The 54,727-nt window shown below is 59.3% G+C and carries 55 protein-coding genes, 3 tRNA genes and 1 pseudogene (1 of these 59 cut by a window edge); 32 read left to right on the top strand and 27 right to left on the bottom strand.

Translation table 11 applies throughout. The annotated features are described in order from the left end of the window. Nucleotides 1-135, top strand: partial view of an SDR family oxidoreductase gene (locus tag L904_RS17970; RefSeq protein WP_020812047.1) — the final stretch only. Its footprint begins 615 nt before the window's first position; 135 of the gene's 750 nt are visible here — the last part of the coding sequence; its start codon lies beyond the left edge, outside the window; its stop codon occupies nucleotides 133-135. A gap of 25 nt (nucleotides 136-160) precedes the next feature. Here the strand turns inward: L904_RS17970 and L904_RS17965 are convergent, their stop codons facing one another. Both L904_RS17965 and serB read right to left on the bottom strand, forming a co-directional pair. After that, nucleotides 161-724 (bottom strand): GNAT family N-acetyltransferase, encoded by a 564-nt coding sequence (locus L904_RS17965; RefSeq protein ID WP_020812046.1) that lies wholly within the window; start codon nucleotides 722-724, stop codon nucleotides 161-163. Then, the gene (gene serB, locus L904_RS17960; RefSeq protein WP_020812045.1) at nucleotides 721-1,611 is read right to left on the bottom strand and encodes a phosphoserine phosphatase SerB; all 891 of its coding nucleotides are present in this window, start codon (nucleotides 1,609-1,611) and stop codon (nucleotides 721-723) included. The genes L904_RS17965 and serB overlap by 4 nt, the downstream gene beginning before the upstream one ends. On the opposite strand from serB, the gene miaA reads away from it, so the two are divergent. Next, a complete protein-coding gene (gene miaA, locus L904_RS17955; RefSeq protein WP_020812044.1) occupies nucleotides 1,610-2,506 on the top strand; it encodes a tRNA (adenosine(37)-N6)-dimethylallyltransferase MiaA in 897 nt (298 codons plus the stop codon). The two genes, serB and miaA, sit on opposite strands and share 2 nt — an antisense overlap. A 9-nt stretch (nucleotides 2,507-2,515) precedes the next feature. On the opposite strand, the gene L904_RS17950 is transcribed toward miaA, so the two are convergent. After that, nucleotides 2,516-4,525: an ATP-binding protein gene (locus tag L904_RS17950; protein ID WP_020812043.1), complete on the bottom strand. Its 2,010-nt coding sequence runs from the start codon at nucleotides 4,523-4,525 to the stop codon at nucleotides 2,516-2,518. A gap of 382 nt (nucleotides 4,526-4,907) precedes the next feature. Between L904_RS17950 and L904_RS17945 the strand changes: the two genes are divergently transcribed. From L904_RS17945 to L904_RS17930, 4 genes are all read left to right on the top strand, one after another. Continuing rightward, nucleotides 4,908-6,701, top strand: coding sequence for an acetolactate synthase 3 large subunit (locus L904_RS17945; protein ID WP_035239227.1), 1,794 nt, complete (start codon nucleotides 4,908-4,910; stop codon nucleotides 6,699-6,701). A 19-nt stretch (nucleotides 6,702-6,720) separates the two neighbouring features. Further along, nucleotides 6,721-7,293, top strand: coding sequence for an acetolactate synthase small subunit (gene ilvN / locus L904_RS17940; RefSeq protein WP_003522378.1), 573 nt, complete (start codon nucleotides 6,721-6,723; stop codon nucleotides 7,291-7,293). A 244-nt stretch (nucleotides 7,294-7,537) separates the two neighbouring features. Then, entirely contained in the window at nucleotides 7,538-7,906 is a 369-nt protein-coding gene (locus L904_RS17935) for a helix-turn-helix transcriptional regulator (RefSeq protein WP_031233868.1), read from the top strand. Beyond that, nucleotides 7,899-8,429, top strand: coding sequence for an SRPBCC family protein (locus L904_RS17930; protein WP_031233869.1), 531 nt, complete (start codon nucleotides 7,899-7,901; stop codon nucleotides 8,427-8,429). Before L904_RS17935 ends, L904_RS17930 begins: the two co-directional genes overlap by 8 nt. A 173-nt stretch (nucleotides 8,430-8,602) precedes the next feature. On the opposite strand, the gene L904_RS17925 is transcribed toward L904_RS17930, so the two are convergent. Continuing rightward, nucleotides 8,603-9,448, bottom strand: a complete 846-nt coding sequence (locus tag L904_RS17925) for an aldo/keto reductase (protein ID WP_020810221.1) — start codon at nucleotides 9,446-9,448, stop codon at nucleotides 8,603-8,605. Between the two features lie 164 nt (nucleotides 9,449-9,612). Here L904_RS17925 and L904_RS17920 point away from each other — a divergent pair, with 164 nt between their 5' ends. Continuing rightward, nucleotides 9,613-10,206, top strand: a complete 594-nt coding sequence (locus L904_RS17920; RefSeq protein WP_020810222.1) for a LysE family translocator — start codon at nucleotides 9,613-9,615, stop codon at nucleotides 10,204-10,206. A 6-nt stretch (nucleotides 10,207-10,212) separates the two neighbouring features. Here L904_RS17920 and L904_RS17915 read toward each other — a convergent pair whose 3' ends face one another. Genes L904_RS17915 through L904_RS17905 form a run of 3 tightly spaced genes read right to left on the bottom strand, consistent with a single transcriptional unit; the run spans nucleotide 10,213 to nucleotide 11,919 of the window. Next, nucleotides 10,213-11,001 carry an anti-sigma factor gene (locus L904_RS17915; RefSeq protein WP_020810223.1) on the bottom strand — a complete coding sequence of 263 codons (789 nt, stop codon included), beginning with the start codon at nucleotides 10,999-11,001 and terminating at the stop codon, nucleotides 10,213-10,215. Then, entirely contained in the window at nucleotides 10,998-11,555 is a 558-nt protein-coding gene (locus L904_RS17910) for an RNA polymerase sigma factor (protein ID WP_020810224.1), read from the bottom strand. Before L904_RS17910 ends, L904_RS17915 begins: the two co-directional genes overlap by 4 nt. Then, nucleotides 11,539-11,919: a hypothetical protein gene (locus L904_RS17905; protein ID WP_078051963.1), complete on the bottom strand. Its 381-nt coding sequence runs from the start codon at nucleotides 11,917-11,919 to the stop codon at nucleotides 11,539-11,541. The genes L904_RS17910 and L904_RS17905 overlap by 17 nt, the downstream gene beginning before the upstream one ends. 141 nt (nucleotides 11,920-12,060) lie before the next feature. On the opposite strand from L904_RS17905, the gene L904_RS17900 reads away from it, so the two are divergent. Both L904_RS17900 and L904_RS17895 read left to right on the top strand, forming a co-directional pair. Continuing rightward, nucleotides 12,061-12,420 (top strand): helix-turn-helix transcriptional regulator, encoded by a 360-nt coding sequence (locus L904_RS17900; protein WP_020810226.1) that lies wholly within the window; start codon nucleotides 12,061-12,063, stop codon nucleotides 12,418-12,420. Further along, nucleotides 12,417-12,899, top strand: coding sequence for an SRPBCC family protein (locus tag L904_RS17895; RefSeq protein ID WP_020810227.1), 483 nt, complete (start codon nucleotides 12,417-12,419; stop codon nucleotides 12,897-12,899). Before L904_RS17900 ends, L904_RS17895 begins: the two co-directional genes overlap by 4 nt. 6 nt (nucleotides 12,900-12,905) lie before the next feature. Here L904_RS17895 and L904_RS17890 read toward each other — a convergent pair whose 3' ends face one another. Both L904_RS17890 and L904_RS17885 read right to left on the bottom strand, forming a co-directional pair. Then, complete coding sequence (locus L904_RS17890; protein ID WP_020810228.1) at nucleotides 12,906-13,388, bottom strand: DUF2269 domain-containing protein; 483 nt, start codon at nucleotides 13,386-13,388, stop codon at nucleotides 12,906-12,908. Continuing rightward, nucleotides 13,388-14,674, bottom strand: coding sequence for an SDR family oxidoreductase (locus L904_RS17885; RefSeq protein WP_031233871.1), 1,287 nt, complete (start codon nucleotides 14,672-14,674; stop codon nucleotides 13,388-13,390). Before L904_RS17885 ends, L904_RS17890 begins: the two co-directional genes overlap by 1 nt. Before the next feature lie 124 nt (nucleotides 14,675-14,798). On the opposite strand from L904_RS17885, the gene L904_RS17880 reads away from it, so the two are divergent. Further along, on the top strand, nucleotides 14,799-15,926 hold the full coding sequence (locus L904_RS17880; protein ID WP_003522390.1) for an ATP-dependent RecD-like DNA helicase: 1,128 nt from the start codon (nucleotides 14,799-14,801) through the stop codon (nucleotides 15,924-15,926). A 6-nt stretch (nucleotides 15,927-15,932) separates the two neighbouring features. Here L904_RS17880 and L904_RS17875 read toward each other — a convergent pair whose 3' ends face one another. Further along, nucleotides 15,933-16,631 carry a MerR family transcriptional regulator gene (locus L904_RS17875; protein ID WP_020811167.1) on the bottom strand — a complete coding sequence of 233 codons (699 nt, stop codon included), beginning with the start codon at nucleotides 16,629-16,631 and terminating at the stop codon, nucleotides 15,933-15,935. A 236-nt stretch (nucleotides 16,632-16,867) separates the two neighbouring features. Here L904_RS17875 and L904_RS17870 point away from each other — a divergent pair, with 236 nt between their 5' ends. Together L904_RS17870 and L904_RS17865 are read left to right on the top strand one after the other, a co-directional pair. Then, nucleotides 16,868-17,623 carry a pyridoxine 5'-phosphate synthase gene (locus L904_RS17870; protein WP_031234059.1) on the top strand — a complete coding sequence of 252 codons (756 nt, stop codon included), beginning with the start codon at nucleotides 16,868-16,870 and terminating at the stop codon, nucleotides 17,621-17,623. A 72-nt stretch (nucleotides 17,624-17,695) separates the two neighbouring features. Continuing rightward, entirely contained in the window at nucleotides 17,696-18,961 is a 1,266-nt protein-coding gene (locus L904_RS17865; protein ID WP_020811165.1) for an NAD(P)/FAD-dependent oxidoreductase, read from the top strand. Nucleotides 18,962-19,190: 229 nt separating this feature from the next. On the opposite strand, the gene L904_RS17860 is transcribed toward L904_RS17865, so the two are convergent. After that, nucleotides 19,191-20,237: an NAD(P)-dependent alcohol dehydrogenase gene (locus L904_RS17860; protein ID WP_020811164.1), complete on the bottom strand. Its 1,047-nt coding sequence runs from the start codon at nucleotides 20,235-20,237 to the stop codon at nucleotides 19,191-19,193. 189 nt (nucleotides 20,238-20,426) lie between these two features. Between L904_RS17860 and L904_RS17855 the strand changes: the two genes are divergently transcribed. The 3 genes and pseudogenes from L904_RS17855 to ilvC all read left to right on the top strand — a co-directional run bounded on the left by L904_RS17855 (nucleotide 20,427) and on the right by ilvC (nucleotide 23,469). Beyond that, nucleotides 20,427-21,335 (top strand): AraC family transcriptional regulator, encoded by a 909-nt coding sequence (locus L904_RS17855; RefSeq protein ID WP_020811163.1) that lies wholly within the window; start codon nucleotides 20,427-20,429, stop codon nucleotides 21,333-21,335. A gap of 412 nt (nucleotides 21,336-21,747) precedes the next feature. Then, nucleotides 21,748-22,400: pseudogene (locus tag L904_RS17850) on the top strand (TetR/AcrR family transcriptional regulator). Nucleotides 22,401-22,449: 49 nt separating this feature from the next. Next, nucleotides 22,450-23,469, top strand: a complete 1,020-nt coding sequence (ilvC, locus tag L904_RS17845) for a ketol-acid reductoisomerase (protein WP_035260000.1) — start codon at nucleotides 22,450-22,452, stop codon at nucleotides 23,467-23,469. A gap of 70 nt (nucleotides 23,470-23,539) precedes the next feature. Here the strand turns inward: ilvC and L904_RS17840 are convergent, their stop codons facing one another. After that, the gene (locus L904_RS17840) at nucleotides 23,540-24,571 is read right to left on the bottom strand and encodes an endonuclease/exonuclease/phosphatase family protein (protein ID WP_035259998.1); all 1,032 of its coding nucleotides are present in this window, start codon (nucleotides 24,569-24,571) and stop codon (nucleotides 23,540-23,542) included. A gap of 108 nt (nucleotides 24,572-24,679) precedes the next feature. Continuing rightward, nucleotides 24,680-25,132, bottom strand: coding sequence for an RbsD/FucU family protein (locus L904_RS17835; RefSeq protein ID WP_003522400.1), 453 nt, complete (start codon nucleotides 25,130-25,132; stop codon nucleotides 24,680-24,682). 273 nt (nucleotides 25,133-25,405) lie between these two features. Here L904_RS17835 and L904_RS17830 point away from each other — a divergent pair, with 273 nt between their 5' ends. The 5 genes from L904_RS17830 (at nucleotide 25,406) to L904_RS17810 (ending at nucleotide 32,008) form a co-directional block, all read left to right on the top strand. Next, nucleotides 25,406-26,650 carry a PLP-dependent aminotransferase family protein gene (locus tag L904_RS17830; RefSeq protein ID WP_035223971.1) on the top strand — a complete coding sequence of 415 codons (1,245 nt, stop codon included), beginning with the start codon at nucleotides 25,406-25,408 and terminating at the stop codon, nucleotides 26,648-26,650. Between the two features lie 329 nt (nucleotides 26,651-26,979). Next, nucleotides 26,980-27,963: an ABC transporter substrate-binding protein gene (locus L904_RS17825; protein ID WP_035263358.1), complete on the top strand. Its 984-nt coding sequence runs from the start codon at nucleotides 26,980-26,982 to the stop codon at nucleotides 27,961-27,963. 9 nt (nucleotides 27,964-27,972) lie between these two features. Beyond that, nucleotides 27,973-29,667 carry an iron ABC transporter permease gene (locus L904_RS17820; RefSeq protein ID WP_035263360.1) on the top strand — a complete coding sequence of 565 codons (1,695 nt, stop codon included), beginning with the start codon at nucleotides 27,973-27,975 and terminating at the stop codon, nucleotides 29,665-29,667. Next, nucleotides 29,655-30,683 (top strand): ABC transporter ATP-binding protein, encoded by a 1,029-nt coding sequence (locus tag L904_RS17815; protein ID WP_035263362.1) that lies wholly within the window; start codon nucleotides 29,655-29,657, stop codon nucleotides 30,681-30,683. Before L904_RS17820 ends, L904_RS17815 begins: the two co-directional genes overlap by 13 nt. Before the next feature lie 215 nt (nucleotides 30,684-30,898). After that, nucleotides 30,899-32,008, top strand: a complete 1,110-nt coding sequence (locus tag L904_RS17810) for an endonuclease/exonuclease/phosphatase family protein (protein WP_003522405.1) — start codon at nucleotides 30,899-30,901, stop codon at nucleotides 32,006-32,008. Between the two features lie 30 nt (nucleotides 32,009-32,038). On the opposite strand, the gene L904_RS17805 is transcribed toward L904_RS17810, so the two are convergent. Beyond that, nucleotides 32,039-33,778: a GGDEF domain-containing protein gene (locus L904_RS17805; protein ID WP_035263364.1), complete on the bottom strand. Its 1,740-nt coding sequence runs from the start codon at nucleotides 33,776-33,778 to the stop codon at nucleotides 32,039-32,041. 213 nt (nucleotides 33,779-33,991) lie between these two features. On the opposite strand from L904_RS17805, the gene L904_RS17800 reads away from it, so the two are divergent. Both L904_RS17800 and L904_RS17795 read left to right on the top strand, forming a co-directional pair. Next, nucleotides 33,992-34,067: transfer RNA gene (locus L904_RS17800), tRNA-Thr, on the top strand. 264 nt (nucleotides 34,068-34,331) lie between these two features. Beyond that, nucleotides 34,332-34,901: a hypothetical protein gene (locus L904_RS17795; protein ID WP_003522434.1), complete on the top strand. Its 570-nt coding sequence runs from the start codon at nucleotides 34,332-34,334 to the stop codon at nucleotides 34,899-34,901. A gap of 90 nt (nucleotides 34,902-34,991) precedes the next feature. Here L904_RS17795 and L904_RS17790 read toward each other — a convergent pair whose 3' ends face one another. Then, nucleotides 34,992-35,345 (bottom strand): nuclear transport factor 2 family protein, encoded by a 354-nt coding sequence (locus L904_RS17790; protein WP_003522435.1) that lies wholly within the window; start codon nucleotides 35,343-35,345, stop codon nucleotides 34,992-34,994. 396 nt (nucleotides 35,346-35,741) lie between these two features. Here L904_RS17790 and L904_RS17785 point away from each other — a divergent pair, with 396 nt between their 5' ends. Further along, the gene (locus L904_RS17785) at nucleotides 35,742-36,344 is read left to right on the top strand and encodes a J domain-containing protein (protein WP_003522436.1); all 603 of its coding nucleotides are present in this window, start codon (nucleotides 35,742-35,744) and stop codon (nucleotides 36,342-36,344) included. Between the two features lie 8 nt (nucleotides 36,345-36,352). On the opposite strand, the gene L904_RS17780 is transcribed toward L904_RS17785, so the two are convergent. The 4 genes from L904_RS17780 to uvrB form a co-directional block, all read right to left on the bottom strand. Continuing rightward, a complete protein-coding gene (locus L904_RS17780) occupies nucleotides 36,353-36,961 on the bottom strand; it encodes a DUF922 domain-containing Zn-dependent protease (protein WP_035263365.1) in 609 nt (202 codons plus the stop codon). A 159-nt stretch (nucleotides 36,962-37,120) separates the two neighbouring features. Further along, nucleotides 37,121-37,576, bottom strand: a complete 456-nt coding sequence (locus L904_RS17775) for a PRC-barrel domain-containing protein (RefSeq protein WP_035263367.1) — start codon at nucleotides 37,574-37,576, stop codon at nucleotides 37,121-37,123. A 244-nt stretch (nucleotides 37,577-37,820) separates the two neighbouring features. Next, nucleotides 37,821-39,797, bottom strand: a complete 1,977-nt coding sequence (locus L904_RS17770; protein ID WP_035263369.1) for an ATP-binding protein — start codon at nucleotides 39,795-39,797, stop codon at nucleotides 37,821-37,823. Nucleotides 39,798-40,107: 310 nt separating this feature from the next. Further along, nucleotides 40,108-43,074, bottom strand: coding sequence for an excinuclease ABC subunit UvrB (gene uvrB / locus L904_RS17765; protein ID WP_035263396.1), 2,967 nt, complete (start codon nucleotides 43,072-43,074; stop codon nucleotides 40,108-40,110). A 268-nt stretch (nucleotides 43,075-43,342) separates the two neighbouring features. Between uvrB and L904_RS17760 the strand changes: the two genes are divergently transcribed. Continuing rightward, on the top strand, nucleotides 43,343-43,696 hold the full coding sequence (locus L904_RS17760; protein ID WP_003507620.1) for a DMT family protein: 354 nt from the start codon (nucleotides 43,343-43,345) through the stop codon (nucleotides 43,694-43,696). A 107-nt stretch (nucleotides 43,697-43,803) separates the two neighbouring features. Next, complete coding sequence (locus L904_RS17755; RefSeq protein ID WP_035263371.1) at nucleotides 43,804-44,226, top strand: GNAT family N-acetyltransferase; 423 nt, start codon at nucleotides 43,804-43,806, stop codon at nucleotides 44,224-44,226. 17 nt (nucleotides 44,227-44,243) lie between these two features. Here the strand turns inward: L904_RS17755 and L904_RS17750 are convergent, their stop codons facing one another. Next, nucleotides 44,244-44,627 carry a helix-turn-helix domain-containing protein gene (locus L904_RS17750; protein WP_035263373.1) on the bottom strand — a complete coding sequence of 128 codons (384 nt, stop codon included), beginning with the start codon at nucleotides 44,625-44,627 and terminating at the stop codon, nucleotides 44,244-44,246. 154 nt (nucleotides 44,628-44,781) lie between these two features. Between L904_RS17750 and L904_RS17745 the strand changes: the two genes are divergently transcribed. Together L904_RS17745 and L904_RS17740 are read left to right on the top strand one after the other, a co-directional pair. Then, complete coding sequence (locus L904_RS17745) at nucleotides 44,782-45,393, top strand: NAD(P)-dependent oxidoreductase (protein WP_035263375.1); 612 nt, start codon at nucleotides 44,782-44,784, stop codon at nucleotides 45,391-45,393. Nucleotides 45,394-45,405: 12 nt separating this feature from the next. Beyond that, nucleotides 45,406-45,882: a nuclear transport factor 2 family protein gene (locus L904_RS17740; protein ID WP_035263378.1), complete on the top strand. Its 477-nt coding sequence runs from the start codon at nucleotides 45,406-45,408 to the stop codon at nucleotides 45,880-45,882. A gap of 67 nt (nucleotides 45,883-45,949) precedes the next feature. On the opposite strand, the gene L904_RS17735 is transcribed toward L904_RS17740, so the two are convergent. Next, nucleotides 45,950-47,314 carry a PepSY domain-containing protein gene (locus tag L904_RS17735; protein WP_035263380.1) on the bottom strand — a complete coding sequence of 455 codons (1,365 nt, stop codon included), beginning with the start codon at nucleotides 47,312-47,314 and terminating at the stop codon, nucleotides 45,950-45,952. Between the two features lie 47 nt (nucleotides 47,315-47,361). Beyond that, a complete protein-coding gene (locus L904_RS17730) occupies nucleotides 47,362-47,766 on the bottom strand; it encodes a DUF2946 family protein (RefSeq protein WP_035263382.1) in 405 nt (134 codons plus the stop codon). A gap of 340 nt (nucleotides 47,767-48,106) precedes the next feature. Between L904_RS17730 and L904_RS17725 the strand changes: the two genes are divergently transcribed. Continuing rightward, nucleotides 48,107-48,766, top strand: coding sequence for a hypothetical protein (locus tag L904_RS17725; protein WP_183044079.1), 660 nt, complete (start codon nucleotides 48,107-48,109; stop codon nucleotides 48,764-48,766). 83 nt (nucleotides 48,767-48,849) lie between these two features. Here the strand turns inward: L904_RS17725 and L904_RS17720 are convergent, their stop codons facing one another. Continuing rightward, a complete protein-coding gene (locus L904_RS17720) occupies nucleotides 48,850-49,242 on the bottom strand; it encodes an acyl-CoA thioesterase (protein WP_035263398.1) in 393 nt (130 codons plus the stop codon). 76 nt (nucleotides 49,243-49,318) lie between these two features. Then, a complete protein-coding gene (rlmB, locus tag L904_RS17715; RefSeq protein ID WP_035263385.1) occupies nucleotides 49,319-50,206 on the bottom strand; it encodes a 23S rRNA (guanosine(2251)-2'-O)-methyltransferase RlmB in 888 nt (295 codons plus the stop codon). 209 nt (nucleotides 50,207-50,415) lie between these two features. On the opposite strand from rlmB, the gene L904_RS17710 reads away from it, so the two are divergent. Next, a tRNA-Tyr gene (locus L904_RS17710) sits at nucleotides 50,416-50,500 on the top strand. A 25-nt stretch (nucleotides 50,501-50,525) separates the two neighbouring features. After that, nucleotides 50,526-50,599: transfer RNA gene (locus tag L904_RS17705), tRNA-Gly, on the top strand. A 177-nt stretch (nucleotides 50,600-50,776) separates the two neighbouring features. On the opposite strand, the gene L904_RS17700 is transcribed toward L904_RS17705, so the two are convergent. Beyond that, nucleotides 50,777-50,971: a hypothetical protein gene (locus tag L904_RS17700; RefSeq protein WP_035263387.1), complete on the bottom strand. Its 195-nt coding sequence runs from the start codon at nucleotides 50,969-50,971 to the stop codon at nucleotides 50,777-50,779. 129 nt (nucleotides 50,972-51,100) lie between these two features. Further along, nucleotides 51,101-51,427 (bottom strand): BA14K family protein, encoded by a 327-nt coding sequence (locus L904_RS17695; RefSeq protein ID WP_035263389.1) that lies wholly within the window; start codon nucleotides 51,425-51,427, stop codon nucleotides 51,101-51,103. Between the two features lie 317 nt (nucleotides 51,428-51,744). Between L904_RS17695 and L904_RS17690 the strand changes: the two genes are divergently transcribed. Further along, entirely contained in the window at nucleotides 51,745-52,194 is a 450-nt protein-coding gene (locus tag L904_RS17690; protein ID WP_035263391.1) for a hypothetical protein, read from the top strand. A gap of 628 nt (nucleotides 52,195-52,822) precedes the next feature. Then, nucleotides 52,823-53,191 (top strand): MliC family protein, encoded by a 369-nt coding sequence (locus L904_RS17685; protein ID WP_035263393.1) that lies wholly within the window; start codon nucleotides 52,823-52,825, stop codon nucleotides 53,189-53,191. Between the two features lie 472 nt (nucleotides 53,192-53,663). On the opposite strand, the gene L904_RS17680 is transcribed toward L904_RS17685, so the two are convergent. Beyond that, complete coding sequence (locus tag L904_RS17680) at nucleotides 53,664-54,296, bottom strand: TerC family protein (RefSeq protein WP_035263395.1); 633 nt, start codon at nucleotides 54,294-54,296, stop codon at nucleotides 53,664-53,666. Nucleotides 54,297-54,727 lie beyond the last annotated feature (431 nt).

The raw sequence follows: 54,727 nt of genomic DNA, 5'->3' as shown, positions 1-54,727 counted from the left end.
GGCCTGCATGCGATGAAACGTATCGCTGAGCCGCCGGAAATTGCGCGCGCAGCGCTTTTCCTCGCGAGCCCCATGGCGAGCTTCGTCGCCGGTGCCGCTCTGTTCGCCGATGGCGGCAATGCGGCCGTGAAATGACCTTGGGAACTGGCGGGCAGGTGTCTTATCGCGCCCGCCATTCCTCCAGCGTCAGCGCATAGGTGACGTGCGGCCGTAGATGCGGATGCGTCTCTTCCGGCACGCGCGGATGGTCGAAGTCGCGGGAAGGATCGCGCTTCAGGCCGATGCGCTCCATCACCGCCGTCGAACGGTGGTTGTTGTGGACGGCGAAGGAGACGATTTCCGGCGTTTCCTTTTCATCGAAGGCCATGACGAGCAGCGACTGCGCCGCTTCCGTGACATAGCCGTGGCCCCAGAAGCGGGTGGCGAGCCGCCAGCCGATCTCCATGGTGCCGACCGGGAAGGGCGGATCGAGGTTCATGACGGGGGAGATGCCGCAGAAGCCCATGACCTCGCCGGTTTCGCGCAGTTCCATCGCATAAAAGCCATAGCCGCTGCCGCGGATCATGCCGTTGATGGTTTCCAGCACGGCGTCCGCTTCCGCATGGCTGCGGCGGAAGGGGAAAAACTCCATGACCTTTTCGTCGGCGTTGATTTCGCGGAACAGGTCACGGTCGCTCTCCTTCCACTCGCGTAGAATGAGTCGTGGCGTCTCTCGGATGATCATGGAGTGACAAAATCCGTCTTGCGGTAGCCCTGGATGTAGAGAAGCGCGGTCAGGTCGCCATGGTCGATGCGCATCTGCGCCTCGGCGGCCACGGCCGGTTTGGCGTGCAGGGCAACGCCGGCGCCAGCGAGATGCAGCATGCCGAGATCGTTGGCGCCATCGCCGACCGCCATTGCCTCTTCCGGCGAGATGCCGAGCCTTGCGGCAATATCGTTCAGCGCATCCACCTTGGCCTGTTTGCCGAGGATGGGTTCGGCAACGGTGCCGTCAAGTTCGCCATTGGCTTCGCCGAGCAGATTGGCGCGGTCCTCATCGAAACCCAGCATGGCGGCGACGCGGCCAGTGAAGACGGTGAAGCCGCCGGAAACGAGGGCGGTGTAATAGCCCTTGGCCTTCATGGTGGCGATCAGCTCCCTGCCGCCGGGGGTAAGCGTGATGCGCTTTTCGATGACATCGTCGATAACTGAGACAGGCAGACCCTTCAGCAGCGCCACACGTTCCCGCAGTGCGGGTTCGAAAGCGATCTCGCCATTCATGGCGCGGGCGGTAATAGCGGAAACTTTTTCCTTCAGCCCGACTTCGGCGGCCAGCTCGTCAATGCACTCCTGGCCGATCATGGTCGAATCCATATCGGCGATCAGCAGTTTCTTGCGGCGCTGATCCTGCTCCTGGATGACGATATCGACTGGCTGGCCGGCAAGCGTGGCTGCAATAGCACTGCGAGCCTGTTCGGCTGCGGTGCCGGAAGGCAGGGCGATATCGCAGGCGATGCCATCGGCCAGCCAATAAAGGCCCGATGCGTTGACGGCCTTTGCGGCCGCCTCGCCGAGGGCCGGTGTCAGAACAGGATTTGACGGATTGGCGATAAGCGTGGCAACGAGAGCCATGATGAAAAACCTTGATGAGAATTTTGATGCGATCCTGATAACCGGCCCGACGGCAAGCGGCAAGTCCGCGCTTGCGCTTCGTCTGGCGCGGGAGCGGGACGGCGTCGTCATCAATGCCGACAGCATGCAGGTTTACGACACGCTGCGGGTGCTGACCGCGCGGCCGTCCGAAGACGAAATGGAGGGCGTGCCGCATCTTCTCTACGGCCATGTGCCGGCGAGCAGCCTCTACTCAACCGGCGAATGGCTGCGGGAGATTTCCGCCCTGCTTGCGGATTTGCGCGGGCAGGGGCGTTTTCCCGTCATCGTCGGCGGTACGGGACTTTATTTCAAGGCGCTGACGGGTGGGCTTTCCGACATGCCCGCCATTCCGGATGACATCCGCGATGGGCTGCGTGCCCGGCTGATCGGGGAGGGAGCGGCTGCGCTCCATGCCGAACTCAAACGGCACGATCCGGCCATGGCGGATATGCTGCAGCCGGGAGATGGCCAGCGTATCGTCCGGGCGCTGGAGGTGCTCAAGGCGACCGGAAAGTCGATCCGGGATTTTCAGCGCGCCAGCGGCCCGATGATCGTCGATCCCGACCGGGCGCAAAAATTCGTCGTCCTGCCGGAAAGGCCGGTGCTGCATGACCGCATCAACCGGCGTTTCGAGATGATGATGGATAGCGGGGCGGTGGAGGAGGTGCAGGCGCTTCTCGCGCTCAACCTCGCATCCGATGCCACCGCAATGAAGGCGATCGGCGTTGCCCAGATTGCCGATATGCTGGCCGGGCGCATCGGCGAGGCGGAGGTGATCGAAAAATCGGCGGCCGCGACCCGTCAATATGCCAAACGGCAGATGACCTGGTTCCGCAACCAGATGGGGGACGACTGGACACGTATCCAGCCGTGAGAGCGCCCATCAGTCTTTCCGGTAGAGACTGCCGAGCGGCTTCTTCAGCAGGCTTTCGCGGAGCGAGGGACGTGCATCGCCGGGCGGCGGGCCATTCTGTGCCTGCATCTGGAAACTCGCCTTGCGCAACTCGTTGACGGCGCCGGAGGCGGCATCGGGTGCCGCCGGATTTGGCGATGCGGAGAGCGTGCGGCCGGGCAGCATGTCCGGGCGGTAGGGCTCGTATCCCTCCGGTGCGGCCGTCCCCAGTTCCCGCTTCCAGCGGTCGATGTCGTCCGTCTCCCGTGGTGCGGCTGCCGGCTCCGGCAGATCGGAAAAGGCTGCTTCGACGCTTTGCTGGAAGCCGGTGATAACAGGCTTGGCCGTGGCGCGCATGCGGGTGACGATGTTGTTCAGATCGACCGTGTCAGGGGTTTCATGGTTCGTATGGCTGATGGTGCCGCTTGCTTTCGGCAATTTGGCCGTGGCCACGCGGTCGAAACGCATGCGCATCGGCACATTGACGGCCTCGCCGAAGGCGATGGCCTCGCCATTGCCGATGGAAGACAGAAAGCTGGTGGTCGAGGTCGATGCGTTCGGTACGGCGGAGAGAATGATCTTCTGGTCGATCTCGTTCGACAGCCGCATGGCGAAAACGGTCGAGCATTGCGACAGGATGGTCTGGTCCAGTTCGCTTGGCCGCTGGCTGATGACGCCGAGCGAAATGCCGTATTTGCGGCCTTCCTTGGCGATCTGGGCAATGGATTGCCGGGTGGGGAAAAAGCCGCGCTCTGGATCGGCGGGCACATAACGATGCGCTTCCTCGCAGACGACAAGCATATGCAGCGAGCCGCGCGCCAGCACCGCCAGTTCGAAGGACATGCGGCAGAGGACGGAGACCACCGAATTTACCACTTCGGAGGGGATGCCGGAGAGCTGGAACACTGAAATCGGTTTGCCTTCCCCGGGAATGCGGAAAATATGCGCGACCGTCTCCAGAATGGTGTCGCTGATCGTATTGCTGGAGAACATGAAATTATAGCGCGTGTCGTTGATGGCCGAGAGAATGCGGCCTTTCAGCGAACGCAGCGCGGGTTTTTCGCCACGCCCTTCCAGCCGGCCGATACGCTCGTCGATGAGGGCGAGAAGATCGGCCATGCGATAGGGCACCGGCGTGTCCGGCGTGATCGCGCTCTTGTCGGAGGTGCGGCGCACGGCGGAACCCTCGGTGCCGCGAAATGCCTTTTTCGCTTCCGGAACGAGGTCGCGAAGGACATCCATTTCTTCCGGCACCGGTTTGCGGCCGCGGAAAATCACTTCCGCAAATTCCTCAAGGCGCATCAGCCAGAAGGGAAGATCCAGCGTATCGGTGTCGATGACGACCGAATGATCGGGAAAGGCGGCCGCGAATTCATTATGCGGATCGAGAATGAGGACACGCAGCTTCGGGTCGGTCTCGATCGCCTTGTTCAGAAGCAGCGAGACGGCGGTGGTCTTGCCCACGCCCGTCGAGCCGACGACGGCGAAATGTTTGGCGAGCATCTGGGGAATGCTGATGGTGGCGTTGATCGTGTCGTCCTGCGTCAGCCTGCCGATCGTGCAGGCGTCGCGCTTGCCGCTGTCGTAAATCTTGGCAAGATCGCTGGTGCGGATGCGATGCGCCACTGCACCGAGATAGGGGTAACGGGAAATGCCGGTGGAAAAGCGCTCGCTGCCATCCTCGGTGCGATAGACTTCGCCCACCAGTTCAACGTCGATCAGCAGCCTGTTCGGCCTGTCCGCCGCCCAGTAGTCCTCGCCGGTTCGCATGGAAAAAACCAGCGCCGCCACACGGCTCGTACCCATTTCGATGGAGATCAGGCGTCCGACGGACCAGAGCTGCGAGACATCGGTGGTGCCGGGTTCCGTTTCGGCGGCGATGGTGGCATGCGCACCGTTACAGGCGATGACGCGGCCCAGCATGCGGTTCGCCGGCTGCTGGCCGGATCGCCGTTCGTTTTCGTCCATGCGGGACGCATTATGAAACGTGTCGTTACTCACATTTTTTCCCGGTACATGCGGATGATCGCGGTGGTTCGGGCAGTATCTGCGTTCTCGATATTAAAAGATTATGCTTAACAACATGTGTACCGGCTGCGTTCGAAAATTTCGCGCAAGCAGCCTTTCGGGTAATAAAAGAAGGCGGCGGCGATTTTTTCCTGCAATATGCGTTGACGGCTGGCGCTTTTGTGGCTAACACTCCGGCCCATGAAAAATCTTAACGTACTTATCGTGGTGGGACGGCGCATGGGCAGGATGGTGTAACCATCCGGCGAAAGCACCCATGCGCTGAACGAGGCTCCTCTAGGGGCCTTTTTTTATGTCTTCAAACAGGCCCTCGGGCTCCTCGATATCCAAAGCCAAAGCGGGATGGAAACAGGCAATGACGGATAAGGACAATACGGAAAACAGCAATCGCATGACAGGTGCGGAGATCGTTCTGCAGGCGCTGAAGGACAATGGCGTCGAGCACATCTTCGGTTATCCTGGCGGTGCCGTGCTTCCGATCTATGACGAGATTTTCCAGCAGGAAGACATCCAGCATATCCTCGTGCGCCACGAGCAGGGCGCTGGCCATGCCGCCGAAGGTTATGCCCGTTCCACCGGCAAGGTCGGCGTCATGCTCGTCACCTCCGGCCCCGGCGCGACGAATGCGGTCACCCCGCTGCAGGATGCGCTGATGGATTCCATTCCGCTCGTCTGCCTGTCCGGCCAGGTTCCCACCACGCTCATCGGTTCCGATGCGTTCCAGGAATGCGATACCGTCGGTATCACGCGCCCCTGCACCAAGCACAACTGGCTGGTCAAGGACGTCAACGAGCTGGCGGGCATCATCCATGAAGCCTTCCGTATCGCGCAGACGGGTCGTCCCGGTCCTGTCGTCGTCGATATTCCGAAGGACATCCAGTTCGCCACCGGCACCTACACGCCGCCCTCCGCCGCCACCCAGCACGAGAGCTACAAGCCGAAGGTTCAGGGCGATCTCAACGCCATTCATGCCGCCATCGACCTAATGTCGAAGGCGAAGAAGCCGGTTTTCTATACCGGCGGCGGCGTCATCAATTCCGGTCCGGAGGCGACCCGGCTGCTGCGCGAACTGGTCGAGCTGACCGGCTTCCCGATCACCTCGACGCTGATGGGTCTCGGCGCCTATCCGGCTTCCGGCAAGAACTGGCTCGGCATGCTGGGCATGCACGGTTCCTACGAAGCCAATATGACGATGCACGATTGCGACGTTCTGGTCTGCGTCGGCGCGCGTTTCGACGACCGAATTACCGGCCGCATCAATGCGTTTTCGCCGAATTCCAAGAAGATCCATATCGATATCGACCCGTCCTCGATCAACAAGACGGTTCGCGTCGACGTGCCGATCATCGGCGATGTCAGCCATGTTCTGGAAGATATGGTTCGCCTGTGGCGCGCTCTGCCGAAGAAGGTTGAGAAGGCGCAGACGGCCGACTGGTGGGCGCAGATCGAGCGCTGGCGCGCCCGCAATTCCTTCGCCTACAAGAATTCCAACGATGTCATCATGCCGCAATATGCCTTGCAGCGGCTTTATGAGGCGTCGAAGGGTCGCGACACTTACATTACCACTGAAGTCGGCCAGCATCAGATGTGGGCGGCGCAGTTCTTCGGTTTCGAGGAGCCGAACCACTGGATGACCTCGGGCGGTCTCGGCACCATGGGCTACGGCCTGCCGGCGGCCATCGGCGTTCAGGTCGCGCATCCGGACGCGCTGGTCATCGACATTGCCGGTGACGCCTCGATCCAGATGTGCATTCAGGAAATGTCCTGCGCCATCCAGTACGGTCTGCCGGTGAAGATCTTCATCCTCAACAACCAGTATATGGGCATGGTGCGCCAATGGCAGCAGCTGCTGCATGGCAACCGCCTGTCCAACTCCTATACGGAAGCCATGCCCGATTTCGTCAAGCTGGCGGAAGCCTATGGCGCGGTCGGCATGTATTGCGACGATCCGAAGGAGCTGGACGACAAGATCGCAGAAATGATCGCGGTCAAGAAGCCGGTCATTTTCGATTGCCGCGTCGCCAATCTTGCCAATTGCTTCCCGATGATCCCGTCTGGTAAAGCCCATAACGAGATGCTGTTGCCGGATGAGGCGACGGATGAAGCGGTTGCCAACGCCATTGACGCCAAGGGCCGTCAGCTAGTCTGAGCCGGGAGAGGAAAAGGACATGAACGCACACCTACAACCCACCGGCTCCGCCTATTTCATCCAGAAAGAAACGGCTGCCGTCGAAAATCACACGCTGTCGGTTCTCGTCAGCAACGAGCCGGGCGTCCTCGCCCGGGTCATCGGCCTGTTCTCCGGCCGCGGCTACAACATCGAAAGCCTGACCGTTTCGGAAACGGAACATGAGGCGCATCTGTCACGCATCACCATCGTCACGCGCGGCACGCCCATCGTGCTGGAGCAGATCAAGGCGCAGCTGGAACGCATCGTGCCGGTGCACCGGGTTCTCGATCTCACCGTTCGCGCCCGCGAACTGGGGCAGGAGCGGCCTATCGAGCGCGAAGTGGCGCTGATCAAGGTCGCCGGTTCCGGCGAGGACCGTGCCGAGACGCTGCGCCTTGCCGATGCGTTTCAGGCCAAGGTGGTGGATGCGACGGTGGAGCATTTCATCTTCGAGATCACCGGTAAGTCGTCGAAGATCGACCAGTTCGTGGCGATCATCAAGCCGCTCGGCCTGATCGAGATTTGCCGCACCGGTATCGCGGCGATGAATCGCGGCCCGCAGGGGATGTGAGCGACGCAAGCTTGCGACAGGCTTCTCGCTAAACCGACGTCATCCTCGGGCTCGACCCGAGGATCCATACCTTTAACGGCTGTGGATCCTCGCCTCAAGGGCGAGGATGACGGATGAGAGGTATTTAACCTTTGTCAGCAGTCTGACCCGCGGTTCGCCGCGGGTTTTTTTATGGAATTCGCTTCGCGGATTGATATTCAACCATATGGTTGACTTTCTGGGGCGGCAGTCTATATTCAACAACATGGTTGAATTATCCGCTTCACATCTCGATACCGTCTTTCATGCCCTTGGCGACGCTACGCGGCGCACGATGCTACGCGATCTTTCCCTTGGTGAGCGAACGGTGAGCCAGTTGGCCCGGCCGTTCGACATATCGCTCGCTGCCGCCTCGAAACATATCAAGGCGCTGGAAAATGCGGGGCTTATCCGCCGCGAGGTGAGGGGGCGCATCCATGTCTGTCGCCTTGCGCCGGAACCCTTGGCAGAGGCGCATGAATGGCTCGATTTCTACCGACAGTTCTGGGGCAGCCGCCTCGATATTCTTGAGCAGATGCTCAGGGAGGATGATCAGGGAAAAATCCCTGCAGATGGAGGAAATGACAATGGCTGATATTGCAATGCCTGACGCCTATGGCCGTCTTGTCGAACCGACAACCCTGAAGATCGAACGGCTGCTGCCGGGGCCGATCGAGCGGGTATGGGCCTATCTGACACAAAGCGAGCTTCGCCGTCGCTGGCTGGCTTCCGGCGAAATGCGGCTTGCGCCCGATGCGCCGTTCGAACTCGTCTGGCGTAACGATGAGCTTTCCGATCCGCCGGGCCGTCGCCCGGAAGGCTTTTCCGAAGAGCACAGAATGGCGTCCCGCATCATCACCGTCGTTCCGCCACACCGCCTTGTCTTCAGTTGGGGCGAGGGCGCGGAGGTGTCCATCGAGCTTCAGGCTCTGGGCAAGGACGTGCTTCTGACGCTGATCCATCGCCGGCTTGCGGATCGCACGACCAAGCTCAATGTCAGCGCCGGCTGGCACGTGCACCTCGATATTCTCGCTGCCCGACTTCAGGAAGAGGAGCCGGGACCCTTCTGGGATACCTGGCTGGGGCTGAAAGAGGAATATGAGCACCGCATACCGTAATGAAGCGCGGTGCGTTCTCATGATTTGACGGCGCGGCTTGTCGCGCCGTTTCTTCCGGTCCGGGACTGATGACGCATCCCTGAACAATGGGCCTGCTTTTCGGCGTGGCGTTCACATTCCGATTCAACCGCTTGAGCGATTGATTCTGAAGTGTTTCGTAACCCTCTGTTACCTCACAGCATTTCCAGCGAGGTCTTGCGCGTTGGCGGCGGGAAGACGGCGTCGAGAGCGGCCCAGTCTTCCTCGGTTATTTCAAGATCGGTCGCGCCGCGATTTTCCTCGACACGGGAAACGCTGGCGGATTTCGGGATGGCGATGACGCTGTCCCTTTCCAGAAGAAAGGCGAGCGCCAGTTGCGCCGGTGTCGCCTGATAGGCCTTGGCGATGCGGATGAGTTCGTGGTTCTTCAAGATGCGGCCCTGCTCGATGGGGGAATAGGCCATCAGCGGCACGCCGCGCTCCTGGCACCAGGGCAGCAGCGAAAACTCCGGCCCACGCCGGGACAGATTGTAGAGCACCTGATTGGCGGCGCAGTTCTTGCCGCCGGGAACCGCGAAAAGCTCCTCCATGTCGTCGGTGTCGAAATTGGAGACGCCCCAGTCGCCGATCTTGCCGTCGCTCTTCAGCCTTTCGAAAGCCGCCACGGTTTCCGCAAGCGAATGCTCGCCGCGCCAGTGCAGCAGATAGAGGTCGATATGGTCGGTGCCGAGCCTTGCAAGGCTGCGCTCGCAGGCCTCCGCCGTGCCTCTTTCGCTGGCGTTCCAGGGATAGACCTTGCTGACCAGAAACACGTCCTGTCGACGGCCGGCGATGGCCGTGCCGACCACCTCTTCCGATCTGCCGTCCGCATACATTTCCGCGGTGTCGATCAGCGTCATGCCGAGATCGATCGCCTTGCGGATGCTTTCGACCTCCTGCGGCGCGGATGATCTCGTCTCCCCCATGTTCCAGGTGCCGAGGCCAAGGGCGGGAACCTCTTTTCCGGAGGGCAGGGTGACGGAAGGAATATCGTCATACATGGGTTCGCTCCAGCGGTTGGTGATCGGACAATAGAACTTTGTTCCGACTTCTCAAAGCCGGCATGGAGAGGATCGATCCATCAAAAAAATTGACCTCGGCCATCGATCCGGCGGGGTGGCCTGATGTTGGCCCGACGGATAGGATTTCGGCTCAAGGAGAAATCATGACTGTCGAAACTCTTGTCGCGCTGGTGCTGTTTGCCTTCACCACATCCATCACGCCCGGCCCGAACAATATGATGCTTTTTGCCTCCGGCGTGAATTTCGGATTCCGCCGCACCATCCCGCATATGCTGGGCATCGGGGCGGGGTTCCTGTCGCTGCTGATCGGGGTCGGCTTAGGTCTCGGCGCGTTGCTGCATTCGGTGCCCCTGCTTTACACCGGGCTGAAATTCGCAGGCGGGCTTTATCTCGTCTGGATTGCGTGGAAGATCGGCACCTCCCGCAGCCTGAGCGAGGGTTCGGCCGCAGCGGAGCCGATGAGTTTCCTTGCCGCGGCCGCCTTTCAGTGGGTCAATCCCAAGGCGTGGGTGATGGCGGTGACGGCAATGGCGACCTATACGGATGAGCGGCAATATTTCCTCACCGTGCTTCTCGTCGGTGTGGCCTTCGCCGCGGTCAATCTTCCCAGCGTTTCCACCTGGGCCGGTTTCGGCTCGGCATTGCGGGAATGGCTGGCTGTGCCGGTCCGGCTCAAATGGTTCAATATCACCATGGCCGTGCTTCTCGTCATCAGCCTCTGGCCGATGCTGAAATAACGGTCTTCACGTCGGGAACTGCCGGTAACATTCCTCGGCGATCGCCTGCACCTCGTCACGCGTCAGCTCGGCGGACACGGCGTAACCCAGTTCATTGTCGATCCAGTAGAAGGTCTCGATGCCATCGGCGCTGGCCATGCGGAAGCTGGTGGTGCGGTTTTCCTCGTTGTGGCCGATCAGCACCGTCACGCGACGGCCGGTCTTGTCCTGATACATCAGCATCGCGCCCGGCTTACCGCTGACGGGGATAAGACGCCCGCCGACGAGATCGTATCCGATCTTCGAGAGATCGGGGATGGTGAAGGGGTAACCGAGCCGCTTGCCGAGCCATGTGGCGAGATGCTGCTGTTCTCCGGCGCCGACTTCGACGGGATGGCGCACCTCGCTCGCATAGATGAGATAGGCGGATTTCGCCTGCGCCGGAATATCCGTCGTCAGCGACGCCAGGGTCACGTCCTGCGGCGTGGAAAAAGACGGCGGCAGAAGCCTGCCCGCCGCGGCACCCGCCACGAATATCAAAAGGGCTGCCGCTGTTTGCAGGAGAACCGGTTTTGCCCGCCATGCGCGGTCCCTCTTTTGCGGGCTGAGCATCGATGCATCATGCGGATGCGCGGCGGCATAGGAGGCGAAGGCATTGCGCAGAATATCGGCCTGTTTTCTCCATTCCTCCACACGGGCCTGCTCTTCCGGCCTTTCCGCCAGCCAGGCCTCGACAGCCGCGCGGTCATCGTCGGAAAGAAGTCCGTCGACATAGGCGTGCAGATCGTCTTCGGTTATGGCCTCTAGCCGTTTCATCGTGGTCTCCGCAGGGGAATGATATTATCCGCCGCCAGATGCTGGCGAAGGGTTTCGCGGGCGCGGGACAGTCTGGACATGACGGTGCCGAGCGGGATCGACAATGTCTCTGCCGCCTCCTGATAGCTGTAGCCTTCCACCGTCACCAGCATCAGGACGGCGCGCATGTCCGGCGAAAGAAGGGCGAGTGCGCCATGCAGCCGGTCGTTCTCCAGCGTGTCGGAGAGCGTCTCGGCGCCGGCGATGCTCTCATGGCCGTCCAGGCTCTCGGACGGGTGGCGTTTCTCGGCGCGGTGGCGGTTACGATAAAGATTCGTCATTATCGTGTAAGCCCATGATTTCAAACCCGTTCCGCGCCATTGCCTTTTATTGGCCAGCGCCTTTTCCACGCAGTCCTGCAAGAGGTCTTCGCCATCGGCATCTGAACGGGAAAGGCTGCGGGAATAACGGCGCAGCATGGGCATCAGCGCCAGCATTTCGGTTTCGAAACTGCCGGCTGCGGGGGAATGGTTCCCCCGCTTTTCATCCGTCATGCCATCAGGGTTTTGCGGCATCCCATACACCGTTCATACCGTCGCCGGTGGCGTCGCCTTTTTTCGTGTCCTTGACCCAGTAATAAAGCGGCATGCCATCCTTCGCCCATTGCATCTTGCCGTCCTTGCGCTTCACGAGGGAATAGGCGCCCTCGGCCTTGTCGCTGGCGGCTGCGAAAAACGGCGGCCAGTTCACCGCGCATTTGTCATAACAATTGGATACGCCCTTCTTGTCGTTCTTGAAAGTGTAGAGCGTCATGCCTTTTTCGCCCGCCAGCACATCGCCCTTGGCGGTCTTGACGGTTTCGACCATAGGGGCGGCATAGGCCGTTCCGGCAAAAGCCAGAACGAGGGCGGGAACGATAAAGCGGATCTTCATGGACATATCCTCCTTGGTTCGGGCGGCCTCTGCCGCCAGCACATCAAGAGACACCGCAACCCGACGGATTATTCCCTGCGGCGACGAATTTTCGCGATTTTTAAACTTATCCATTGAGCTAAGTATTTTGTCGTGATAGTTAGCCTTATGGAAAACTATTCAGACGCGCTCGACGATATCTTCCAGTCTCTTGCCGATCCGACCCGCAGGGCGGTGATCCTGCGGCTGGGCGGCGGGGAGGCGAGCATCGGAACGCTGGCCGAGCCCTTCGACATGGCCCTGCCATCCTTCATGAAACATATCCGCCAGCTGGAAGAGGCGGGGCTGATCGTGACGCGCAAGCAGGGGCGTGTCCGGTTCTGCTCGCTGGAGAAACAGAGGTTCTCCATGCTCGATGGCTGGTTGTCGCAACAACGCGCCATCTGGGAAGGCCGCACCGACCGGCTCGAACAATTCGTCATGGCGCAACAGGACAGGATGTCCAGTAAAGGGGAGAATGACCAATGAACGAGACTTTCAATCCCGATCTAGACCTGAAGATTTCACGCATTATCAGGGCGCCGCGCCGACTCGTCTGGAATGCCTGGACGGACAAGGCCAGCCTCGAACAATGGTGGGTGCCGCATCCCGGCCAATGCCGGGTCGACCGCATGGAGCTCCATCCCGGCGGCGCCTTCGAAACGCGCTATAGCGAGGACGGCACGGCCTTCGGTCCGCATGTCAAAGGATGTTTTCTGGCGGTGGATCATGAGCAGCGTCTGGTTTTCACCGATGCGCTGACGGCGGGTTTTCGCCCCTCCGCCCAGCCGTTCCTCACCGCCGTGATGACATTTCGTGATCATCCCGACGGCATGGAATATGTGGCCTATGCCATGCACAACAATCTTGAGGATCGCGACAGGCACGCGGAGATGGGTTTCTTCGACGGATGGAACACGGTTGCGGAGCAGCTGGCGCAGCTTGTCGAGAAGCAGGCGGTCAATTGAGCCGCATCAGCCGAACAGGGGAATATCCGGCTTGGTGAGCATGAGCCAGATGATGCCGAGAACCGCGAAAAAGGCGGGAAAACCACAGGCGAACCAGATGCGGTAAAGCCGGAACCATTGCGCCGGCAGGGCCTGTCCGGTGGCGGCGCAGTCGCGGGCGATATCGCGCAGTCTGATCTGTATCCACACCACCGGCAGCCAGAAAATGCCGGTGAAGACATAAAGGGCGAGCGAAAGCGCGATCCAGCCCTCGGTCAGCGGCCAGCCGATGATGCGCGCGAGAAAATATCCGGTGACCGGTTGGATGATCGCGGCGGTGGCGGTAAAGACCGTGTCGGCGATGACGACGGTGCCTGAGACATGGGCGATCAGCGCCGGGCTGGCCGTCCGCCGTGCCATCACCATGAAAAAGGCAATGCCCGCGCCGGTGCCGAACAGCACCGTCGCGCCGATGACATGGGCAAGCCGCAGCAGTTCCTCAAGCGTCATCAGCGTTCATCCAAGGTGGCGAGGGCAACGAGCGTCAGGGCGACGGAAGGCAGAACCTTGACCAGAGGACCGAGCGGATCGAGCCAAAGGGTCGGTTCCAGCAGGCTGCCGCCGGCCAGATAAGCGGCGCTGACCAGCAGCATGGCGACAAGCGCCTTTCTGGCGAGCGGCCGCAGCAGGACGGCGATGCCGAGGCCTATATCGACGAGGCAGGTGGCGAGCGTGAGAATGACAGCCGGCGTGTGCGGCATAAAGGGCAGGAAATGCGCCACTGCTCCAGTGATATTCAGCAGCGGTACGAGGCCGGACAGCAGCCAGAATAAAGACAGGCAGAGAACGATCAGGGGTTTCAGCAGATATAATCTGGCAAACCACAGGTCCTGCACGCCCGAAGGGTGGGAGGCCAGCGTCTGTTCCAGGGTCTTGAATGAGGCCATCGCCGGCCCTGCTTCATTCTCCGTTACGATGCCTTCCGACATGACCGTCATGGCGGTCGAACGCAGCGGCGACCGCCAGCCGAGTTTGCCTGCGGCATCCGCCACGAGGGCGACGGGGCGCATGAAGGCGACGGGAAGATTTATGATCGGAGCACGGGGCAGGCCCAGCCATTGCCGGTGTCTGGCGACGACGTCCTGCAATGTCAGCGTTTCCTTCGCGGCGAGTTCGAGATCGCTGCCCGGCGGGATTTCGCCGTCGATCGCCGCGCATACCATGGTTGCCACATCCTCCACCGCGACCGTCCGGACGGCGATTTGTCCATTGACGAGCGGCACCACGAAGGGAAAGCCTGCAAGCGCACGCACGAGTGCTGTGCCGCCGTGCGCGTTTCGCTCAAGCACCAGCGCGGGGCGCAGAATGACGTGAGGCAGACCGCTTGCGGCGAGCGCCTCATCGGCTCGGCGTTTGGTGGCGAGGAAGGGCAGGCCGGATGCGGCCCCCGCCGTGCGGGCCGATATCTGGATTATCCGTCTGCCGGCCGCCTGCGCCGCTGCTTCATAGAGCGCCAGCATCGCTTTTTCCTGCGTCGCGGCAAGGTCATCCGACAGGCCGTCCTGCAGCGCGCCCGCGCAATTGACTATGGCGTCATGGTCATGGACGAGCGATGACCAGTCTGTCGCGTGCGTCATCCTGGAAAGATCGGCTGAGACCCACTTGGCAAAAGGCCATTTGTCGCGGGCGCGGGTGACCGAACGTGCCAGCCCCGTCACGGCATGCCCGCGGAGGTGCAGGCTTTTGAGAACCTCCGAACCGATGAAACCTGTTGCGCCGAGAATCAATATCTTCATACGAGGGATGATAGCGACCACGGCTTAAAAACCAGCCGTGTTTTATTGCCGCATTCTCACGCGGCGATTCATCTTTCGTTCTTTTTCTGTTGCGCATGACGCTCGAATCCTGCGATGAGGGCGCATGTTATTTTCACCGCAACAGGACGAAGCGCTGAAGGCTGTTTCCCGCTGGCTGAAGGAAGGCCGGACGCCGGTTTTCCGGCTGTTCGGTTATGCCGGAACGGGCAAGACGACGCTTGCCAAGCATTTCGCGGAAAATGTCGATGGCGAGGTGCTGTTTGCGGCCTTCACCGGCAAGGCGGCGCAGGTGCTGCGCTCACGCGGGGCGACCAATGCCCGCACCATCCATTCGCTGATCTATCGCCCGCGCGGCGAAGAAACGGTGGAAGACGAGGAAACCGGCAAAACTTCGATTGCGCCGATGTTCTCCATCAACCGCCAGAGCCCGCTCGCCAAGGCGGCGCTCATCATCATCGATGAATGTTCGATGGTGGACGAGCAGCTCGGCAGGGACCTGATGAGCTTCGGCACGCCCATTCTCGTGCTCGGCGATCCCGGCCAGCTGCCGCCGGTTTCTGGCGGCGGCTTCTTTACCGAGCAGGAGCCGGACTATCTGCTGTCGGAAATCCATCGCCAGGCCAAGGACAATCCCATCATCCATCTCGCCATGGATGTGCGGGAAGGCCGCGAGATCATGCGCGGCGATTACGGGACCGCGCAGGTGATTTCCAAATCCGAGGTGACGCAGTCGCTGGTTCTCGATGCCGATCAGGTGCTGGTCGGCACCAACCGCACCCGCCGCCGTTACAATCAGCGGCTTCGCGAGCTGAAGGGTTTTACCGCCGATTACCCGCAATCCGGCGACAAGCTGGTCTGCCTTCGGAACGATCCGGCCAAGGGGCTGCTCAACGGCTCGCTCTGGCAGGTGATGAGTTCTTCGCGCGAAACGGTGAAGCCCGGCATCAACCTGATGATCCGGCCTGAAGACGACGATATGGATCGTGGTGCTGCCAAGATCAAATTGCTGAAGGCGGCCTTCGAGGATGTGGAGACGGAAATTCCGTGGTCCACGCGCAAGCGTTATGACGAGTTCGATTTCGGCTATGCGCTGACCGTGCACAAGGCGCAGGGTTCGCAGTGGAACAACGTGGTTCTCTTCGACGAGAGCTATGCTTTCCGGGACTCGCGCGAGAGGTGGCTTTACACCGCCATTACCCGCGCGGCGGAGACACTGACAATCGTTCGTTGATCGTGACTATGCACGGATGACGCCGAGCAGGACCGCCTTGGCGACCGCCTGAAAGCGGTTGCTGGCATTGAACTTGCCGATGATCTTCGCCTCGAGGACATTGAGATCGCTGCCCGAAAGACCAAGGGCGCGGGCGAGCCTCACCGGGGCGTAACCCTCCGCCATCAGCTCCAGACATTTTCGTTCGGTGTCGGTGAGGGCGATATCCTTTGCCGGGGTCCGTTCCGCGCCATCCATGCCGTCCGCATCGGTGTCGGCGACCAGCAGTTCCTCGATCTGCTGGGCCTGGCGCTGAAGGGTGGAAAGCTCGGCCGTCAATTCCCGCTTCCGCTGCCGCAGCGCGGCGTGGAATATGTCGTCCGCCTCGCTTTGCGAGAGCGAACGGACGAATTTTTCCATGATCTCGGTAATGGCGGCGACGGAAATGCCCACTTCGCGGCAGACGTTGATGACGGCCATGCGCTGGACATTGCGGTGGGTATAGACCCGCATCTGGCCGATGCGCTTCGAGGTCAGCAGCGCCTTTTCCTCGTAAAAATGCAGCGTCCGGTGGGTCACCCCGAAGATATTGGCCATGTCGGCGATGGGCACGGGTTCCGCGGGCAGGGAGGAGGGCAGGCTTATATCCGGTAGAAAGCTGCTGATCCTTAGATTGGGTTTGTCCTCGTCGCCGTGACTTTCGAACGGCATCCGGCCATCCTGCATTGTCTCCCCCTTCGCGCTCTTTGACAGTGTGCCTGCCTTTTTAAAGGTGCCCGTTGCTTGTTCCCCCAAGACGGGCATGTTTTCCGATCAAGACCTCATGCCAAACGCTACATCAGAACCGTAACGTGTATTGCCTGTTTTCGTTCCCGTAATAATAAAAAATTCGCCGGCCTTCTTGCGATTGGCCTCAACCTGCGTGAAACAGGATGTCAATTCCGAACCGGAGCCCCGATGCCATGCCCGCAAAACTTTCTGTCAATCTGAACGCAATTGCCATGTTACGCAACCGCCGCGATCTTCCATGGCCGGATGTCGCGCATTTCGGGCATATTGCACTGGCGGCGGGGGCAAGCGGGCTGACTGTACACCCGCGGCCGGATCAGCGCCATATCCGCTTTTCCGATCTGCCGGTGCTGCGCGCCCTGATTGATGACAGTTTTCCCGGCGCGGAATTCAACATCGAAGGTTATCCGACCGAGGATTTCCTCGTTCTTTGCGAAAAGACCCAACCGGAGCAGGTGACGCTGGTGCCCGACGATCCCTCGCAGGCAACCTCCGACCACGGCTGGGATTTCCGCAAGCACGGCGTTTTCCTGAAAGACGTGGTGGGGCGCCTGAAGGCCGGCGGCATGCGCGTCTCGCTTTTTGCCGATGGCGATGGGGAGCGCGAGCCGGTGGAACTGGCCGCCGAGACGGGTGCGGCGCGTATCGAACTTTACACCGGCCCCTATGGCGGCTGTTTTGACGATCCGCAAAGGGGTGAGGCGCTTCTCGAAAAGCTCGGGCAGACGGCGGATCATGCCAGAGCGCTCGGGCTTGCCGTCAATGCCGGGCATGATCTCACTGTCGCAAACCTGCCCAAGCTGATGAAACGTATCCCTTATCTGGCCGAGGTTTCCATAGGTCACGGGCTGACGGCGGATGCGCTGGAATATGGCATGGCTGAAACAGTCCGGCGTTTTTGTCACGCCTGCGGTCAGGCTATTTCATAACCAAAGTCAATTTTTTTGCCTATAGTTTGCCGGCGCATGCTCCGTGCGCGAGCTTTTGAAGGCAGAAGACATATGCAAGAACATCATGTTGTCGTCGTGGGTGGAGGCTTCGGCGGTTTGCAACTGGTACACGGGCTGGAGGGGGCCCCTGTCCGCATCACATTGATAGATCGTCGCAATCACCACCTGTTCCAGCCATTGCTTTATCAGGTTGCGACGACGGCTCTGGCGACATCCGAGATCGCCTGGCCGATCCGTCATCTCTACCGCGACCGCAAGGAGGTTACGACCCTGCTTGCGGAGGTAACCGGCATAGACCGGGCGGCGCGGACCGTGCATTTAAGTTCGGGTCAGGTGATCGGCTTCGATACGCTGGTGCTGGCCACCGGCGCCCGCCACGCCTATTTCGGCCGCGACGAGTGGGAGCGTTCCGCCCCCGGTCTCAAGACGCTCGAAGATGCGACGACAATCCGCCGCCGCCTGCTTCTGGCTTTCGAACGGGCCGAACTCGCCACCAGTGAAGAAGAACGGCAGGCGCTGCTGACCTTCGTCATCATCGGCGCAGGCCCGACGGGCGTGGAAATGGCGGGCATGATTGCCGAACTGGCCCATAAGGCGCTGCCGGCGGAATTCCGCAATGTGGATACCAGAAAGACCCGGGTGCTGCTCGTCGAGGCTGGCCCTCGCGTTCTGCCGGTCTTCACGGAAGATCTTTCGGCCTATGCGAAGGAAGCGCTCGAAAAACTCGGCGTCGAGGTTCTGCTCGGCACACCGGTGACGGCGTGCAGCGATGAGGGCGTGACGGTGGGCGAGACCTATTATCCCTGCCGCACCGTGGTCTGGGCCGCCGGCGTGCAGGCGTCGCCCGCCGCGAAATGGCTCAATGCCCCCGCCGACCGGGCGGGACGTGCCGTTGTCGGGCCGCATCTTCATCTGGAAGACGACCCGAATATCTTCGTCATCGGCGATACGGCCGCCGTCAATCAGGAAAACGGCAAGCCGGTGCCGGGCATAGCGCCCGCGGCAAAGCAGCAGGGCGCCTATGTCGCGAAGGTCATCAAGGCGCGTCTGGCCGGCCAGCCGTCACCGCCGCCGTTCCGCTACAGCCATCAGGGCAATCTGGCGACTATCGGCAAACGCGCGGCAGTGATCGATTTCGGCAGGTTCAAGCTCAAGGGCGTGCTGGCATGGTGGATATGGGGGCTTGCCCACATCTACTTCCTGATCGGAACCCGGTCGCGGCTTGCCGTGGCGTGGAGCTGGCTGTGGATTTACTTGAGCGGCCAGCACAGCGCGCGGCTTATTACCCAGAAAGAGACGTTGAAGGACGAGGCCTGAGGGCCGTGCGGGCAAATGACAAGGGCGGGAAGCATGGCTTCCCGCCCTTGTGTTATGACAGCTGCGCCAAACTACTCCTCCGTCATGCCGGACTCGATCCGGCATCCAGCCGACGCGGCTCTCGCGCGGCGAGAAGAGTTTTTTCAGCCCAAGGACTTGGGCTGGCTGGACCCCGGATCTGGTCCGGGGTGACGGCGTGCGGATGTGGCGTGTGTGCCCAATCCAAGGCTCAAGCGTCGATCGAGGCCATATCGATGACGAAGCGATACCGCACGTCGCTCTTCAGCACGCGCTCATAGGCTTCGTTGACATCCTGAATGTTGATCGTCTCGATTTCCGAGACGATGTTGTGCTTGCCGCAGAAATCCAGCATGTCCTGGGTTTCCTTGATCGAACCGATCATCGAGCCGGACAGGCTTTTCGCGCCGATGATGAGCGAGAAGGCGTGCACCGGGATTGCATGTTCCGGCGCACCGACGACGACCATGCTGCCCTTGGGCTTCAGGAGGCCGAGATAGGCGTTCCAGTCGATGGCGACGCCGGCCGTGCAGATGATCAGGTCGAAGGTGCCGGCCAGCTTCTCGAAGGTCGAGGCATCGCTGGTGGCGTAATATTCCTTCGCGCCGAGTTTCAGGCCGTCTTCCTTCTTCGACAGGGTCTGGGAGAGAACGGTGATATCCGCGCCCATGGCCGCGCCGAGCTTGACGCCCATATGACCGAGGCCGCCCATGCCGACGATCGCGACCTTCTGGCCGGGACCGGCATTCCAGCGGCGCAGCGGCGAATAAAGCGTGATGCCGGCGCAGAGAAGCGGTGCGGAAGCGTCGAGCGGCAGGTTGTCCGGGATCGACAGGACATAACCTTCCTTGACGACGATCGAGTCGGAGTAACCGCCATGGGTCGCGGTCTTCGTGAAGGGATCGACGTCGTTATAGGTCTGGACGAGGCCGGGCATGTAGTGTTCGTTGTCCAGATCGCGTGTGGCGCAGCCGACGCAGGAATCGACGAAGCAGCCGACGCCGACATGGTCGCCGACCTTGAACTTCGTGACCTTGGAACCGACAGCTTTCACGACACCTGCGATCTCATGGCCGGGAACGATCGGGTAGACGGCGTTCTTCCATTCGTTGCGGACGGTGTGGATGTCCGAGTGGCAGATGCCGGCATATTTGATATCGATGACGACGTCGTCATCATTCGGCTCGCGGCGTTCGAAGGTGAACGGGGTAAGCGGCTTCGACGCATCGGTCGCAGCGTAACCTCTAGCAATAGCCATCTGAATATCCTTTCGGGAGTTGGGGACGACGGAATATGCGATGGAAGCGTGAGGCGGCGTTAGAGCGATCCTCCGAGCTTTTTGCACGATCCTGCAAAAATATGGTGGCGCACTCTTTGCGCGGGCCGTGCGGCTTTCTAGATAAAAGACATCCGATGCATCTCTTCCTTCAGTTAAGGGATTTCCCCTATGTCCTTGCCGTTCAATGTCTATCAGGAGATCGCCTCCATCGCCGCGCGGCATGCCACCCAGGACGGCGAGGTGCAGACGGCAATCGACTCCCTCGGCATCAGCCGGCGCACGACGCCGAGCGCCCCATGCCACGGCAGCTATCGCCCCTGTCTCGCGCTGGTGATCCAGGGCTCGAAAAGCGTTCAATTGGGAACGGACACCATCAATTATGGCGCGGGGGATTATCTCCTGACCTCGCTTGATCTGCCGGTTGCATGGCGGGTGGTGGAGGCGAGCAGGGAGGTGCCGCATTTCTGCATCGCTCTTGCCATCGACAGCGAAAAGCTGCTCGATCTCATGCGCCGGGTGCCCATCGATCCGCCTGCCGAGCCGGCGAATGCGCAGCGCGGCATCGTCGTCAATACGGCCACGCCGGAACTTCTTGACGCGGCCATCCGTCTGTTGCGTCTGCTCGACCGCCCGGCGGACATCGCGGCCATGGCGCCGCTGATCGAACAGGAAATACTCTACCGCATTCTGACCGGGCCGGCCGGCGGGCAGCTTATGAACATCATCGCGGCCGGCAGCCACGGAAACCGCATCGCCCGCGCCATCGCCTGGCTGCGCGAGAATTTCGCACGCCAGCTGCGCATCGAGGATCTCGCCGATCATATCGGCATGAGCGTCTCGTCCTTCCATCATCATTTCAAGACGATCACGGCCATGACGCCGGTTCAGTACCAGAAACAACTGCGCCTGCATGAGGCGCGGCGGCTGATGCTGCTGGAGCGGCTGGATGCGGGCACCGCCGGCCATCGCGTCGGTTATCAGAGCCCGTCGCAGTTCAGCCGCGAATATAGCCGTTTCTACGGATTATCGCCGTCGCGGGATATTGATGCATCGCGGGAGATTAGCGCGGCTGGGTAGATTGGGTCTTTGGGAAGGTTGTTCATTAATCGCGGACCGAAGGTGCGTCGGGCTTTACCCCCCTCTGCCCTGCCGGGCATCTCCCCCTCAAGGGGGGAGATCGATCTGTGGCAAGGTCTCGCTCATCTCGAAGCTTGAGAATGAAGCGATGAGAGGGCCTCTTGCCGATCTCCCCCCTTGAGGGGGAGATGCCCGGCAGGGCAGAGGGGGGTAAAGCTCCACGCGCCGTCTATCTGCTAGCCAACGCATAACCCCCTGAAGTTCCCCGCAAGCTCCCTTTCACACTCCGGGGCAACACGTCAATTCTCGTCCTCCTCTGAAGAATCCGCTTGACCCCAACGCTGCCTCCGCTTAAATGGCGCTCGAACCGTACCGTACGGTACATTAATCGAGCCCCTGGAGTGAAAAAGACTTGGCTTCCGACCCGATCACAGCGCAGGAATTTTCGCCGCGCCAGAACGCCGTTCTGGACCAGGCATTGCGTCTATTGGTCGAGGGCGGTGAGAAAGCGCTTACCACATCCGGGCTGGCGCGCGCCGCCAACTGTTCCAAGGAAAGCCTCTACAAGTGGTTCGGCGACCGGGATGGCCTGCTGGCGGCGATGATCACCTTTCAGCAGAGCAAGGTCCGCACTTTGAGAAGGCGGGCGACCGCGTTTCCGCACCGCAGCTTGCCGATCACCTCGAGGTTTTCGCGCATGATCTGCTGGATGTGCTGGCGGGTGACGTGTCACTGGCGCTTAACCGTCTGGCGATAGGGCAGGCGAGCCGTGACGGCTCGAAGCTCGGCGATCTGCTCTTGGAACGCGGCCGTCGCCAGATCGACCGGCGGGCGCGTGGGCTGATCGAGGCGGGTCGCCGTTCCGGCTATCTGCGTTTCGATGATGCCGAAGAGGCGTATCGCAGTTTTTACGGCCTCATCGTTTCGGATCTGCATGTACGCATGCTGCTGGGCGAGGCGCCGGACAAGGATTTTTCCGCCCGGGCGAAGAAGGCGGTCGTCGCCTTTCTGACCCTCTACGGCACGGAAAAGGTACATTCGGAACTCAGCGGCAAACCCGCCTGAGATTCCGGTTCAGACAACTGAGAGACAAGCATTAGGGAAGGACCATAAAATGCGCGTTTATTATGATCGTGATGCCGATCTCAATCTCATCAAGTCCAAGAATGTCGTCATCGTCGGTTACGGCTCCCAGGGCCGCGCCCATGCGCTGAACCTCAAGGATTCCGGCGCCAAGAACGTCGTCATCGCTCTGAAGGCCGGTTCGCCGACCGTCAAGAAGGCCGAAGCCGATGGCTTCAAGGTCATGACCGTTGCCGAAGCCGCCAAGTGGGGCGACCTCCTGATGATGGCGACGCCTGACGAACTCCAGGCCGACATCTACAAGGCCGACATCGCCGGCAACATCCGTGATGGCGCTGCTATCGCTTTCGCACACGGCCTCAACGTTCACTTCGGCCTCATCGAGCCGAAGGCTTCGCTCGACGTTGTCATGATCGCACCGAAGGGCCCCGGCCACACGGTTCGCGGCGAATACCAGAAGGGCGGCGGCGTTCCCTGCCTCGTTGCCGTTCATCAGAACGCTTCCGGCAACGCCCTTGAACTCGCTCTCTCCTACGCCTGCGGCGTTGGCGGCGGCCGTTCGGGCATCATCGAAACCAACTTCAAGGAAGAGTGCGAAACCGACCTCTTCGGCGAACAGGTCGTTCTGTGCGGCGGTCTCGTCGAACTGATCCGCGCCGGTTTCGAAACCCTGGTCGAAGCCGGTTACGCACCGGAAATGGCCTATTTCGAGTGCCTGCACGAAGTGAAGCTGATCGTCGACCTGATCTATGAAGGCGGCATCGCCAACATGAACTACTCGATCTCCAACACGGCCGAGTGGGGCGAATACGTCACCGGTCCGCGCATCATCACCGCCGACACCAAGGCTGAAATGAAGCGCGTTCTGCACGACATCCAGACCGGCAAGTTCACCTCCGAGTGGATGCAGGAATGGAAGGCCGGCGCTGCCCGCTTCAAGGGTATCCGTCGCAACAACGACGCCCACCAGATCGAAGAAGTCGGCGCCAAGCTGCGCGGCATGATGCCCTGGATCGGCAAGAACAAGCTGGTCGACAAGGCCGTCAACTAAGCTTCATTGCTTGTTGGGAAAATATGGAGGCCGGAGCGAAAGCTCCGGCCTTTTTGTTTTCGATGTGCTGTCAAACGATGGTGTCGTCTTCCTCGACAACCACCGAAACGGGGAAGTGATCGGAAAAGCCACCGAGATTGACGTTTTTGACCGCATCGCCTTTCGACAGGCCGAAGCGAATTGGCCCCTCATTCTTGCTGTGGCTGACCATGGCAGCAATGGCTTCGATTTTTGCCGTCTCCTCACGCGCCTTGAAGCCGCTGCTACCGGTCAGAAGCGATCGGGAAACGAGGATCTGATCGAAGATATTGGCATCGCCGTTGAAATAGAGCGTGCCGTAGATCGTTCTTGCCGTGCCGACGGAATCGACCACCGGCTGGCGCAGGTAATTCCATGTGAGATTGTAGAACATGGCCGATTGCGAGTTTTCGACATCGTCGCGCTCGCGGGTGGAATTGGCATGGTAGCGCAGCGAGGCATCGGAAGGATCGTCGTTGAAGTCGCCGAAGGCGACGACGGCGATGTCGTTTCCTTTTTCTTCCCTGATGCGCTGGTGCCAGTAGCCCAGCGTTTCACCGGCCGTCATGCGAAAACCGGCGCTTTCCACCGCGCCGCCAGAGCGCGACGGCCAGTGATTGGAGAGCGCGATAAGCTGGCGGCCGCCCTTGGTGATGAAGGTGCATTGGGTAATGTCGCGCGTGCCGGTGCGGCGCATCACGAAATGGCTGAAAATCTCGTTCTCGTTGATCAGCAGCTTTTTGCTGTCATAGATGAAGGCGGTATCGATGCCGCGCTGGTCCTTGCTGGAATCGGCATGCACGACCCGGTAGGAGCGCGCGGGCATGAGGTCGTTCAGATGTTCCGCCAGCGTCTCCAGAACGAAACGGTTCTCGACTTCGCAGACACCGAGCAGATCCGGTCCCGCGCCGCCGATCTGGCTTATGATCAGGCCGAGCTGCTTGACCTTGGTTTTGAACAGGTCCTCGGTCCAGCCTTTCAGATCGTTCTTCAGCCGTTCGGCAATCCACGGCTCGCGCGCCGGATAACCCTCCGGCGCAAACAGGTTTTCGACATTCCAGAACGCCAGGACATATTGGGTCATGATCCGCACACCTCCGGTTGGTTTTTCAAGCCTAGTGGAAGTTTTTGCCATAACAACTTGAAATTGTCATGAAGGTGGGCGGCCGGCGCAATTTTCCCGTTTTTGGCCTTACTTCGCCGGCGGAATGACACCCTTCGTCAGAAGGAAGCAGCCATAAAACCGGGTTTCGCCCGTGGTGATGACGCAATATGCTTTTTTTGCCTGTTCGTAGAAGGCGAAGCGCTCGATGCCGTACATGGGTGCGGATTTTCCTTCCGCGGCGTCGATTTCCTTCTGCACTTCCACCTGTACCGGCTCCAGCTGATCGGGTGCGCCCATCACTTCCATGCGGCCGACGGAAGGCTGCAGCGGCGTGTCGAGCGGCAGGACGGAAAGGATCGCCTTCATGGCGCGCGCTGCCGAGACGTTGTCGATATGCAGCACCTTGCCGACGGTCGTGTGGCGGGCAACCGAATCGGAGGGGAAGTTGGTGTCGGAGATCACCAGCGTATCGCCGTGACCCATGGCGCGCAGCGCGTGCAGGACATCGGCATTCAGTGCCGGGTCGATATTTTTCAGCATGTCGTCAAACTCCCATGATGCTTTGGCCGTGTTGCGGCGCGCGCGCAATCCAGCTGGAAAACCATGCTGCGTCAATCGCAAAGGTGTGATTGTGAAGCTTTGCGCAAGGGTGTATTTGGCTTTGTCCGCAAAATCGGGCCTTAAGGCAGGTCGGTTGCGGGCAAGGTGCAGGGAGGCAGAAATAATTCGAAAAACTGATAAGTCAGTATTGCTGACGTATCGACATTTCTGTAAAGATGCACGCATAAAAACGACACAAGAGGAAACGTACCCATGCTCAATTGGGAACAAATTTTCGCCACGCGCTCTTCGCGCATGAAAGCGTCCGAAATCCGTGAGTTGCTGAAGCTGCTCGAGCAGCCCGATATCATCTCCTTTGCCGGCGGTATTCCGGACCCGGCTCTTTTCCCCGCAGAGGAATTCCAGCAGGCTTATGCGGAAATTTTTTCGGGTTCGCAGGTAAACTCGGCGCTGCAATATTCGGTGAGCGAAGGTTACAAGCCGCTGCGCGAATGGCTGGCGGGCGAAATGGCCGAGATCGGCATCGACTGCACCGCCGATAACGTCTTCATCGTTTCCGGTTCTCAGCAGGGTCTCGATTATCTCGGCAAGCTGTTCCTGTCGCCGAAGGATACGGCGTTGGTCACCTGGCCGACCTATCTTGGCGCGCTTTCCGCTTTCAACGCCTATGAGCCGAATTACGACCAGCTCAATCCGGGCGGCAACCGCACGCCCGAGACCTACCGTGAGAATGCCGCCAAGCTCGGCGGTGCGGTGAAGTTCGCTTATCTTTCGGCCGATTTCTCTAATCCGACCGGCGAGACCGTCGATCTGGCCGGCCGTGAAAAGGTTCTGGCGCTGGCCGATGAGCTGGATATCGCCGTCATCGAAGATGCCGCCTATCAGTCGCTGCGTTACGATGGCGAGGCTGTTCCGCCGATCATGGCGCTCGACATCGCCCGCTCGGGCGGGATCGAGAACACCCGCACCATCTATTGCGGCAGCTTTTCGAAGACGCTCGCACCCGGCCTTCGTGTCGGTTACATCGTCGCTTCCGCGCCTGTTATTCGCAAGCTGGTGCTGATGAAGCAGGCCGCCGACCTGCATTCCTCGACCATCAACCAGATCGCCATCGAACGTGTCGCCTCGCGCGGCTTCGACAAGCAGGTCGCCAAGATCAAGGCAGCCTATAGCGCTCGCCGTGACGCGATGCTGGCTGCGCTCGACAGATATATGCCGAAGGGCACGCGCTGGACGAAGCCGGAAGGCGGCATGTTCATCTGGGTGACGTTGCCTGAGGGAATGGATGGCGCGGCGTTGCTGGCGAAATCCATCGCCACGGAAAAGGTGGCCTTCGTTCCCGGTCGCGCTTTCTTCGCGGATGGCTCCGGCACGAATACGCTGCGCATCAGCTTCTCCTGCGCCAATGAGGCGATGATCGAGGAAGGCATGAAGCGGCTTGGCCGGTTGATCGCGACGGCGCAGGCGGAAACGGGTGAGGCGCTGCCGGCGATTTGAGGGCGGCGGCTTACGGTATTGACGGAGGGTGCGGTTTCACCCCCCTCTGTCCTGCCGGACATCTCCCCCTCAAGGGGGGAGATCGACTCGCGGGCAGGTTTCGCCCATCTCGATGTTTGAGACCGAAGTGGTGTCAGCGCCTCTTGCCGATCTCCCCCCTTGAGGGGGAGATGCCCGGCAGGGCAGAGGGGGTAAACCGCAAGCGCCAAGGGGCATTGTTACTCCTAACCGCGATGGCCCCAACAGATCACACCCAAAAATCCTGCCTGTCACATACATGTTATGCAATCATGTTTTAGCGGTCCCACCAAACAACAGGGACTGGACCCATGAAAACGCTGCTCTCCGCTTTCACCGCCATCGTGTCGCTCGGCTTCATCGCCACCGCCGCCAATGCCGCCGATCTGGTGCTCTACACCAGCCAGCCCAACGAGGACGCGCAGGCGACCGTTGATGGTTTCAAGGCCGCCAATCCCGGTCTCGAGGTTGAATGGGTGCGTGACGGAACGCCGAAGATCATGGCCAAGCTGATGGCGGAGATCAATGCCGGCAATCCGGTTGCCGACGTGCTGCTGATCGCCGACACCGTGACGCTGGAGCGCATGAAGCAGGCTGGCCAGCTTCTCGCCTACAAGTCCGCGGAAGCCAAGAACATCGATGCCTCGCTCTACGATGCGGACGGCTTCTATTATTCCACCAAGCTCATCACCACCGGCATCATGTATAACACTGCCGCCGCAATGAAGCCGACGAGCTGGAAGGATCTGGCCAAGGCGGAAGCCAAGGGTCTGGTGACCATGCCAAGCCCGCTGACGTCCGGTGCGGCGTTGATCCATGCGCAGACGCTTGCCGCCGCAAACGGCCTCGGCTGGGATTACTACAAGCAGCTGAAGGCCAATGAAGCCATTGCCGGCGGCGGCAACGGTGCGGTTCTGAAGTCCGTTGCATCGGGCGAAAAGGCCTATGGCGTGGTCGTCGATTACATGCCGATCCGCGAAAAGGCGAAGGGCGCGCCGGTTGAGTTCGTTTTCCCGGAAGAGGGCGTTTCGGCCGTCACCGAGCCGGTCGCGATCATCAAGGGCACCAAGCATGAGGAAGCGGCGAAGAAGTTCGTCGATTACGTGCTGTCCGAAAAGGGCCAGCAGGGCTTCGTCAAGCTCGGTTACATCCCGGTTCGTGCCGATGCCGGCATGCCGGAAGGTTTCCCGGCTCGCGACAAGATCAAGGTTCTGCCGCTCAACGCTGCCGATGCGCTGAAGAATTCGGAACAGGACCTGAAGACCTTCTCCGATACCTTCGGCTCCAAGGGCTGATATAGCGGCATGTCCCGTTCCAATGCCTATGGAAGCAGCCAGCCGCGCTGGCTGTTTCCTTTTGTGGTCAGCGTTGTTTTTGCGCTCAGCGCCCTGCCGCTCGGGCGGCTCGCCTATACCGGTATCATCTCGTCACTTAACGGTGACATATGGCGGCTTCTGGCCGATCCGGCCCTTTGGGACGCGGCGCTGAACACGCTCTCCACATCGTTTTTCGGCATGCTGATTTCGCTTTTGATCGGCGGCGCTTTCGCGCTTTCGCTGACGCTTTGCGACATCCGCGGCAAGTCGATCTTAAGCTTCCTGTTCATGCTGCCGATGATGATCCCGCCGCAGGTGACGGCCCTGTCGTGGATCGGCATGACAGGCCCGTCGAGCACGCTGTTGAAGGCCACCGGCCTTGCGCCGCCGATGGGATCGCCGCAGCCGCTTTATTCGATTGCGGGCATCGCGCTTCTGCTCGGCGTGCAGCATGCTCCGCTCGTCTATCTGTCGCTGCGCGCCGGTCTGCTGGCCTTGCCGCAGGACGGCATCGAGGCGGCCAAGCTGTCAGGCGCTTCGCCGCGCCGTGTGCTGTTCGATATCATCCTGCCGCTGTCGACGCCGGGATTGATCGCCGGGGCGGCAATTTCCTTCGTGTCCAGTGTCGGCAATTTCGGCATTCCGGCGATCCTCGGCATTCCCGCCTCGATCTTCACCTTGCCGACGCTGATCTACAGCCGTTTTGCCAGTTTCGGCACCAGCACCTTCGGCGATATCGCCATCCTCTCCACCATGATCGCCATCATCTCCGTCGCCGGGCTTGCGCTTCAGGAACGGGCGATGAAGGGCAGGGACTATCGCATCATCGGCCTTTCCGGCAAAGCGGCGACCTTCCGGCTTGGGCTGTGGCGGGTGCCGGCGGAGCTTGCCCTGTGGCTCGTGCTTTTCTTCATGCTGGTGGCGCCGCTGACGGCGCTGGTGGCAAGCTCGCTCGCGCCTGCCTATGGCGTGCCGCTCAGCCTCAAGACGGCGACGCTGCATGCCTATGAGGAATTGCTTTACCGCCAGAGCGTGACGCGTACCGCCTTCCGCAACTCGTTGTTTCTGGCGACCGCCACCTCGCTTTGCCTGCTGGCAGTGACGGTGCTGACGGCCTATTTTCTGGTGCGCGGCAAAAGCCGTTTCATGTTCCTGCTTTCGGCGCTGGTCGATATTCCCTATGCGCTGCCGGGGGTGGTGATTTCCGTCTCCTTCGTGTTGCTTTTCGCGGCTCCCATTCCGCTTGTCGGCATCACGCTTTACGGCACGATCTGGATCATTCTGCTCGCCTATTTCTCCTCCTTCTTCGCCGTCAGCCTGAAACCGATGGTCAGCGCCTTCCTGCAATTCGATCCGTCGCTGGAAGAGGCGGCAAGACTCTCCGGTGCCGGTTTCTGGCGACGGTTGAAGGATATCATCCTGCCGCTGGTCGGGCCTGCGGCGGGGGCATCGGTCATCCTTGTTTTCCTCATCGCCTGCAATGAGCTGACGGTCTCGGCGCTGCTGTGGTCGGCCGGCACCCAGACGCTCGGCGTGCTTATCTACAATCTCGATGACAGCGGCAGCTTCGATCTTGCCTCGGCACTTTCGGTGCTTGTCGTCATCATGGTGATTTTCCTCATGGCTCTGCTGGAAATTCTGGGGCGCTATCTACCGAAAGGAGTGGTCCCTTGGCGAAACTGATCCTCAACCGCCTGTCGAAGAGTTTCGGTGCCGGTTCGAAACCCGCCGTGGACGATGTGTCGCTCACCGTGCGGGAAGGCGGTTTTCTCGCTCTGCTCGGCCCTTCCGGCTGCGGCAAGACGACGGTGCTGCGCATGATCGCCGGTTTCGAACAGCCGACTGACGGTTCCATCCTGCTCGGCGAGCGGGTGCTGGCCGATGCCGGCAGCATGGTGCCGCCGGAGCGGCGCAACATGGCGATGGTGTTCCAGTCCTATGCGCTGTGGCCGCATATGTCGGTTGCCGACAATGCCGGTTATCCCTTGAAGGTGCGCGGTATTTCGGGTGAGAAATATCGTGACAAGGTGCGCCAGGCGCTTGCCGCCGTCCGCCTCGAGAGCTTCGCCGATCGCCGTCCCGCTGAATTGTCCGGTGGCCAGCGGCAGCGCGTGGCGCTCGCCCGCTGCCTCGTTACCGAGCCCGACGTGGTGCTGCTCGACGAGCCGCTCGCCAATCTCGACCGGCATCTGCGGCAGGAGATGGAGGAGACATTCCGCGAGTTCCATATTCGCTCGGGCGCAACGATGATCTATGTCACCCATGATCAGGCGGAAGCCATGGCGCTGGCAACCGATGTCGCCGTGATGTCGCAGGGCAAGCTGTTGCAGGTCGCGCCACCGGCGGCGCTTTATGCGCGGCCCGAAGGCAGGCTGGTCGGCTCGCTGGTGGGGCAGGGGGCGATCTTGACCTTGCCGGTGCCGGAAGGGACTTCGCGCGACCTTGATTGGGCAGAACTTCGGGCAACGATGGAGAGCGGCAGGCGATTGCCGCAGGCGGATATTCTCGTGCGGCCGCAGGATGTGGTGCGGGATGCGGAGGGCATTGCCTGCACCGTCACCTCGGTTCTCTACGAGGGCGAGCGTTATGCCCTGCGTCTCGACCTGCCGGATGGGCAGGCGCTCAGAGCCTATTCGCGCGAAGCGGTTGACGTCGGAGACCGTCTGCCAGTGGTCATTCGCGCGGCGTGGCGGCTTTAGTGCGATAAGTGTACTTCCCTCATCCCTGTGCTTGTCACAGGGATCCAGCCGACGCGCGTCTGCGCGGCGAAAAGAGTCCTTTTAGCCCAAGGACTTGGGCTGACTGGATTCCTGTGACAAGCACAGGAATGAGGGAGGGTAAAGGACGTGGCCCTCGCTACTGGCGAGGTGGCGCGACACCGGCTAAGCTTCCCCTGTAGCAATAGGATTGATTCATGTCGCTTCGGCTTGCCACCTTCAATATCGAAAATCTCCTCACCCGTTTCGATTTCACCGGCTTTCGCAACCAGACGCGGCGCGACAGGGCGATCCAGCTTTTCGATATCAGGGACGAGGCGACCTATCAGGCGCTGGAAAGCGCGCGGATGGTGTCTTCCACCGACGATACGCGCCAGCTGTCGGCGCTCGCCATCGCGGATGCGGATGCCGATATTCTCTGCCTGCAGGAAGTGGACAACATGGCCGCGCTGCAGGCGTTCGAATATGGCTATCTCTATCGCATGGTCGGCAATGGCTACCTGCAGAAATATCTGGTCGAGGGCAATGACAGCCGCGGTATCGATGTCGCCGTTGTCATGCGCGAGGAGACGCGGGACGGCGACAGGATCGAGGTGGTCGATATCAAGAGCCATGCGGCGCTGACCTATCGCAATCTCGATCTCTTCAATCCCGCGCTTGCCGCCACAAACCAGATCGACGACAAGATCTTCAAACGGGATTGCCTGGAAATCGATTTGAGGATCGGCGGCAAGCCGCTGACGCTTTACGTCACGCATTTCAAATCCATGACCAATGCCCGCGATGCGGTCGACGCCCGCATCGCCACCATGCCGATCCGCGAGGCGGAAGCCATGGCCGTGCGCCGTATCATTGAGAACCGCTGGGGTGTGGGCAATACCCGCAATAAGAATTTCGCCATCTGCGGCGATCTGAACGATTATCAGGAGCGCGTCGCGATTTCCGGCGACAGGCGCAGCGGTTACAGCTTCACGCCCGTCGAGGAGGAGCGCAGCGCGCTCGATATCCTCTCGGCGGATGGTTTCGTGGTCAATCCGATGATGCGCCGTGATGTCATGGATCGCTGGACGCTCTACCATTCACGCGGGCCGCAGGAGCAGCATCTGTGCCAGCTCGACTATATCTGGCTGTCCCCGCGTCTGGCGGAGACGAACGCCACGCATGTTCCCGAAATCATTCGCAATGGACAGCCTTTCCGGACGATATTCCCACCGGGGCAGGAGGTCGAACGTTATCCCCGCACCGGCTGGGATCGCCCGAAGGCTTCCGATCATTGCCCCGTGGTCATGACGCTGGATTTGATCTAGTCGAGGCGAAGTCCGCCGCCGGCGATGTTCTTAGCCGTTCGCGACCTTCGGGAAATAGGTTGCCCAGACCCGGTTGCGGCCCGCACGCTTGGCTTCGTAAAGCCGGTCGTCGGCGATGGCGATCAATTCGTCCCAGCTGTTGATCGCACGCGCTTCCTGCCAGACCACGCCGAAACTTGCCGTCAGCGAAAGGCTGCTTTGCTCGTCGATGGTCTGGGCTTCGATCAGGCGGCGAAGGCGGTCGGCCGTGGCCGTCGCCGTGGCGTGGCTGACATCCTGCAACACGACGACGAATTCCTCACCGCCATATCGGGCAAGAATGTCGTCCTTGCGCAATGCGCTGCGCAACAGGCCCGCGGTCTTCTGAAGCGCGATGTCACCCATGGCATGGCCATAACGGTCGTTGATCGATTTGAAATGGTCGATATCGACAATCATCACGCCGAGCGACTGACATTGCTCCTCGCCCGTCAATATGGAGCGAACCGCCTTTTCGAGTGCGCGGCGGTTGAAGACGCCGGTCAGCGCATCGGTTTCGGAAAGGGTGCGCAGCTGTTCGGCCAGCGCACGCTGCTGGTTTTCCATTTCGCCCTTCTGGCGAAGCTGTTCACGCAGGAAATCCAGTTCCTCGAACATCTTCTTCACTTCCGGAGCAACCCTGTCCTCATGATTGCTCTCGGAAAGATCACCGCCGGCGATGGCGGCGATCTGCGCCTGGACGGATTGCATGGGACGGAACAGCGCGGTTTTGTAAACGGATGTCAGCCGCAACAGCACCAGAACCGCGATGCCGGCGAGAAAGAGCGAGGTTCCGCCGTAGATCAGGGCCTCCTGCTTTTTCTTTTCGATCCGCGCGCGCGTTTCGGACAGAATAAGGTCGCGCAGGGTGTCGGACGACCGCATGCCGTCGATATAGTTTCTGGAGAATTCAAGTGCGCTTGGTTGGGCGGATGGCACGGCCATTACGATCGTGTTCTGCGCGTAACGCAAAGCCTGGCCAAAATAATAGGTTTCGAGATCGCGCAATGCCTCGTCCAGTTGCGGCGTCGAGAGATAAGCGGCGGTATAATTGATCAGCGATGCCCTTAGTGACAGCAGGCTCTGCATTTCGGTATCGAATTTGGTGCGATAACCGAGCTTTTCCTGCCTGTTCGCCTTGAGACTCATGATCACATAGGAACCGAGGCGGCCGATACGGTCCCGCATCACGCCCGCCGTGCCCGTCAGTGCGATGTCAATCGCCACGTCGGGTGTCACCTTGATGATGGCGCGTGCGGCCCTGCCGCGAAGCAGATTGACACTGTCCGCCGCCTTGAACATCGATGAAATCGCGTTGGACATTGCGCCGTGGTTACGCGCGTCAGGGGGGAGCGCGGCAACCTGATCGACCAGCTCCCGCGATTGCTCGAGCTTCTGGCGGGTTTCAGCAAGTGACTTCGCCAGTTCAGGCTGTGTCCTGATATCGTCGGCGAAGGATTTCTCCAGCTCTGACAGCTTGTCGTCCGTTGCCTTTCGCGCGGCGGCAAGCCCTTCGGCCAGCCTAGCATCCGGCACAGATGCGCCCATCAGATTATTGGCGGGGCCTCGCTCGGCCGACACCAGCCATGCGGACTGGAGAGCGGTTTCAAAGCGGGTGAGCTGCGCGGCATTGGTGCGATAACGCAGAAAATTGTAGACGCTGGGCAGCGCGGCAAGGGTTGCCAGCAGGATGGAGCTTACGGCGATGATGATCGTGCCCGTCAGCTGGATTTTCTGTATGCTCGCGCGCATATGATGCGTTGTTCTCACTGGAATGGTTATGTTTCATCGCCATTCTATTGGTGCTGCGTAAATACTTCGCTTATTTTCCGGGCCTTTTGCTACAATTGCGATCATGCGGACAGCCCGGCCGGCCACGGTGTGGAAAAGCGGTCTGTGGATGCCGCGGCGTTAGTTTTTGCTTTACACCAAGTCAGAATCTGATAGTTGGCAAGGCACTGGCTTGCCCTTGTAGCTCAGTTGGTAGAGCACCTGATTTGTAATCAGGGGGTCGCGGGTTCGAACCCTGCCGGGGGCACCAGTAAAATCAATCGCTTAATCCTGAAATCTATTCGGTTGAATGCACCGGTTGACGCTTTGTGTCTGCCGCTGCCTTCGGTTGAGCCCTGATGAAACTGGAGTGACCGGTTTCGGCCTGCCAGCCCGGGGAACTTTCGCATTGGGAAGCCGGTTCAGCCCACTAGAAGGCGAGATCGGGAAGGGCGTGGCATCCGCCAGAGTTGTAAAGCCCGAAGGTTTAAGCATATTGTTCGGCGGATAAGTTGAGCAACAGCGGGCGCTTTCAATGGATGCATATGGTCATTTGCGGATATTGGTAAGCCTCATCCTCGGCCTGGCCATTACCAGGGTGTTGTCCGGTCTTTCCAGAAGGCTGCAGGAGCCGCAGAAAACCGACCGCATGCACGCGCAGATCGTCTGGTCGATTGTCCTGCTTCTCGGAGCGGTGCATTTCTGGTGGTGGGAGTTTGCCTTGCGGCTCATCCACAACTGGAATTTCTGGATTTACATTTTCGTTCTGGTCTACACGTCGCTGTTCTTTTTGATGTCGACGTTGCTTTATCCCGATCACATTCAGGAATTGTCCGAACGGGAAAGTTTTTTCGTGCGCAGGCGACATGCGTTCTTTGCCCTGTTTGCCGCCTCGTTCGTCTTCGATCTGGTGGACACCTACATCAAGGGCAGGGAACACTTCGAACAGCTCGGGCCATGGTATCTGGCAAGGATCGTCGGCGGTCTGCTTATCGCGATTGTGGCGATGAGAACCGATAGCAGCCGCAAAATCATGTGGCTCGGTGTTATCTGGCTCTTCTTTAACGCGCTCTGGATAACGGCGATCTACAGCGACCTGTTCTAGCTCCTCAGCGGCAAAATAACTGGATCGCGAGCCGAGGCTGCGAGTGGAACGCGCAAGCGCACAATGCGGGGTGGCGGTTTCGATGATCGCCTACGGTTTTATGTGATAGAGCTTGTGCACGATAGACCAGTTGCCGTCGCGTTCCAGCAGGGACAGATATTCGTAAAAATCCATCCCGTCGAAACGGGTCGTCAGCTTCACCGAGGCGCTGTCGCCTTCCTTGTCGATGCCCATGATTTCAAAAGCGGGATCGTGATCGGGGAGGCCGCGTTCGCTTTTGCGCATCTGGTCGACAAAGTCCTCCAGTGACAGCCATTCGATTTCGCCTTCGAAGGTTCCGACGATGCTGGCGCGTGGGTCGAAAACGTCACGCATCAGGCTCTCATCCGCATAGGCCATGGCATGGACATAGTCCGTGACGGTCTGGGTAATCGTTTGCGGCATCGGATCATCCTCCCTTCTAATCCAAAGGCCAAGCTTACACCCGTTGACGTCTTTCCACCATAACCCCCTGAAAACGCGCTGGTTACGCTTCTTCCTGCGGTGTTTTCCCGCCGGCTGCGGCAGGCGCTGTGCGAAACCGTGCGGCATGTTTTGCCGCCGCTTTCCACAATTTTGTCCTGCCTGTCATTATAGTCGCCTTGGGTCCGACAAATTTCGGCATCAAGGGCTTTTCCGCCCGTTTTGATGCGGCGCGCCGCGAGGCTTTGTGTGGGCTTTGCCGGTTTAACCGCCCGGGCGGGGTGCCGCGCCGGGCGGAATTGGCCTATGATCCGCCCGCGTGCCAGACGGGAGCGGTGTTGGGCATGCGGGTAACAGTTTGCGTTTGAAGGTGTTTTTGTGATTGATCCCTATGTTTTGCTTGGCGTGGAGCGCGATGCCGACGAGGCGGCGATCAAGTCGGCCTACCGCAAGGTGGCCAAGGCCGCGCATCCCGATAGCGGCGGCGATGCCGAGCAATTCGCGCGCCTGCAGACGGCCTATGAGCTGCTGAAAGATCCGGTGCGCCGTAAGGTATTCGACGATACCGGCTACGATCCGCAGCTTGCCGACGCCAAGGACCTCAAGGGCCTGCTGATGTTGGAAACGCTGGTGAATGAATTCATTCTGGACGAACGCGAACCCGGCAGTTTCGACCCCGTGGCCGCCATGCGCCGCAAGCTGACCGACGATATTCTGAAAAGCCGTTTCCATATTCTCGAGCTGGAACGGCACCGCACCCGGGTTCGCAAACATATGGACCGTCTGGGCCGCAAGCCGGAAACCGATGTGCTGAGTTCGATGCTGCGCGCCCGCAGCCAGTCCATCGCCGAAGCCATCCGTAACGCCGAAGCCCAGATCGAGGCAATCGAACAGGCTTATACGATGCTCGAAGGTTATTCCTATGAGCTGGAAAGCGTGACGCTGGCCGAGCCTTTGCTGAAAGGCGAGGCGGCGGAATAGGCGGCCGTTCAGGGGCCGTTGACGAGGGCGAGGATGAGTTGATGCACCCGTCCGCCGGGGGAAAGCTCGTCCCGATCGAAATCGCGGCCGCGCTGGCGCTGCTCGTTGGAAAGCTCACCCAGACGCTGTTGCAGAACGGCGCGCACCTTCTGGCATTTGGCATCGTTCTCCGCCCTTAGCCCGATGCTGAAGGCTTCGATCTTTTTCACCATGTCGAGAATATGGTCACCATGGACGCGTTCATGGGTTTCCACGCCGGAAATGAAGGTCCTCCAGCTGGCGGCGACGGCGGACGGCAGATTGGCTGGCGCTTTCGGCCAGGTGTAGATGATGGTGAGATTGGGCTTCGCGGTGGCCAGCACGCAGGCGCCATCCGGCTGCGGACGGTAATCCCGCCGCCATGTCAGCTTGAAGGTGGTGTGGGCAATGGCCTGCACGCCGGCGGTCGGACCGCGCTCGCCAATCGATTGATAAAGCGCACCGCCCGTATTGCCGCTGATGGCATAGGTTTTTATCTGCTCGGCCGGTTTCCAGTCGGCCGCCTGCGCTGACAGCGGCAGGGCGCCGAGCGCGATGGCGGTGCTGATGGCAAAGGAAAAGAGGCTATTGGCGGGCACGCAGCGATCCTTGGTGATTTGCGCGCCGAAGATAGGCGAGAGGCGCGCCGTCAGGCAAGGGCCCTCCGGCGGGGAGCGCCGGGTTTTCCCATAGAGTACCACATATGAAAACCCCCGCGACAGGGCGCGGGGGGACAAGCTTGCGGACTGCAGGGGTAATCAGTCGTCCAGCTTGTCGTAATCGAGCTTCGGAGCGTTCTGAAGCGCTTCCTTGGTGGTGTCGACATAGGCCTTCCAGGTGCCGTTGTCGTTGTGGACCGCGACGGAAGCCGGGTCGAGCACCACATAGCTCTTGTCGATGCCGAGGAAGCCGCCGACGCTGGCCACAAGGCCGATCACCGACTTGCCGTCACCGATGACGACATCTTCGATTTCGCCGATGTTTTCGTTCTGCGCGTTATAGATGTCCATGCCATCGAGCTGGGAGGCGGTGAGATCGGTCTTCTGGACATTGACGAACTTCAGCGGGCCGCTGGCCTTGGTGCCCATGGTAATGCCGGGGCCGGACAAAGTGGCGTCCGCGCCGGCAGCAGGAGCCGTGGCGGGCGTCTGGGCAAAAGCCACGGAAGAGGAGAGCGCTGCTGCCGCAGCGAGAGCGATGACCTTGATTTTCATGATGTTTCTTCCCTTTGTATGCTGAACGTTGCGTTCGGGGAGGAAACGGTGAAGCGTGAATTTGGTTCCAGCGAGTATGCTCTATAATGGTGTACACTCCGCGAAGCGTTCGGAACGGTTCGATTTCTTCAAATCTCTTTCCTGTAGCGGGTTATTAGCGAGCCGCATGCTGAGCGCGTCTATTTTGGAGGCTAGCCCATAATCTGCGACGGTTAATACCGTCGCAGAGATATTTCACGAATTATTAGCCATAACGATGCAGTTGTTCCACTTCCTCATCGTTAGGCGAATTTAGATAACTGATAAGATCTTTGAGAATTACCGCATCGAAGCAATGATTGCCGTGTTCATCGAAGAACTTGTGAGTTATCCCATGATAATCTCTATCTATTCTTCCATCCGGGGTTAGTAGGGAATGTACGCTGAATAGCTTTTCGTATTCCTCACCCATTTCCCACGACACTATAAGATTTATCTCTGATGTTTTCTTGTCTCCGGTTCCAATGTCGTTTATTAAACCGTTTACAGAGTATTTGTACTCAAGAATCATTATGTCATTTGAGAGAAATCCGCTGGGGTGATTCTCTTCATAGTCATTTCTATAAGAGGAGGATATTCCAAGAGGATTTTTTTCTGCGTTGAACTCGTGCTTCTCATAGTCTGGACCGACTGAAATTCGAACGGCCCCGTCGTAAGTCATTTGTTCATTGGTGCCAACAATACGAATGCCTCGAATTACGCCCCCGGCTATCAATTGATTGAACAATGCAATGACATCCTGCTCCCTTGACGGTTGTGCAGTTATTGCGATTTCATTAATAGGATTGAAAAAATTTTCGTTGCGTAAAAATAGAGGATTAGATGCCTCGTGTTCAATCAAATCTTGTTTCCATCCATTAACTTTCTGTTTTTCGAGAAGACTTGTTTTTCGAAGATCATCTATTTTAAGGCAATCTCGAACCTTAGAGAATATATCTTGTACTATATATGTTGAAATTTCTTTCGCGATGTCGACAAAATCTTTATCGAAACCTTTTCTTCCAAGGTCAACGATGCAGTTTTCAAAATGAATTAGGAAAAAAACCTGATTTTGCCGGCCTGTGTATCTTGTCAGTGGGACCTGTATTGTTTCGCCCTGTGGCATATTATCTGCGGCTAGCTGGATTCCAGGGGCATACAAGTTGGCGGTATTCTTGTATCCAATTTTTGAAGCTAACCTTTTCCAAATTTCAGCAGTATATATGTATACTGCTGAAACAGAGCATCGGTGATCCGCTATGAAATTTCGTTGATGCTCTTGTAACTTGGTTAGACGCGAATTTATCTTTATGTGGTCCCAGTTAAGCTCAATAGCCTCAAGATTAGACAGTGACGGTGGTAGACCAGCACCTGCACCTTTTTTTTCGAAATTTTCTTGCAACTTTGAAATAACGAAATCGTAATCTTTAACCTTCTCAAGGTGCGCTTGGGGGTGAGTAAACCCAATCCGTTCAGAGGTATGAACTGTTTGCTTTCCATCGCGATCTATACATACAACAGTAAAATCTACTGCTGGATCAATTTTAACCGCGCCCAAAGCAGTTTTGATCGAGAGCGCGATATACCATGATCGAGCATCACGTAGGTTCGGCCAGGCCAGCGTGCTCGGTTTTGTTTTGGAATCGAACTTAATCGTAATCGAGACACCGGTTTCGAAATTAGAGAATTCGCTATCAACAAATGGGGAGGCGCTGGCCACAACTTGAGGACTCTCGGGGGCGGCGTCGTCGTGAAGCCAGTTACGCGCGCCTTCCATTATGCCTGACGCCAAAAACGTCTTAGTTTTTGTGTCTATTCTGAGGTGGTTGAAGCCATACGCTATGTAGGTCGCACCAACGCCTTTGCTCCCGCGTGCGTCGCCATCCTTAAAGGATTCGTTTGGAGCTAGAAAGCGATGGAAGGTAGTTTCGTCTAGACCTGTTCCATTATCAGATACCGTTAGCTGATTTGACCTTATGTCCACAATTACTCTGACACGCTTTATGTAACTTTGTTCGATTTGTCTCGACCGCTTGTCTACAGAATCCAATGCGTTCTGAATTAGTTCCGCAAATGGGTCATACCAGCCAACATAGGAATGCAAGATTGAATGGATGTTACGCTTTTGCCTTCGAACAATAGCGGCTTCATCAAGCGAATGGGAGTTTGCGATCTTTAACGGATCGAAATTTGCGAAGGGCATCTATCAGGTCTCCAAGAATCAATCTACATCGGTGTAAAATGATATCTACGCTTTTCCATCACAGATTGAATAGAGAGTTAGATAAGTGTCGTGAAAATTCTATCGGCAATAAAGGTCGCTTGCTGGCTTAGCCATCACTAAATATTCAATATTGAAGCGACCGGTACGCGAAAATTGTGAAAATGAGAGCGGATACGTAGGTTCGAAACCCCGATTGCTTGTCTACTACGAGTTGCGGATTGTGTGGGAAGAAGACGCAGCCGGGCACCTTGCACTCACCACAGCGATAACAACGTCACTCTCTTTGAAGTCAGCGCCCCGGCCGGCCCGTCTTGCCCTTGGTTCGGCTCTTGCGCTTCTGCTCGCCGGCATCCTCATAGGAACCCGCGCCGATCTTGCCGCGCACCAGCGGCCGCGGATCGTCCGTCGCGCGCTCCGGCTGCCCCTCCAGCAACGGTGAGAACCGTTTGCCGGGCTCGGTCTCGGGCTTGTCGGGCACTGCGCCACGCACGGGTTTTTCGGTCCTGCCCACCGTCATCTCGTCCAGCGTGTTCCTGCGGAACAGGGGTTTTCCCGCATCCGAGCCGGGGCCCATTTCATCCAGCGAGGGTTTGGCGAAGAGGGATTTGCCGCTTTCGTTCGCTGCGGCGCCCGCCTCCGTCCTGCCGGATGTCTCACCCTCCGGCGGGGAGATTGACAAGTGGCTGCGTCTGTTGTTTTTTCCGCCGCCTTCGATGGCGCGGGCCTCCTCCTTGGCCATAGGGTCGTCCATGGTCGCCAGTTCGGCGGCCTTGAGGCGTTTGATTTCGTCGCGCAGGCGGGCGGCTTTTTCGAAGTCGAGATCGGCGGCGGCGTCGCGCATGGATTTTTCCAACGCGTTGAGATGGGCCTGCAGATTGTTGCCGACCAGATGGCCGCCATCGGCGAAGCCCTTGCCGGAAACGCCAGAAATATCGGCCCTTACGTGATCGCGCTCATAAACAGAATCAAGAATGTCGGAAATCTTCGCCTTGACTGATTCCGGCGTGATGCCGTGTTCGGCGTTATAGGCCATCTGCTTTTCGCGGCGGCGGGAGGTTTCCTCCATCGCCCGCTTCATCGAGCCGGTGATATTGTCGGCATAAAGGATGACCTTGCCGTCAACGTTACGGGCGGCGCGGCCGATGGTCTGGATCAGCGAGGTTTCCGAGCGCAGGAAACCTTCCTTGTCGGCATCGAGGATGGCGACGAAACCGCATTCGGGAATATCGAGACCCTCGCGCAAGAGGTTGATACCGACAAGCACGTCGAAAGCGCCGAGGCGCAGGTCGCGGATGATCTCGATGCGCTCCAGCGTGTCGATATCCGAGTGCATGTAACGGACGCGGACGCCCTGTTCATGCAGATATTCGGTCAGGTCTTCGGCCATGCGTTTGGTCAGCACGGTGCAGAGCGTGCGGTAACCCTTGGCGGCGGTCTCGCGGATTTCACCGAGAACGTCGTCGACCTGACTGCGGGCGGAGCGCACCTCGACCGGCGGATCGATGAGGCCGGTCGGGCGAATGACCTGTTCGGCGAAGACGCCGCCGGACTGTTCCATCTCCCATGAGCCGGGGGTTGCCGAAACCGCCACGGTGAGCGGGCGCATCGCGTCCCATTCCTCGAAGCGCAGCGGCCGGTTGTCCATGCAGGAGGGCAGGCGGAAGCCGTATTCGGCCAGTGTCGCCTTTCGCCTGAAGTCGCCGCGATACATGCCGCCGATCTGGCTGACGGAGACGTGGCTCTCGTCGATGAAGAGCAGGGCATTATCAGGGATATATTCGAACAGGGTCGGCGGCGGTTCGCCGGGATTGCGGCCGGTGAGATAACGCGAATAGTTCTCGATGCCGGCGCAGGAGCCGGTCGCCTCCAGCATTTCCACATCATAGCGGGTGCGCTGTTCCAACCGCTGGGCTTCCAGCAGGCGTCCGGCCTTTTCCAGCTCGGCGAGGCGGCCCTTCAATTCTTCCTTGATCGACTTGATCGCACCGTTCAGCGTCGGGCGCGGGGTGACATAGTGCGAATTGGCGTAAATCTTGACGGATTGCAGGTCGCCGGTCTTCTGGCCGCTCAACGGGTCGAATTCGGTGATGGAATCGATCTCGTCGCCGAACATCGAGATGCGCCAGGCGGCATCCTCAAGGTGGGCCGGGAAGATTTCGATGGTATCGCCGCGCACGCGGAACGAGCCGCGCTGGAAATCCATGTCACGGCGTTTGTATTGCTGGGCCACGAGGTCGGCCAGAAGCTGGCGCTGGTCCAGCCGGTCGCCCACCTGCATCTGGAAGGTCATGGCCGTATAGGTCTCGACCGAACCGATACCGTAGATGCAGGAAACCGAGGCGACGATGATGCAGTCGTCGCGCTCCAGCAGCGAGCGGGTGGCGGAGTGGCGCATCCGGTCGATCTGTTCGTTGATCGAGGATTCCTTCTCGATGAAGGTGTCGGAGCGCGGCACATAGGCTTCCGGCTGGTAATAATCGTAGTAGGAGACGAAATATTCCACCGCATTGTCGGGGAAGAAGTTCTTGAACTCCGAATAGAGCTGCGCGGCCAGCGTCTTGTTGGGGGCGAGGATGACAGCCGGGCGCTGCGTCGCCTCGATCACCTTGGCCATGGTAAAGGTCTTGCCCGAGCCGGTGACGCCGAGCAGCACCTGGCTGCGTTCGCCGGAATTGATGCCTTCCACGAGGTCGTTGATGGCCGTCGGCTGGTCGCCGGCGGGCTGGTAGTCCGAGGCCATGCGAATGGCGACGCCGCCTTCCGATTTCGGCGGGCGGGCCGGGCGGTGCGGCGTCCACAGCTTGCCGTCCTTGAACAGCGGATTGCCGCTCTCGATCAGTTTCGACAGCGCGTCCACCGTGGCGGTGACGGCGCCCGGCGCGAGGTTGGCGGCATCCTCCAGCGATACGTCCATGCCGGCAACCGGATTGAGACCGGCGGCGGCGCGGGTTTTCGGATCGCTCGATGCGCCAATGGAAACGCCGCGTGCGGTCTTGGAGGCCGTGGTGTTCTTGGCCGTCTTCGGGGGGGCTTTCTGGGCTTCCTTGCGTGCCTCGATCTCGATCTTCTTGCGGTGCTTGCCCGCCTTCGAGGCGATTTCGCGCTGGGTTTCCACGGAGGACGCCTCCGCTTCCGCCTCGAGCTGCTTCACCCAATCGGCGACGCTGCCGCTGAGCGGCGCGCCTTCGAAGGACGATTGCGGAGCTTCCTCGAAGCCCGAGGGCGAGGAGGTGGAGTTTTTCGGTGATCTGGCCATGGGCGAAATATGGAGGGAGTCACGCATAAAGGGAAGGGGATGCGGTGAAAAAATGAGTACAAAAAGGAAACGAAGCGTGCGGAACAAAATTCGGCCGGATGCGTTGCGTAGCGGCTGAAGACAGCTTTGCTCAAATCCGTAGGAAATCGATTCCGGTTTTCGGGCGGATGCGCTAGAGCAAATCCATACGGGCGGAATGAGGGTTCCCTTCTGACTGCCTTCTCCTGCCGCATTTCATGACATCCCTCCCTTTTTTCCAGGACCCATCATGCCGTTCTCAATCAGCCCTGCCCATATCTGGCCTGTCCTGATGCTTATCGCCTCCAATGTTTTCATGACCTTCGCCTGGTACGGCCACCTCAAGCACAAGGGCAGCGCGCTCTTCCTGGCGATTGTCGCCAGCTGGGGCATCGCCTTCTTCGAATATGTGCTTGCCGTTCCCGCGAACCGCATCGGTTCTGAGGTCTATTCCACCGCGCAGCTCAAGACCATTCAGGAAGTCATCACGCTCGCGGTCTTCGCGCTGTTTTCGATCTTCTGGCTGAAGGAAAGCATCACCATCAATCACGTGATCGGTTTTGCGTTGATCGCTTTCGGTGCTTCCTTCATTTTCCGCTCCTGAAAAGGAATAAATACCCCGGCGTCTTGCCGACCCGGAACCAGTCGCAACGGATATGAGGTGATGTATCGATGAAAATACGGCCTGCGACAGTTGACGATGCAACCGGAATGGCGGCGGTTCAGAACGAGATATTCTCGGCCGGCCTCCGAAAAGCACCGACGGACATTACGGCGGTGATGGAGAATTACATCCAGCACGCCGACCGTATCGAATGCTCGGTCGCCGAGGACGACGACGGGCGTATTCTGGGCTTCCAGTCGCTGCGTTATGCGCGGACGAACAATCCCTATGGCGTGGCGGAAGGCTGGGGCATCATCGGCACCCATGTCAGCCCGCAGGCGGCGCGAAGAGGTGTGGGATCCGCTCTCTTCGCGGCAACGCGCAGCGCGGCGGCGGCGCGTGGCCTTCAGAATATCGATGCCAGCATCGGTGCGGACAACATGCTCGGGCAAAGCTATTACGACGCCATGGGATTTACGACCTATCGCCAGCCGGCGGGGCTGGTCTGCAAGGTTTACCGGCTGGGTTAGACGCGACCCGCTTCCGGTCAGCCGCGACTGTCGTTTTCGGAATATTGCAGGCGGGCCTTGCAGATGCGGACGTGGTTCTCGTCAGCCCATTGCACCAGCAATTGCATAGGCACCAGAAACGAGCGGCCGAGATTGCTCAGCTCATATTCCACGCGCGGCGGCACCTCGGCATAAAGCGTGCGGCGGATGAAGCCGTCTTCTTCCAGCCGCTTCAGCGTGCGCGACAACATCTGCTTGGAAATATCGTCGATCCTGCGGTTCAGTTCGTTGAAGCGCAGCACGCCGCCCTGCAGGGCCTCCAGAACCAATAGGCTCCATTGATCGCCGATGCGGTCGAGCACGTCGCGGATGGGGCAGGGCTGGTCGAAGGCAAAAACCTCTTTCGTCTGCGTATCCGCCATGTCCTTACCCCTTGCCCTTTTTACTTTTGCAGGTCATCGCCATGTGACCAGATCAGCCGCCGCTGACTTCTTGCGGCTATGGCTGCGATACCATAGCTCTTCTTCGCGGTCTATAATTTAGACCGGTAACGATAGTGACAAGAGGAAAGAAGCCATGGCTAAAATCGCGCTCATCGGCGCTTCCGGCAATGCCGGGTCCCGTATTCTGAAGGAACTTTCCGACCGGGGACATCAGGTGACGGCAATCGCCCGCAATCCCGAAAAGATCGCCAGCCTGCCGAATGTGGTGGCAAAGAAGGGCGATGTTTTCGATAAGGCAGGGCTTTCGGAACTGCTGAAGGGTCACGATGCCGTGATCAGCTCGGTGCATTTCACCGCCAGCGATCCGGCAACGCTGATCGAGGCCGTGCGCGGCTCCGGCGTTCAGCGCTATCTCGTTGTCGGCGGCGCCGGCAGCCTTGAAATCGCGCCGGGCCAGCGTGTGGTCGACCTGCCGGATTTCCCGGCCGCCTACAAGGCTGAGGCTACCAAGGGTGCGGAGTTTCTGGACCGGCTGAAACAGGAAAAGCAGCTCGACTGGACCTTCCTGTCGCCATCCGCCGAATTCGTGCCGGGCGAAAGAACGGGCAAATTCCGCATCGGCAAGGATAATCTCCTCAGCAACGAGGAGGGCAGTCGCATTTCCTTCGAAGATTATGCCATCGCGCTTGTCGATGAAATCGAGAAGCCGCAGCATTCCCGCCAGCGTTTCACCGTCGGTTATTGAGAGGTATCACCCATGAATTTCGTAACACGCCGTCTTGCCGTCGCCACCCTTGCCCTTGCACCCGCGCTGATGGCCGCACCGGTTCTGGCGCAAACCGCAGCGCGGGACTTCGCGCAGGAAGAAGCCAACCGCAAACTGGTGATCGAGTTTTACGACACGGTCTTCAACAAGCATGATGTGGCGAAGGGCGCCACCGTCCTCGTCGAGAGCTACAAGCAGCACAACCCGATGGTGCCGGACGGCAAGGCGCCGTTCGTCAATTATTTTACCGGCTTCTTCAAGGAGAATCCGCAGTCGAAAGCGCGGATCGTTCGCAGCGCAACGGATGGCGATCTGGTCTATCTGCATATCCATTCGACGGAAAATGAAGGCGATCGCGGCAGGGCCATCGTCGATATCTTCCGCGTCACCGACGGCAAGATCACCGAGCACTGGGACGTGATCCAGCCTGTTCCGGAAACGGCGGCGAACAACAATACGATGTTCTGAGGGCCGTCGCCGTCGCATTGCCGATAGCAGGGGAACAGCCGGGATTTTCGCCCGGCTGTTTTCATTTTCAGATTGAACGTCGTTTCTGGCGCGACTGTACGATCAGATCCAGCGCCAGCATGGCCAGCAGGCTCGCACCCACCAGCGGGAAAATGATGCCGCCGATGGCGAGTATGGCGAGCAGACCGTGCAGGACGCGTTTTTCCTGCGGCAAAGGCGGCACGCCGAGCGAACCCTTGGGGCGGCGTTTCCACCACATGATGCCGGCGGATACGGCAAGCAGAACAATGCCGATACAGGCCGCCAGAAGCACGATCTGGTTGGCGAGGCCATATTGCTGGCCCAGATGCACGTTGATGCCCCATTCCAGCGCCTTGCCGAGCGGGCCGTAGTCGGCGTAGCTCATATCGATCAGCGGTTTGCCGCTATATTGATCGAGATGGACGACACGTTGCTGCGCCAGATCGTCTGGATAGACGGAACCGCTATAAACGCCCGTGGGTTTTCCCGGCAGGGAGACAGCGTAACCGGCGGCAAGACCGAGCGCGTCGAAACGTGTTATCGCCTCGTCGATCCCGATTGGCTGGCCTTCGGCGGAATGGGTGGATTCCGGTATTTTCGCCTGCTCCAGCGACCAGCTCGTCTTCGCCACGTGATCGAGATGTTCGCCCGACATCGGAACATCGGTGCGGATGCCCGCCGGATATCCGAAGTTGCTGCCATTCGCCCATTCATTGACCTTCGCACCCCAGACGCCCGACCAGGGCATGCCGGTGACCGCAAGGAAAACGATGAAAAAGCCGACGAAAATGCCGGTGACGGCATGGGTATCGCGCCAGAACACCCGCTTTTTCGGTGTGCCGCGCACGGTCACGACACCGCCGGTCTGCTTTCGCGGCCACCAGAGATAGATGCCGGTGGCGACAAGAAGGATGGACCAGCCGGCGGCGATCTCGATCAGATAGCGGGCATAGGTACCGAAATATTTCAGGCTGTGGAGATAGCGGATCGTCCACATGACGGTGCCGCGATCCGGCAGGGAGCCCGCAACCTCAGCAGTGTAGGGATTGACGTAGACGGCCCGCTTTCCATCCGCCGTATTGACGGTGATTTCCGTCGATGCGCCCGGATCGGCGGGGGTGGTATATTTGACGGCTGTGCCGGGAACGGCCGCAAGTGCTGCACTCACGATCTCGGAAGGCAGCGCTTTCGGCGCATTTTGCACCACTTCGACCCGCTTCAGATCCGAATGGATGAGATTATCGAACTCGTCCCGGAAGAGATAAAGCGCACCGGTGACGGCGAGCGATATCATGAAGGGCAGGACGAGCAGACCGGCGTAGAAATGCCAGCGCCATACGGCGCGGTAAAGATTTGCGGACGAGGAATGCGCAGGCGCACGCTCGCCCTCGAAAGAGGTCGTAACGGACATGGATGTCTCCGCAAGAGAATTGATTTTCCGGCAGGCCGGACAGTGTTCTAGCGCTGCGGAGCGGAGGGAGGTGCGCGTGGACGCGATTCCAGATTGGGCGGCGATGGCGGCAACGCCGCGTCGACGTTCAGGAAGGCGACTTCGACCGCGGGGAGAATATTGTCCGCGCGCTCGATGGGAATAACCGGAAGAGCGGCGACCGTGGCCGACGCCAGACGGCAGAGCGTGCCGCAACAATCGTCGGCGATCTTGCCGGCGGGGTTCTGTTTGCCGGAGCCGCCTTCCGGCATATGGCTGGAACAGATGATTTCATCCGCCGCCAGCGCGGCCATCGCCATGTTGCCGCTGGTCAGGCCGTTAGCGAGGCCCTGCAAAAGGAAAAGCAGAACCGCCAGCATGGCGATGGCGCCAGCCGAACTTCTGTCCTGCATGATCCTGCGAATGAATCCCATGCAACCGGAATGTCATATTTGCGGCGAAATGTCACCGCGACACAATGACGGGATGGGAGGGGCAACAAGCGCGCGCACCCTGATCCCAGTTGTATGTTTATATTGTCCAATTACTTTCGATTTTAATTGGACTCACAAGTGAGAATCCGTGTATTTCACTCGTGATCTGTATTTTTTATTTGATAATAAAGAATATTATTATGTTATTTTATTTCACTTAAGAAAGTAAATTTCAGAATTAATTCATATGTGCTTCACTCCATGCAGTGATGGTGATCAGCGATTTCTTCAATTCGGCGCGCCTTGTGAGGCAATAAATGGCGGTCGCAGGGTATCTTTCATGAAAATAGCCGTGGTGCAGTTCGATAGCCGTCCACTCGATACGCTTGGGTTTCTTGCGTCATTGATCGTCCGCAATTCGCACTATGCAAGACAGCACGGTTATGAGCACTTTTTCGTCAACCAGTTGGGGATGGAAATTCCGCCATTTTGGGCAAAGCCCCATGTCGTGATGTTCTATCTGAAATCCGGCTACGATATTGTATTGTGGTTGGATACCGACGCGGTCGTCCACGATCTTGCGATACCGGTCACCCGGTTTTTCGCGGGCGATGAAGTTTTCATCTACGCGTCCGACAATCCTGTCTGGCGCAGTCCCTTCAATGCAGGCGTATTCATGTGCAAGGGGATCATAGCGCTGGACCTTATGCTCGAATGGGCGGCACTGTATCAGCCTGATCAATGGGAAAAGCACGAGAACGGCTGGCGGTGCAGGGATGCGCGGTGGGCGGGAGCAGCCTATGAGCAGGGCAGTTTCGCGATTAACATCTTGCCGAAATACGGCCAGTCTGGTCTCTTCAAGCAACTGCCGTGGCAGGTGCTGCAAAGCCCGTTTCCGCTCGAGAATTCATTCACCCTGCATTTTGCGGAGCGGTTCAAAGCCAATATCGGCGTCTATTGCGCTGCCTTCCCGCAACCCCGGCTTTCCCGCGAAGAATGATCCGGCAACGCGGGTGGGCCGACGTTGTTTGCCGGATATATGCTAAATGGAGAGCGGCGCTGGAGCCCAGCGCCGCAGCGCGCTTATTCCGCTGCCGGAATGGGCGTGGGTTGTCCGGTTTCGTCCATCGCCACCATGATGAAGGTTCCGGCGGTGACTTTTTCCAGCTTGTCATAACGCGACCGCTGCGCCCAGGCTTCCACCGTCAGCGTGATGGAGGTGCGGCCAACACGGGCGATGTCGGTATAGATGGACAGCGTATCGCCGATCTTCACCGGCAACTCGAAGGCCATTTCCTTGACCGCCGCGGTGACCACGCGACAGCGGGAACGCTCCGCTGCACGGATGCCGCTCGCCAAGTCCATCTGCGACATGACCCAGCCGCCGAAAATATCGCCGGCCGGATTGGCGTCGGCCGGCATGGCGAGCGTTCTGAGCGTCAGCTCGCCGGTCGGTTTGATGGTCTGGTCGGTCATGTTGAGATTTGCTCCGTGCGAATGATAAAGGCGCAGCATGCGTTGCGCTTTGCGATTTCGCAAGGAAGGCGAAGCGTCAGGACGACGCTTTGCCCAGAAATTGCTGCGTTGCATAAAGGGCGATCGCTGCCGCATTCGAAACGTTGAGCGATTTGATCTCGCCGGGCATATCGAGACGGGCGAGCGCCGAGACGGTTTCGCGCGTTTTCTGGCGCAGGCCCTTGCCTTCGGCGCCCAGCACCAGCGCGATTTTTTCACCGCTGAACGTCTGCTCGATGGGGGCGGGGCCTTCGGAATCCAGACCGACGGAGAAGAAGCCGAGCTTGTGCAGCTCGCCCAGCGCATCGGCCAGATTGGTGATCTGGATATAGGGAATGAGTTCCAGCGCACCGGAAGCCGATTTCGCCAGCACGCCCGACTCGGTCGGGCTGTGGCGCATGGTGGTGATGACGGCGCCGGCGTTGAAGGCGACCGCCGAGCGCATGATGGCGCCGACATTGTGCGGATCGGTGACCTGATCGAGCACGAGAATGAGCGGGCTGTCCTTCAGCGCGCCGAGACGCTTGACCGGCAGCGGCCGGGTTTCCAGCATCACGCCCTGGTGGATGGCTTCGGGGCCGAGCACACGGTCGATATCCTGCGGCGAAACCATCTCGACTGGGAAGGGTTGGGCATCGGCCTCGCCGATATCGAGACGCGCAAAGGCGTTCTGGGTGACGGAGAGCTTGACGATCTGCCGTTCGGGATTGGCGAGTGCCGCACGCACGGTATGCAGGCCGTAAAGATGCACCTGATCCGGCGCAAGCTGCGGCGGCTTCCAGTCGTCCGCGCCGCGGTTCTTGCGCTTCTGTTGCTGCGGGGTCGGAATTTCGCCACGCTCGCGCTTGGCGTCGCGCACGGCGCGGCGCAGGTTGGCATAGTGCGTGTCGCGGGTGGATTTGTTCTTGGGATCGTCTTTGCTCATGGCGCCTTATATCTCTGCCGGAAGGCGCGCACCAGCCCCCGCGATAATCCACAGGGCCGTAAAGAGGTTTGAATTTTTTCCCGAAAATTCGTGAAAGGGCGTGTTGACAGAAACGAACGAGGCCGTCATATACGCGCCACAGACGACGCAACGGCGCTTCGCCGCAGCGAAATCTGAAGAGCTTGGTCGCTCGATCCTAGCAGAAAGCTGGAGGGATGCCCGAGTGGTTAAAGGGGACGGACTGTAAATCCGTTGGCTACGCCTACGTTGGTTCAAATCCAACTCCCTCCACCATTCTGCACGGATCGAAATCACCACCGCGGGTATAGCTCAATGGTAGAGCAGCAGCCTTCCAAGCTGAATACGCGGGTTCGATTCCCGCTACCCGCTCCACCTTCTCCCCAATATCATCAATAAGTTTCTTTAGCGCTGTTTTGCCGCCTTTTTCCTCGGCGGAAACATGCTGCCGTCTTCTGGCATTTTTCCACCTGTAGGAAGGGCGTTCTTCCTGAGCGCCTTGTTATGAGGTCTGACTGCGTCTGTGGGGGGCACACCATGCAGAACGCGTCTTCAGGATGGCTCCAGCGCCGACTGGATCCGCAGTTTCTCCGCGTCCAGTTCGCTCAGCCTTCCCATATGCGCCGTGATTTCCTCAAAGATCGAGGTGCGATCCGTTTTCGACAGGCGCTCCACGCGACGCAGGGCCGTGATGACCTCGATCAGATCAAGTCGCTCCTGTTCAAGCTTTTCCAGATTCCAAAACATCGCGTTTTCCCCGTTGGCACGCCTTCAAACGGCTGGCCGGGCAAAAGGTTCAGATCAGTAGAATTTAAGGTAAATTTTATCTTGTCGGCGACGGCCCGGGCTGGAGATGCTCCCCGGGCCTCAGCCGAATCAATAGGGTGAGCGGCACTGCGTCCGCGTGCCGGCAGGGGCCATATAGCTGTTGTCGGTGGGATGGTAGGATGTGTAACGCGCTGCACACCATTTTATATGGTCGATTTCGGCTTGAGACAGGGCGTAGCCGTTGGGCGTGGCTTCTTCGCCTTTCCCTGCCGCAAAGGCAGACGCGGGGTAACCTCGCTGATCTGAATTCTGCGCCTGCGCCTGTGTTTCGTAGGCCGGCTGTATGAGGCTCAACGCCTGGGCGGGCACGACAGCAGCGGCAGATATCGCGACGCCAAGAGCGAGCGCGGAGATGGTCTTCGGCATCCTCAACATCGATAAATCCTCGTTATTCGTTCGGTATGCTAACGAAAACTTAGGAAATTCGTTCCGGTGAAGGGTTGACGTCACACGAACACGTGATTCTCCGGGCTGGGCGCAGGAGGCGGTTGAAGCGGCAATCTCGGGGTGCTCTCCGTCCTGCGGCGGCTTTCATGATGACGGTGCGATGCTGCCTTCACCGGGAAGCCGGTGTGTCCGGCAAGCAAGTTCCATTCCCACCTGCTTCACTTTCCGTCCTTTCGCACTGCTCGTTGACAAGCGGAAAATCCGGTCAGATAGTCGGCCGGCAATCATGCAAACGGGAGTCTTCAATGTTTAACAGGGTTGTCATTCTCTCATCCTTTGCGCTGCTGGCATCGGCGGCGTTTGTCTCCCCCGCAGCCGCACTCACCATGAAGGAGTGCAGCGTGAAATATCAGGCGGCGAAAGCCGACGGGTCGGCCAAGGACGTCAAGTGGAACGACTATCGCGCCAAGTTCTGCGGCAGCGAGGCGGCAGCCGAGGATGCGGCCGACGACAAGCAGGTCGCGGCCACCACCGAAAAAGAACCCGCAAAAGCGACGACAAAGGCCCCGAAGGGCGTCGCTTTCCCGAGTGCTGTCGATAAGAAATATTCAAGCGAGACGCCCGCAAAGGCCCGCCTGAAAACCTGTGTCGACTCCTATCACAAGAACAAGAATGACGGCACGCTCGGCGATCTGAAATGGATCCAGAAGGGCGGCGGCTACTGGAGCCTGTGCAACACGGCCCTGAAGAGCTGAGACAGGCAGGGGCGGATTACCTCCGGCGCTGGCGCGTTATCCGACATGGTTTCGGATAACGCGTGAGCCGATTCGACCGTGATCGTTTGCCCTTGGCCCCTTTTCCCCTTGCCGCCATTCGCCGGCAGATGCGGATATCGCTTCCTATCCGCGATCAGGATTTGGTCGCGGATGAGTCCGTTTCCTGATGGGTGGAAACGCGGGGTATGGGGCAACCCCGTTTTCCGGCGGGTAAAATCTGCGAATGGCTTGCGATTCAGTCTCTTGATAGAAAGACTTGACCCTGCGGCTTGATCCGCATCCAGCAATTCAACGGCTGCGGCTGTCCGATGACGGCTCGCCGGCAATGTGGGCGGATGACCAGACGATTTCGAAACTATCTCACCGTGCTGGCCATATCGCTGCTGATGTGGACGGTGATCCTTGGCGTCGTTTATTGGCTGTTTCGATAGGTTTTATCACAGCTTGCCGGCCTGAATGAAAGTGCCGCAGGGCCTGTGCGGCGATAAAGCTGCCACATGCCTGCGAGGCCGATATTCCCGAAAATTTGATATGGTGAGAGGCGGCCGCCCCATTTCGGCTTTGCTGGCGTGACCTTATGGTTCGGTGAAATCAGGAAAGGGTCATCATGAAAAAATCCGTTGCCGCGACATGCCTTGTAGCTTTCTCCATGTCGGTCGTTACCGGCGCCATGGCTGAAGAGCTGGTGATTCCGCTTCCGAATGACACGACGGTTGAAAAGGTGGAGACCGTCTACCAATGCGCCGCCGACAAGGTGGAGGCCGTCTATTTCAGTGCCGGTGAGATCAGCCTCGTGCGGCTGGGGCTGAAGGATGGCGTCACCGTTGCCGCAAATGTCATTTCCGGCTCGGGCGCGAAATATCAGGGCGGTATTTATGTGTGGTGGTCGAAGGGCGAGGAGGCGGATCTTTACGATCTGATGGCGGATCCGGAGATGAAAAAGCCGGTTCATTGCGTGGAAGCGAAGAAGTCCTGATCGTCGGGAGCTTTACCGCAAAGGAGCGGCGGCAGGGCGGTTTTTGAAAACCTTGCCATGCCGCCGGTCAGCGTGGGAGTGCGCGCGCGGCGCGTTCAGCCAAGAACGAGCGACGCAAGAAGCGCCAGCAGGATAAGAGAGCTGGCGACAACACCGAGCCTCACCCTGCGAAGGCGGCGGGTACGACCGCCGCTCCAGTCATAAGCCATTGGCAGCTTTACCTTTCTTTTTATTATTATGACTTATTGACTAGCTCCCTAGGCTTGCCCGTGGCTGACCTCAATTGTTAGAATCCATCGGCGAAAATTCACGATTTCCCTGTCTTCTCCCGATGTTGCAGCAAGCGCGGCGATTGATTCTTCCTGTCCTGCGACGGCATATCGGGTGAGGGGACCTGATGGGCGCAGGCCATGAAAAAGGCCCGGAAACTGGCGTTTCCGGGCCTTCTGGAGAAGCGTGTCTGCTGGTCGTTTCAGCTCAGATAGGGCTGGAGATAGGGCAGAACCTCGAGGGTGCCGTGATACAGCATGTTGAGGGCGACATAGATGATGACCATCAGGCCGAGATAGGAAATCCAGCGATAGCGGTGCAGCAGCTTGGCGACGAAGTTGGCAGCAAGACCCATGAGCGCAATCGAAACGACGAGGCCGATGATGAGCACCGTCACATGTTCCTGCGCGGCGCCGGCGACGGCAAGGACGTTATCCAGCGACATGGAAACATCGGCGATGACGATCTGGGTCGCGGCCTGGAAGAAGGTCTTGTGACCCTTGGTCAGGTCGGCCTCTTCGTCCGTCACCTCGTCTTCGATGGAGCCTGCGGCCTCACGCAGTTCGACCCACATCTTCCAGCACACCCAGGCGAGCAGCAGGCCGCCGAACAATTGCAGGCCGACAATGGCGAGAAGCTGCACGGTGACGGCGGCAAAGCCGATGCGCAGAACCGTGGCGGCGATGATGCCGACCAGGATCGCCTTGCGGCGGAGGTGAGCGGGCAGACCGGCAGCGGCAAGGCCGATGACGATGGCGTTGTCGCCCGCCAGCACGAGGTCGATTGCGATGACCTGTAAGAATGCCGTGAAACCGGCGGCTGTGAAGATTTCCATGGGATGGTCCTGAAACGGATAGAGAGGTCGCGAGGGAAGCGACGGATCGAGATATGGCTTGGGATGGCGCGTCCACGCCGGATTCCAGTCGCCCGTCTCCCCCCGGCGATGAAATGTCCTTAAGCCATCATGCCGGTGCAGGTAAAGAAGTTGTGATAGAAATATCTTATTTAGTGATCGGCCATTCCGGAGGAGGGGGTCGTTGGGCCGTTGCCCGCTTCGCCCTCGCGAGGGTTTGAATGTCGCAAATCAGATACCATATACGGGCCTCAAGGCACGCTTAGGGCGCGCGCGAAGACGCTTTCACAATTAAGTCTTGCGCATTCGCTTACAAAGCCTTAAACGGCGACACCAAACCGGTACGCCGGGGAAACTACTTCACGTTCACAGGAAGCAATTCACATGGCAAAGAGCAAGTTTGAGCGCAATAA

Origin of the sequence: Agrobacterium sp. LY4 (assembly GCF_001526585.1) — a bacterium.
Taxonomy (GTDB): domain Bacteria; phylum Pseudomonadota; class Alphaproteobacteria; order Rhizobiales; family Rhizobiaceae; genus Agrobacterium; species Agrobacterium leguminum.
This window is presented reverse-complemented; position numbering and strand designations above follow the sequence as displayed.

What these genes read in the sequence shown, in the direction of transcription:
- L904_RS17745 (WP_035263375.1), top strand. Translation starts at nt 44,782, where the DNA reads ATGGCTAAAATCGCGCTCATCGGCGCTTCCGGCAATGCCGGGTCCCGT.
- L904_RS17930 (WP_031233869.1), top strand. Translation starts at nt 7,899, where the DNA reads ATGGCTGATATTGCAATGCCTGACGCCTATGGCCGTCTTGTCGAACCG.
- L904_RS17740 (WP_035263378.1), top strand. Translation starts at nt 45,406, where the DNA reads ATGAATTTCGTAACACGCCGTCTTGCCGTCGCCACCCTTGCCCTTGCA.
- L904_RS17685 (WP_035263393.1), top strand. Translation starts at nt 52,823, where the DNA reads ATGAAAAAATCCGTTGCCGCGACATGCCTTGTAGCTTTCTCCATGTCG.
- L904_RS17900 (WP_020810226.1), top strand. Translation starts at nt 12,061, where the DNA reads ATGGAAAACTATTCAGACGCGCTCGACGATATCTTCCAGTCTCTTGCC.
- L904_RS17840 (WP_035259998.1), bottom strand. Translation starts at nt 24,571, where the DNA reads ATGACCCAATATGTCCTGGCGTTCTGGAATGTCGAAAACCTGTTTGCG.
- L904_RS17680 (WP_035263395.1), bottom strand. Translation starts at nt 54,296, where the DNA reads ATGGAAATCTTCACAGCCGCCGGTTTCACGGCATTCTTACAGGTCATC.
- L904_RS17825 (WP_035263358.1), top strand. Translation starts at nt 26,980, where the DNA reads ATGAAAACGCTGCTCTCCGCTTTCACCGCCATCGTGTCGCTCGGCTTC.
- miaA (WP_020812044.1), top strand. Translation starts at nt 1,610, where the DNA reads ATGATGAAAAACCTTGATGAGAATTTTGATGCGATCCTGATAACCGGC.
- L904_RS17755 (WP_035263371.1), top strand. Translation starts at nt 43,804, where the DNA reads ATGGCGGCGGTTCAGAACGAGATATTCTCGGCCGGCCTCCGAAAAGCA.
- L904_RS17905 (WP_078051963.1), bottom strand. Translation starts at nt 11,919, where the DNA reads ATGTCCATGAAGATCCGCTTTATCGTTCCCGCCCTCGTTCTGGCTTTT.
- L904_RS17910 (WP_020810224.1), bottom strand. Translation starts at nt 11,555, where the DNA reads ATGCCGCAAAACCCTGATGGCATGACGGATGAAAAGCGGGGGAACCAT.
- serB (WP_020812045.1), bottom strand. Translation starts at nt 1,611, where the DNA reads ATGGCTCTCGTTGCCACGCTTATCGCCAATCCGTCAAATCCTGTTCTG.
- L904_RS17810 (WP_003522405.1), top strand. Translation starts at nt 30,899, where the DNA reads ATGTCGCTTCGGCTTGCCACCTTCAATATCGAAAATCTCCTCACCCGT.
- L904_RS17760 (WP_003507620.1), top strand. Translation starts at nt 43,343, where the DNA reads ATGCCGTTCTCAATCAGCCCTGCCCATATCTGGCCTGTCCTGATGCTT.
- L904_RS17895 (WP_020810227.1), top strand. Translation starts at nt 12,417, where the DNA reads ATGAACGAGACTTTCAATCCCGATCTAGACCTGAAGATTTCACGCATT.
- rlmB (WP_035263385.1), bottom strand. Translation starts at nt 50,206, where the DNA reads ATGAGCAAAGACGATCCCAAGAACAAATCCACCCGCGACACGCACTAT.
- L904_RS17860 (WP_020811164.1), bottom strand. Translation starts at nt 20,237, where the DNA reads ATGGCTATTGCTAGAGGTTACGCTGCGACCGATGCGTCGAAGCCGCTT.
- ilvC (WP_035260000.1), top strand. Translation starts at nt 22,450, where the DNA reads ATGCGCGTTTATTATGATCGTGATGCCGATCTCAATCTCATCAAGTCC.
- L904_RS17725 (WP_183044079.1), top strand. Translation starts at nt 48,107, where the DNA reads ATGAAAATAGCCGTGGTGCAGTTCGATAGCCGTCCACTCGATACGCTT.
- L904_RS17870 (WP_031234059.1), top strand. Translation starts at nt 16,868, where the DNA reads ATGCCCGCAAAACTTTCTGTCAATCTGAACGCAATTGCCATGTTACGC.
- L904_RS17730 (WP_035263382.1), bottom strand. Translation starts at nt 47,766, where the DNA reads ATGGGATTCATTCGCAGGATCATGCAGGACAGAAGTTCGGCTGGCGCC.
- L904_RS17855 (WP_020811163.1), top strand. Translation starts at nt 20,427, where the DNA reads ATGTCCTTGCCGTTCAATGTCTATCAGGAGATCGCCTCCATCGCCGCG.
- L904_RS17835 (WP_003522400.1), bottom strand. Translation starts at nt 25,132, where the DNA reads ATGCTGAAAAATATCGACCCGGCACTGAATGCCGATGTCCTGCACGCG.
- L904_RS17925 (WP_020810221.1), bottom strand. Translation starts at nt 9,448, where the DNA reads ATGTATGACGATATTCCTTCCGTCACCCTGCCCTCCGGAAAAGAGGTT.
- L904_RS17790 (WP_003522435.1), bottom strand. Translation starts at nt 35,345, where the DNA reads ATGCCGCAAACGATTACCCAGACCGTCACGGACTATGTCCATGCCATG.
- L904_RS17805 (WP_035263364.1), bottom strand. Translation starts at nt 33,778, where the DNA reads ATGCGCGCGAGCATACAGAAAATCCAGCTGACGGGCACGATCATCATC.
- L904_RS17700 (WP_035263387.1), bottom strand. Translation starts at nt 50,971, where the DNA reads ATGTTTTGGAATCTGGAAAAGCTTGAACAGGAGCGACTTGATCTGATC.
- L904_RS17690 (WP_035263391.1), top strand. Translation starts at nt 51,745, where the DNA reads ATGTTTAACAGGGTTGTCATTCTCTCATCCTTTGCGCTGCTGGCATCG.
- L904_RS17965 (WP_020812046.1), bottom strand. Translation starts at nt 724, where the DNA reads ATGATCATCCGAGAGACGCCACGACTCATTCTACGCGAGTGGAAGGAG.
- ilvN (WP_003522378.1), top strand. Translation starts at nt 6,721, where the DNA reads ATGAACGCACACCTACAACCCACCGGCTCCGCCTATTTCATCCAGAAA.
- L904_RS17830 (WP_035223971.1), top strand. Translation starts at nt 25,406, where the DNA reads ATGCTCAATTGGGAACAAATTTTCGCCACGCGCTCTTCGCGCATGAAA.
- L904_RS17795 (WP_003522434.1), top strand. Translation starts at nt 34,332, where the DNA reads ATGGATGCATATGGTCATTTGCGGATATTGGTAAGCCTCATCCTCGGC.
- L904_RS17695 (WP_035263389.1), bottom strand. Translation starts at nt 51,427, where the DNA reads ATGTTGAGGATGCCGAAGACCATCTCCGCGCTCGCTCTTGGCGTCGCG.
- L904_RS17915 (WP_020810223.1), bottom strand. Translation starts at nt 11,001, where the DNA reads ATGAAACGGCTAGAGGCCATAACCGAAGACGATCTGCACGCCTATGTC.
- L904_RS17945 (WP_035239227.1), top strand. Translation starts at nt 4,908, where the DNA reads ATGACGGATAAGGACAATACGGAAAACAGCAATCGCATGACAGGTGCG.
- L904_RS17720 (WP_035263398.1), bottom strand. Translation starts at nt 49,242, where the DNA reads ATGACCGACCAGACCATCAAACCGACCGGCGAGCTGACGCTCAGAACG.
- L904_RS17935 (WP_031233868.1), top strand. Translation starts at nt 7,538, where the DNA reads ATGGTTGAATTATCCGCTTCACATCTCGATACCGTCTTTCATGCCCTT.
- L904_RS17820 (WP_035263360.1), top strand. Translation starts at nt 27,973, where the DNA reads ATGTCCCGTTCCAATGCCTATGGAAGCAGCCAGCCGCGCTGGCTGTTT.
- L904_RS17875 (WP_020811167.1), bottom strand. Translation starts at nt 16,631, where the DNA reads ATGCAGGATGGCCGGATGCCGTTCGAAAGTCACGGCGACGAGGACAAA.
- L904_RS17920 (WP_020810222.1), top strand. Translation starts at nt 9,613, where the DNA reads ATGACTGTCGAAACTCTTGTCGCGCTGGTGCTGTTTGCCTTCACCACA.
- L904_RS17890 (WP_020810228.1), bottom strand. Translation starts at nt 13,388, where the DNA reads ATGACGCTTGAGGAACTGCTGCGGCTTGCCCATGTCATCGGCGCGACG.
- L904_RS17750 (WP_035263373.1), bottom strand. Translation starts at nt 44,627, where the DNA reads ATGGCGGATACGCAGACGAAAGAGGTTTTTGCCTTCGACCAGCCCTGC.
- L904_RS17775 (WP_035263367.1), bottom strand. Translation starts at nt 37,576, where the DNA reads ATGAAAATCAAGGTCATCGCTCTCGCTGCGGCAGCAGCGCTCTCCTCT.
- L904_RS17735 (WP_035263380.1), bottom strand. Translation starts at nt 47,314, where the DNA reads ATGTCCGTTACGACCTCTTTCGAGGGCGAGCGTGCGCCTGCGCATTCC.
- uvrB (WP_035263396.1), bottom strand. Translation starts at nt 43,074, where the DNA reads ATGGCCAGATCACCGAAAAACTCCACCTCCTCGCCCTCGGGCTTCGAG.
- L904_RS17885 (WP_031233871.1), bottom strand. Translation starts at nt 14,674, where the DNA reads ATGAAGATATTGATTCTCGGCGCAACAGGTTTCATCGGTTCGGAGGTT.
- L904_RS17865 (WP_020811165.1), top strand. Translation starts at nt 17,696, where the DNA reads ATGCAAGAACATCATGTTGTCGTCGTGGGTGGAGGCTTCGGCGGTTTG.
- L904_RS17880 (WP_003522390.1), top strand. Translation starts at nt 14,799, where the DNA reads ATGTTATTTTCACCGCAACAGGACGAAGCGCTGAAGGCTGTTTCCCGC.
- L904_RS17770 (WP_035263369.1), bottom strand. Translation starts at nt 39,797, where the DNA reads ATGCCCTTCGCAAATTTCGATCCGTTAAAGATCGCAAACTCCCATTCG.